Origin of the sequence: Nocardioides malaquae, from assembly GCF_015070385.1 — a bacterium.
Taxonomy (GTDB): domain Bacteria; phylum Actinomycetota; class Actinomycetes; order Propionibacteriales; family Nocardioidaceae; genus Nocardioides; species Nocardioides malaquae.
The window spans coordinates 168,253-215,414 of the sequence record NZ_JADCSA010000007.1 but is presented as its reverse complement, the minus strand read 5'-3'; the positions used below and the strand labels follow the sequence as shown (position 1 = coordinate 215,414).

Here is a 47,162-nt window from a genome sequence, read left to right as displayed (position 1 = left end):
TGTGGGATTCGCCTGGCAGCTGATCTTGCAGCGCTGAGTCCCCACGGCCTTGACGGCCAATAGGAGCATCAGTTTTGCGCACGAACTGCCTTCAGTCTCAGCAGCGGGACACGTTCCAGATCCCGCCAGCCCCGTTCCGAAGCGAGCAAGGTGCGTTCTGGCTCTGACCTGCGTGAATGAACCTCATGCATGTGTTATCGCAGGTCAGGATTAAAGAGTAGAACCCCCAGAGGCCCAAGGCCCCGCGCGGCGGGACCTCTGGGGCGAGCCTACTGTCGTTGGAGCTGACCCGTCGCCGAGGGGCCAGCGCTGCGGACGTTCGTACCCGCGCTCCGGGAATCCCCGCTGAGGGGTCACAGCCCGCCGTGAACTTCCGCCGCAGTGGCCCGGTGCCAGGGACTGGGGTCAGCGTGCGGAGGAGGTGCAATGCTGACGAACATCGTTGCTGGTGTGACTTCGGCAGGTGCCGGCGGGGGCTCCAGAGCGTACGAGGGCGGGTGGACCCGTGACCGCCGCGCCGTCAGGCGCCGATAGGGTCACCCGGGCCCGACCGTCGTCCCTGAAGGGAAACCCGTGTTCACGTTCCTCCTCGCCGTCACGTTGCTGCTCGTCGCCGTGGCGATGTTCGTCGCCGGTCAGGGGCAGGGTCGCAAGCTGGCCGTGCTTCCCCTCATCGCCTCTGTCGTGCTGCTGGCGCTGGCCTGCACCACGATCATCCAGGCCAAGAACGTGGGCGTGCTGACCACCTTCGGCAAGCCGACCCGGTCCCTGCCGGCCGGCCTGCACGTCAAGGCGCCGTGGCAGAAGGTGACGGAGCTCGACGGCACCAAGATCACCAACAAGTACCAGGGCGACGAGCGCATCGAGGTGCGCATCGGCGACGGCACCACCGCGATGGTCGAGACCGCGATCCGCTGGTCGATCGTCGCCGAGAAGGCCGACGAGATCTACGCCGACTACCGCAGCGACGACGTCAACACCAACGTGCGCGAGGCGCTGGTCGAGACCGTCTTCAAGAACGCGATCAACGCCGTCTTCGGCGGCTACAACCCGACCGCCGAGCTGGTCACCGTCGACCCCAACTCCGACAAGCGACTCAACTTCGTGCCTGACTACGACGGCCTGGCCGCGGAGGTCACCGAGTCGATGAAGGAGCGGGTCGCCGCGTCGGGTGGCTACGTGAAGATCGAGTTCGTCACGATCTCGGGCATCAGCCTCTCGCCGGAGACGCAGAAGAAGATCAACGAGTTCCAGGCCGAGGTCGCCCGCACGCAGGTGGCGCTGCAGGCCGAGCGCACCAACCGCGCCCAGGCGGCGGCCAACAAGGCGTTGTCGGACTCGGTCAGCAACAACCCCAACGTGCTGGTCTCGCGCTGCCTCGACACGCTGCAGGCGATGGTCGAGTCGCAGCAGTCGGTGCCGGCGGGCTTCACCTGCTGGCCCGGCGGCGGCGCCAACCTGGTGCTGCCCGGCAACCGCTGAGGTCCGGCCGGCTCAGATCTTCGGCTTCTCCGGCAGCTCGCGTCGGCGGATCTCCCGCAGGGCCTCCTGCGACCCCTCGCGCCACGCCTCGACGGCCTCAGCGACGGCGGCGGCCTGCTCCTCACGCTGGGCGACGAGGGCCTGCCACTGCGGGGTGTCGGTGACCTGGCAGGTCAGCACGCAGGCACCGGCCGCGTCGGCGGCGGCGCGCACGGTGCCGGCGTGCACCGCGAGGGCGTCGGCGAGGGCAGTGATCTCCTCGGCGACCTCGGCGGGCGTGCCGAGGGTGACCACGCGCGTACGCAGCCCGTCGCGCGCGTCGGCGGCCTCGGTCAGAGTGGTGAGGGTCGCGCTGCCCGGACCACCGGGCACGGGCGGGGTGCTGGCGCTGAGGTAGCCGGCGAGGTTCTCGTCGAGCGTCTCGAAGTCGGCGAGCACGGCGTCGATCTCCTCGCGCGCGCCCCGGACGGCCTCGAGGTCCTCCTCCTTGGCGGTACGCGCTCCCTCGGTGGCGTCCTGCCACTCCTGCCAGGCGGTCGCTGCGGCGCTGACCATGGTGTCGGCCGCGGCGAGTCCGGCGGTGACCTCGGCCTGCGCGTCGTCGGGCAGGTCGGTGGCCTCGCGCTCGACCCGGGTGCGGATCGGCTCCCACTCGTTGAGGGTGGCCGGCTTGAGGCGGGTGAGGCGGCTCAGCGCGTCGGCCACCTTCCGGTGCACGTCGATGCCGGCGGTGTCGACGTCCGAACCGCTGAGGCTGTCGATGGCGGCCCCCAGCTCCGTGGCGGCGTTGCGGGACGCGCGGCCCACCTGGCGCAGGTCGGCGACGACCTCGGCGGAGGCGAGGCGGTTGGCGGCCCGGCGCGTACGCTGCCGCGCGCTGCGGCTGGCCTCCTCGCCGACCATCGTGTCGATGCTGCCCACGACGTCGGTGGCGGGGAGGTCCTCGGTGCTGCCGCCGGCAGCGACGATGTCGCCCTCGACGCCCTCGAGCGACTCCAGTCCGTTGCGCAGGTCGCTGCGGGCGGCTCCCCAGACGGTGAAGTCGCGCTCGGCCAGTCCGGCCAGCTGGGCCCCGGCGCGGGCCACGTCCAGCTCGGCGTCGACCGCGCGGCGCACCGACGCGCTCAGTGACGAGGTGTGTCCGTCGGCCGCGTCCCTGCTCTCCTCGAGCAGCGTGGTGGCACCGGCGAGGTCGTCGGCCGCCGCGGCCACGTCGTCGAGCGACTCCGCCGTCTGCAGCTGGGAGGAGGCGGAGACGAAGGAGCCGTGCGCGTCGGCGAACGAGTCGCGGATCGGACCGTCCTGGCTGCGCTGCCACCAGACCCACCCGCCTGCCGCGAGGGCCAGGACGAGCACGAGCACCAGCAGGACGATCCAGCCACGGCCGCGGCGTCGCTCCTCCTCCGCCGGCGCCAGGTCGACCGGGGCGGTCGTGGTCACGACAGCGGTCTCGCTGGTTGCGGGGGAGACGCGCGTGGTGTCGACCGGCGTGGCGACCTGGGTGGCCTCGACCGCCGGGGTGGCGACCCGGGTGGCGTCGACCGCGGGCGTGGCGACCTGGGTGGCCTCGACGGGGGAGTCACCCCGGGCAGCAGCCTCGGCCGCTGCGATCGGGGAGAGGGCCACGGCGACGGTGGCGTCCGTGGAGTCGGCGGCGTCGGAGGCGGGCTCGTCATCCATCTGGATCGCGGGCCGCTCTGCGGTCGACTCGACCTCCGGCTCGCCCTCGGGCTCGGGCTCTGCCTCGTCCTCGGGCTCGGGCTCGGGCTCTGCCTCGGTCTCGGGGGCCGCCCTGTCCTCTGCCTCATCGTCGGCCTCTGGCTCAGTGCTGGCCTCAGACTGCTCATCGGCCTCCGGCTCAGGGTCGACCTCCGGCTCAGGGTCGACCTCCGGCTCAGCGTCGACCTCCGGCTCAGCGTCGACCTCCGGCTCAGCCTCGAGGTCGGCTTCGGAGATCGGAGCGATGACGGGCTCGACGACTCGCACCTCCTGCGTCGGCGTCCCCGCGCTCAGGTCGGCCTGACCGTTGCCGAGCTCGTTGAGTTCGTCGACCTCCGCTGCCTCGTCGGCGGGTTCGTCCTGCTCCGCCGGTTCGTCCTGATCCACACGGGCGTCCTCCTCTGCCGGGTCGTCCTGCTCGGCGGGGGGCTGGTCGCCCCACGCCATGGCGGCCAGGGCGGCCGGCACGACCAGGTCGGGGTCGATGCCGGAGGGTCCGGCCTCGGTGGCCTCGGTGGCCTCGGCGGCCTCCGCCTCCTCGGCGCCGGGCTCCACGTCCGGAGCGGCCGGCGCGTCCAGGTCCTCGGGGCGGGAGAGCAGGGACCCGGTGAGGCGCGGCTGTGCGTCGGGAGTGGTGCTCGCGCCGGGGCGTACGCGCGCGGGCTTGAAGAGGCCGGTGTCCCACAGGTTCGCGGGGATGGCGAGCCGCGGAGTGGTCTCCTCCGTCGCGTCGCCGTCCGCGTGGGCTGGAGCCTCCGCGGGGGTGGTGTCGTCGTCGCCGGTCCCGCCGGTGTGCGTCGTCATGGGTCTTCCCCTGTTCGTGCTGGTGTCCCCTTGGTGACGGTGGCGGAGGCTCCGCCTGCGACCCGTGTCCGGGCGCGATGTCGGCACCGATCATCGCAGGGTCGACCCGCGCGCGAGGAGAGACTCCACGGTGTGGGTCGCGTGGCCTCCTTCACGTGGGGTGCGTGCGGACGCAACCGGACCTCACCCGGGCGTAACGCAAAGTTCACGCAGCGAGTTGAGATTGTCCCGTGGGGGGACTGGTGCGCGGGCCGGAAGTTGGTAGTGTCCCGACTGCAACAGGTGCAGTTCCAGCAGGTAGACGCCCGCGGAGTTCGTGATCCAACGGCGTTCCCTTCTTCGGACTCTTGTCAGAAGTCGGAGCGACGTGTCACCGCATCTGGTGCGGGCCCGTCGAAGTGGCGGGCTCTCGCCCCGACTAAGGAGTACAAGAGCAATGGCTCAGGGCACCGTGAAGTGGTTCAACGCCGAAAAGGGTTTCGGTTTCATCGCGCAGGAAGACGGCGGCGACGACGTCTTCGTGCACTACTCGGCCATCCAGTCGCAGGGCTACAAGTCCCTCGACGAGAACCAGAAGGTTGAGTTCGACGTCACCCAGGGCCCGAAGGGCCCGCAGGCGGAGAACGTTCGCCCCCTCTGATCCGAGTCCGCCGGACGCACCTGTCCGGAGCTTCGGTCACCGAGGCCCCACCCACCGGGTGGGGCCTCGGTGCATTTTGCCGAGGGGGTCAAGACCCCGCGTGGGTGGTCGAGGGCATGCCCCGGTTGGGGGAGATTTCGCGATTCGCCAGTTTCTGCACCCCCTCCGGGGGCACTCTTGGAGGCAAGGACGCGGTGGTCATCCGGACCGATGAGATGACCTCAGCAGCCGCGTCGGCAACGGGTCGTGACCGTGAGGAGGTCAGGTGTTGTTCGATCCCTTCGACGTGACGCTCGAAGACGGCGATCTGTTGGGTGAGGTGGAGTTGACCACCACCTTGATCGTCGCTGCGAGCGAGTCGGATGCCAAGCTCAGTCTCGACGAGATCGACCGCCTCCTGGGCGTCGTCCCGATCCCCCGGCAGCGCTGACGCCCGATTCGAAGCCCGTTTCCGAGAACCCCCGTCCCACGGACGGGGGTTTCGGCGTTCCTGCCCTGCCCCCCTTGAACCTGATACCCCCTGGGGGTATACATGGAGGTATGGCTCACGGCTACCTCGGCGACAAGGCCGCCCACCTCGCCCGTCTGAAGCGGATCGAGGGGCAGGTCCGCGGCCTGCACCGCATGGTCGACGAGGAGAATTACTGCATCGACGTGCTCACCCAGGTCTCCGCGGTCACCAAGGCGTTGGAGTCGGTGAGCCTCGCCCTGCTCGCCGAGCACATGGAGCACTGCGTCGTCGAGGCCGCCCGCGCCGGCGACGAGCAGGCGGGCGTCAAGATCGACGAGGTGATGGCGGCGATCGCCCGCCTCGTCAAGTAGCCCCGGCGGCGCCCTTGGCGCGCCCCGACAGTTCCCTACCGCACCCGTCCACCATCAAGGAGCACCCCATGACGACCGACCACCAGTCCCACACCGAGACCTTCACCGTCACCGGCATGACCTGCGGCCACTGCGTGGCGTCGGTGACCGAGGAGGTCAGCGAGGTGCCCGGCGTGACCGACGTCGACGTCGTGCTCGAGTCCGGGCAGCTGACCGTCACCTCCACCGACCCCGTGGACCGTCCCGCCGTTGTGGCCGCGGTCGCGGAGGCCGGCTACCAGGTGGTCTGAGAGTGACTCCCGGGGTGACCGCCTCGCCGTGGTGGGAGCGTACGCCCGTGCGCCTGGCCGCCTTCGCCCTCGCGGTGGCGGTGGTCTTCGCCCTGGCCTACGCGCTCGGCGCGGCCTACGGACCCGACGAGACACCTCCCGAGGCGCCCGCCCCCAGCCACTCCACGCAGCCACACGCCCAGCCACACGTAGAGGGAAGCGATGACCAGCCCCACGACTGAGCTCGAGCTCGAGATCTCGGGGATGACCTGCGCCTCGTGCGCCCACCGCATCGAGCGCAAGCTCAACAAGCTCGAGGGGGTGAGCGCCAGCGTCAACTACGCCACGGAGAAGGCGTCGGTGAGCCACGCCCCGGAGGTCGACGTGGAGACGCTGCTGGCCACCGTCGAGGCCGCCGGCTACTCCGCCACGTTGCCCCAGCCGCCGCGCAAGGAGCGCGACGCCGAGACGGGGCAGACCGGCCGCGTCGAGCGCGGCGAGGTCGAGCTCGAGGCGCTGCGCCAGCGGCTGGTCGTCTCCGCGCTGCTGAGCCTGCCGGTGATCGTGCTGGCGATGGTGCCGGCGTGGCAGTTCACCCACTGGCAGTGGGCCTCCCTCACCCTGGCCGCCCCTGTCGTGGTCTGGGGCGCCTGGCCCTTCCACCGGGCTGCCTGGACCAACCTGCGCCACGGCGCGGCCACGATGGACACCCTCGTCTCGATGGGGGTGCTGGCTGCCTTCGGCTGGTCGCTCTACGCGCTCTTCCTCGGTTCGGCGGGGGAGCCCGGCATGACCCATGCCTTCGAGCTCACCATCGAGCGCGGTGACCCCTCCATGAACGTCTACCTCGAGGTGGCGGCGGGCGTCACCACCTTCCTGCTGCTCGGCCGGTGGTTCGAGAAGCGGGCCAAGCGTCGGTCGGGTGCCGCCCTGCGGGCGTTGCTGGAGCTGGGCGCCAAGGACGTACGCGTGGTGCGCGGCGGCGTCGAGGTCACGGTTCCGGTGGAGGAGCTGCGCGTCGGCGACGAGTTCGTGGTGCTGCCCGGCGAGAAGGTCGCCACCGACGGAGTGGTCGTCGACGGCACCTCCGCGATCGACACCTCGACCGTGACCGGCGAGTCGGTGCCGCGCGAGGTGGGTCCGGGCGCCGAGGTGGTGGGGGCGACCGTCAACGCCCACGGGCGTCTGCTGGTGCGGGCCACCCGGGTCGGTGCCGACACCCAGCTGGCACAGATGGCGCGCCTGGTCGAGGAGGCGCAGTCGGGCAAGGCCGAGGTGCAGCGTCTGGCCGACCGGGTCTCGGGTGTCTTCGTGCCGGCGGTCCTGCTGCTCGCGGCCGGCACGCTCGGCTGGTGGCTCGGCACGGACGCGGGCGTCGGACCGGCCTTCACCGCCGCAGTGGCCGTGCTGATCGTCGCCTGCCCCTGCGCCCTGGGCCTGGCCACCCCGACCGCGCTGCTGGTCGGCACCGGACGGGGGGCGCAGATGGGCATCCTCATCAAGGGGCCCGAGGTGCTGGAGTCGACCCGGCGGGTCGACACGGTGCTGCTCGACAAGACCGGCACCGTCACCACCGGCGTGATGTCGCTGGTCGACGTGGTGCCGGCCGACGGTGTCGAGGCAGCCCACCTCCAGCGGCTCGCCGCGGCGGTGGAGGCGGGTTCGGAGCACCCGATCGCCCGGGCCGTGGTCGAGGCGACTCCCCAGCGTCCGGTGGCCTCCGGCATCGCGGCGTTGCCCGGTCTCGGGGCCCGAGGCGTGGTCGACGGCACCGAGGTGACGGTGGGTCGTCCCTCGCTCTTCGAGACGGTGCCCCCCGAGGTCGCCGACGCGGTGGCCGCGGCGCAGGCCCAGGGGCGTACGCCCGTGGTCGCCGGCTGGGAGGGCGTCGCCCGCGGTGTGCTCGTCGTCTCCGACACCCTCAAGCCGTCGGCGGTGGAGGGAGTGCAGCAGCTGCGTCGCCTCGGGCTGACTCCCATGCTGGTCACCGGCGACAACGAGGGGGCGGCGCGCGCGGTGGCCGCCGAGGTCGGCATCGACGAGGTGGTCGCCGGGGTGCTGCCGGCGGGCAAGGTCGACGTCGTGACCCGGCTGCAGTCCGAGGGCCGGGTGGTGGCGATGGTCGGCGACGGAGTCAACGACGCTCCCGCCCTGGCGCAGGCCGACCTGGGGCTGGCGATGGGCGCCGGCACCGACGTGGCGATCGAGGCCAGCGACCTCACCCTGGTGCGTGACGACCTGGCCGCCGCCGCCGACGCCGTGCGGCTCTCGCGACGCACCCTGGCGACGATCAGGGGCAACCTGTTCTGGGCGTTCGCCTACAACGTGGCGGCGCTGCCGCTCGCGGCGGCCGGGCTGCTCAACCCCATGCTGGCGGGCGCGGCGATGGCCTTCTCGAGCGTCTTCGTGGTCACCAACTCGCTGCGGTTGAGGCGCTTTCGCTGAGAGCAGTGCCAGAGTGGACCCATGACGGCGGTCGAGCTCTCCGGAATCGTCAAGACCTTCGGGAAGGTCCGCGCCCTCGACGACTTCGACCTGCAGGTCGAGACCGGCGAGGTCCACGGCTTCCTGGGCCCCAACGGCGCCGGCAAGTCCACCGCGATGCGGGTGCTGCTCGGCATGCTGCGCATCGACTCCGGCACTGCGCGCCTCCTCGGCGGCGACCCGTGGAGCCAGGCCGCTGACCTGCACCGACGTCTCGCCTACGTCCCGGGGGAGGTCGCCCTGTGGCCCAACCTCACCGGCGGCGAGGTGATCGACCTGCTGGGCCGGATGCGAGGCGGGCTCGACGAGAAGCGCCGCGACGAGCTCGTCGAACGCTTCGAGCTCGACCCCACCCGCAAGGCCCGCGCCTACTCCAAGGGCAACCGGCAGAAGGTCGCGCTGGTCGCGGCACTGGCGGCCGACGTCGAGCTCTACCTCTTCGACGAGCCCACCGCCGGGCTCGACCCGCTCAAGGAGGCCGAGTTCCAGGAGTGCGTCCACGAGCTGCGCAGCGAGGGCGCCACCGTGCTCCTCTCGAGCCACATCCTGGCCGAGGTGGAGGCGCTCGCCGACCGGGTCACGATCATCCGCGAGGGCCGCGCGGTGCAGTCCGGCACGCTCGCCGCGTTGCGCAGCCACACGCGTACGACCGTGGTCGCCGAGACCGTGCGGCCCGCCGCCGAGCTGGCCGCGCTGCCCGGTGTGCACCACCTGCAGGCCACCGACGGTCGGGTGCGGATGGAGGTCGACAGCAGCGACCTCGACCGGGTGCTGAGCGGGCTGGCCGACCTGGGCGTCGTGGCCCTGCAGGCCCACCCGCCGACGTTGGAGGAGCTCTTCCTGCGTGAGTACGGCGACGAGGTCGCGCCGTCGTGAGCGGCCCGGTCGCCGGCACGTGGCCGCTGGTGCGGCTGCTGCTGCGCCGTGACCGGTTTCGGCTGCCGGTCTGGCTGCTCGCCATCACCGCGGTCACGGGGGCCTCGGCCAACGCGGTGGTCGGGTTCTACGACACCCCGGTGAAGCGGGCCGGCTATGCCGCGACCGTCGAGGACAGCGCGGTCTCCCGCCTCTTCGGGGGCATCCCGCGTGACGCCGACACGATGGGCGGGATCATCTCGATCGAGGTGACCGCGGTGGCGGCGGTGGCGGCCGCCTTCATGGTGATCTTCCTGGTGGTGCGCCACACCCGCGGCGAGGAGGAGTCGGGCCGTGCGGAGCTGCTGCGTGCCACGGTCGTGGGTCGTCACGCGGCGCTGGCGGCGACGGTGCTGGTGGCTGTCGGCGCCTCGGTGGTGCTGGGCATGCTGTTGGCCGCGATCCTGCTGACCGCCGGGGTCGCGGTCTCCGCGGCGGTGCTCTTCGGCGCCGGCATGGTCGGCACGGGCCTGGTCTTCACCGCCGTCGGCGCGGTGGCCGCGCAGGTCGCGGGGCGGGCCCGCCGGGCGGTGGGACTGGCGTCCGCGGTGGTGCTGGTGGCCTTCCTGGTGCGCGGCTACGGCGCGATCGACGAGACGTGGTGGACGTGGGCCTCGCCGTTCGGGTGGCAGGACGAGCTGCGCCCCTTCGGCGACGAGGCCAGGTGGTGGCCGTTGGCGATCCCGGTGGCCACCGCCGGCGTGGTGGGGGTGGTGGCGGCCTGGCTGGCGGCCCACCGCGACTTCGGGGCCGGGTTGGTGGGGGAGCGGCCCGGGCCGGCGCGGGCGTCGGCGTCGCTGGGCACCGTCGTCGGGGTGGCGTGGCGCCAGCAGCGGGGTCTGTGGCTGGGGTGGGTGGTCGCCCTGGTGGTGCTGGGGGCGACCTTCGGCGGCATGAGTCGTGAGGTGCGCACGATGATCGCCTCCAACCCCGAGGTCGCGCAGGTGGTGCTCGGTGACATCGACGACGTGGTGCTCGGCTACCTCGCCTACGTCATCAACTTCCTGGGCGTCGTGGTCGGGGCGTACGCCGTGGTCTCGGCGCTGCGGATGCGTCACGAGGAGGTGGGCGGTCAGGCGGAGTCGGTGCTCGCCGTGGGGGTGTCGCGGCGGCGGTGGTTCCTGGGATGGCTCATGGTCACGTGGGCCACGACCGTGGCGTTGCTGACGATCGTGGGCGTGGCGACTGGGGTGACCCACGGCCTGGTGGAGGACGAGCCCGGGAGGGTCGGCGACCTCGTCGGCGCCACCCTCGGCACCGCACCGTCGGCGCTGCTGCTGGCCTCGGTGGTGGTGCTCCTGCACGGGTGGGTGCCCCGGTGGACGGCGTGGGCGTGGCTCCCGGTCGCGTGGGCGGGCATCCAGGCCTACCTGGGCGACCTGCTCGACTTCCCGGAGTGGGTGCGGGGACTGTCGCCCTACCGCCACCTGGCGCTGCCCCCGGCGGAGGAGTTCGCCTGGGCGCCGGCGCTGGTGCAGCTGGCCCTGGCCGTCGCCCTGTGCGGCCTGGGTCTGGTCGGCTGGCTGCGTCGCGACCTGCGCTGACCGCTCGGGCTGACACACTGACGTCATGGCCGACGTCGACCTCGCCACGAGCAACTACCTGCCGGACGTCATCGCGGCCGGGGCGGTCGTCACCCGCCGCTCACCGGCGACCGGGGAGCGTCAGGTCCTGCTGGTGCACCGTCCCCGCTACGACGACTGGTCCTTCCCGAAGGGCAAGGTCGACCCCGGCGAGCACGTCACGGCGTGCGCCGTGCGTGAGGTCGCCGAGGAGACCGGCGTACGCGTCCGGTTGGGCGCGCCGCTGCTCGACCAGCGTTACCGGGTGGCCGGCGACCGGATGAAGACGGTGCACTACTGGATGGCCCGGGTGGTGGGCGACGACGACGTGTCGCGCTACGCGGCGAACAAGGAGATCGACGTCGTGGAGTGGGTGGACTGGTCGCGCGCGGCCGGCCGCATCACCTACCGCCGTGACCGCGAGGTGCTCGACGACGCGTGGCAGCACCGGCGCGCCACCAAGCCGGTCGTGGTGGTGCGCCACGGCGCCGCACTGGCCCGCAAGCGGTGGGAGGGCGACGACCGCCGGCGTCCGCTCACGCCCGAGGGCCGCGGCCAGGCCGCCGCACTGGCGCCGGTGCTGGGGGCGTACGGGATCACCGACCTGGTCTCGTCGAGCTCGACCCGCTGCGTCGAGACGCTGCAGCCGTACGCCGACAGCAGCGGCCGCGCGCTGCGTACGACCGCCGCGTTGAGCGAGGAGGACGCGACGCCCGCCGGGGTGGCCGAGGTGGTCGCGTCGGTCGCGGGTCGGCGGGCCGCGCTCTGCAGCCACCGGCCGGTGCTGCCGGACGTGCTCGCAGCTCTCGGGGTTGCTCCGACGGCCCTGGAGCCCGGAGGGTTCGTGGTGGTGCACCGACGCCGGAATGAGACCTGGGCCACAGAAACTTACCCGGCTCCCTGAGGGTTTTCCACAACGCTGCTCCGCTGTTCACCGGGCGTTCACCCGACGCGGGCCGACCGGTCACCTCGGTCTCCCACGATCGTCTCGACAACGTAGAGAGATCCAGGAGAAAACCGAAGTGAAGACCGCTTCCCTGCGCCGTGGGATCGTCCCCGGCATCGCCGTGCTCGCCCTTGCTCTGTCCGCCTGCTCCGCCGGCAACGAGGACGGCGGCTCCGCCGAGTCCGGCGACCTCGCCGGCACCCTCAACGGCGGTGGCGCCAGCTCGCAGGAGGCCGCCCAGAGCGCCTGGCGTGCGGGCTTCCAGGAGGCCAACTCCGACGTCACCGTCAACTACGACCCCACCGGGTCGGGCGGCGGCCGTGAGAACTTCGTCTCCGGCGGCTTCGCCTTCGCCGGCTCCGACTCCTACCTCGACAACGACGAGGGCGAGCTGGACGCCGCCACCGAGCAGTGCGCGGCCGACCCGATCGAGATCCCCAACTACGTCTCGCCGATCGCGGTGATCTTCAACGTCGAGGGTGTCGACGAGCTCAACCTGACCCCCGAGGTCATCGCGGGCATCTTCGCCGACAAGATCAAGAAGTGGAACGACCCGGCCATCGCCGAGACGAACCCCGACGCCGATCTGCCCGACGCCACCATCACCGCGGTGCACCGCTCCGACGAGTCGGGCACCACCGGCAACTTCACCCACTACCTCTCGGTCGTGGCCGGCGACGCCTGGACCCACGGCGAGATCGAGGAGTGGCCGATCAAGGCCGGCGAGGGCGCCAACGGCACCTCGGGCGTGGTCTCCGCCGTCACCAACGGCTCCAACACCATCGGCTACGCCGACGCCTCGCAGGCCGGCGAGCTCGGCACCGTCAACGTCAAGGTGGGTGACGACTTCGTCGGTCCGACCGCCGAGGCCGCCGCGAAGATCCTCGAGGTCTCGCCCCGCGTGGAGGGTCGCGCCGACTCCAGCCTCACCTTCGACCTCGACTACGAGACCGACGAGGCCGACACCTACCCGATCGTGCTGACCTCCTACCTGATGGCCTGCCCGACCTACGAGGACGCCGAGACCGCCGACCTGGTCAAGGGCTACCTCAGCTACATCATCAGCGACGAGGGTCAGCAGAAGGCCGCCGAGACCGCCGGCTCGGCCCCGCTCGCCGACTCCCTGGCCGAAGAGGCCCGCGACCTGGTCGAGGGCATCAAGGCGCGCTGACCCACGTGCAGCACCACCGGACGACCCCAGGGGACCTCGTCCCGGCCCACCGGCCGGCGACGGGGTCCCCACGGGGCCGTCCGGACGAGAAAGAAGGACAGCAGTGACCACCTCCACCACGCCGGAGGTCACCGGCCAGGCTCCCACCGGAGCCCGGCGCAAGGGTGACCTCGTCTTCGCCTCCCTGGCGCGGGCCGCAGGCGTCCTCATCGTGCTCGCCCTCGCCGGCGTGGCCGTCTTCCTCACCCTGGAAGGCGTCCCCGCGGTCACGGCACCGGCTGAGCGCATCGGCGCCGACAACATCGTCGTCTACGTCTGGCCGCTGCTCTTCGGCACGCTGCTGGCCGCCACCCTGGCGATCGCCGTCGCCGCCCCGCTGAGCATCGCGCTGGCGCTGGTCATCTCCCACTACGCACCGCGCCGGCTCGCGAAGCCGATCGGCTACCTGATCGACCTGCTCGCCGCCGTGCCGTCGGTCGTCTACGGACTGTGGGGCATCGAGTTCTTCGGCCCCCGCCTCGCGCCCGCCTACGCCTGGCTCGGCGAGCACCTCTCCTGGCTGCCGTTCTTCGAGGGCCCGGCGACCTCGACCGGCCGCACGATCCTCACCGCGGCGCTGGTGCTGGCCATCATGGCGCTGCCGATCATCACCGCGATCTGCCGCGAGATCTTCGCCCAGACTCCGGTCCTGCACCAGGAAGCCGCCCTGGCGCTGGGTGCCACCCGCTGGGAGATGATCCGGATGACCGTCTTCCCCTACGGCCGCTCCGGCATCGTCTCAGCCGTCATGCTCGGCCTCGGGCGCGCGCTGGGCGAGACCATGGCGGTCGCCATGGTGCTCTCCGCGACCGGCGTGGTCACCGTCAACCTGATCTCCTCGGTCAACCCCTCCACGATCGCGGCCAACATCGCGCTGAGCTTCCCCGAGGCCTCCGGCATCAAGGTCAACGTGCTGATCTTCTCCGGCCTGGTGCTCTTCCTGGTCACCTTCGCCGTCAACTTCCTCGGCCGCTGGATCGCGGCGCGGGGCCGCGTGGAAGGAGGGCGCTGACATGTCCGCCACCTCGACCTCGAACCCCACGTCCACCCCGGGGGCGACCCCGCCGGGCCGCGAGCCCGGCGCGACGCCGGCGGCACGCGTACGCCCGCCCCTGTCGCGCCCGCAGCTGCCGCGTTGGGCCCCTGCCCTGGTGGCCGTCGGCGCCCTCGCCGTGGGTGCGCTGCTCGCGATCGTGCTCTCCTGGGGGCCGGTGGCCTCCGCCCTGGTCGCCGCGGTGGTCTTCCACGTGGTGATGCCGGTGTGGTCCCACGCCGTGGAGGGTCCGCGTCGCGCCAAGGACCGGGTCGCCGCCCACGTGGTGTGGACGGCCTTCGCGCTGGCGATGTTCCCGCTCGTCACGCTGCTGTGGCAAGTGCTCTCCAACGGGCTCCCGGTGCTGTCGGCGGAGTTCTTCACCTACTCGATGCGCAACGTCGTCGGTGAGGGCGGCGGGATCTACCACGCCATCATGGGCACGCTCATCATCACGATGTGGGCGACGGTGATCTCGGTGCCGATCGGGGTGCTCGCCGCGATCCACCTCGTCGAGTACGGTCAGGGGTCGCGCCTGGCGAAGTGGATCACCTTCCTCGTCGACGTGATGACCGGCATCCCGTCCATCGTCGCGGGCCTCTTCGCCTACGCCCTCTTCGTGATGATCTTCGGCCCGGGCGTACGCATGGGCATCGGCGGCGCGGTCGCGCTGTCGGTGCTGATGATCCCGGTGGTCGTGCGCTCGACCGAGGAGATGCTCAAGCTCGTGCCCGACGAGCTGCGGGAGGCGTCGTACGCCCTCGGCGTGCCGAAGTGGCGCACCGTCACGAAGGTGGTGCTGCCGACCGCGATGGCCGGCATCGTCACCGGCGTGACCCTGGCGATCGCCCGGGTCGCCGGCGAGACCGCGCCGCTGCTGATCATTGCCGGCGCCACCGACTCGGTGAACTTCAACGCCTTCAGCGAGCGGATGGCGACCCTGCCGGTCTTCATCTACTACAGCTACATGCAGCCCGGCGTGCCGGCGCACTTCGGCCAGGAGCGCGCCTGGGGCGCGGCCCTGGTGCTCATCGCCATCGTGATGGGCCTCAACCTGATCGCCCGCGCGGTCGGCAAGTACTTCGCACCCAAGACCGGTCGCTGACCAGCGACCCAGAGAGAGACACACCATGGCTTCCAGCATCGACGTCAGCGACCTGAACATCTACTACGGCGACTTCCTCGCCGTCGAGGGCGTCAACATGACCATCAAGGCACGGTCGGTCACCGCCTTCATCGGGCCCTCGGGCTGCGGCAAGTCGACGATGCTGCGCACCCTGAACCGGATGCACGAGGTGATCCCCGGTGCGCGCGTCGAGGGCAAGGTCGTCGTCGACGGCCAGGACCTCTACGACGACTCGGTCGACCCGGTGCAGGTGCGCCGTCAGATCGGGATGGTCTTCCAGCGGCCCAACCCGTTTCCGACGATGTCGATCTACGAGAACGTGGTCGCCGGCAACCGGCTCAACGCCAAGCGGATGAAGAAGTCGGAGGCCGACGACATCGTCGAGAAGTCGCTGCGCGGCGCCAACCTCTGGAACGAGGTCAAGGACCGCCTCGACAAGCCCGGCATGGGGCTCTCCGGTGGGCAGCAGCAGCGCCTCTGCATCGCCCGGGCGATCGCGGTGGAGCCCGAGGTGCTGCTGATGGACGAGCCGTGCTCCGCGCTCGACCCGATCTCGACGGCCGCCATCGAGGACCTGATCCTCGAGCTCAAGTCGGACTACACGATCGTGATCGTCACCCACAACATGCAGCAGGCCGCCCGGGTCTCCGACGAGACCGGCTTCTTCAACCTCAAGGCCGCCGGTGAGCCGGGCCACCTGGTCGAGTTCAACTCCACCCAGCAGATGTTCGCCAACCCCGACCAGCCGTCGACGGAGGCCTACATCTCAGGTCGCTTCGGCTGAGCGCGTCAGCGGCGCACGATCCTGACCTTCTTCTTCGTGGTCGACTTCTTCACCGTCGAGGATCCGGAGTAGGTCACCTTCAGGGTGTGGCGACCGACCTTGAGCGGCTTCAGCTTCAGCGTCAGGCGTCCCTCCTTCAGGGTGCCCTTGCCGACGACCCGCTTGCCGACCCGCACCTGCACGGTGCCGGTGGGCGTGGTGTCGGAGGCGGTCACCCGGACCTTCACCTTGACCCGCACCTTGCGCTTGCCCTTCGCCCGCACCTTCTTCGGCACGGTCAGCGCGACCTTTGAGGCGACGGGTCCGCTCGGCGGCGTGACCACCGGCGGCTCCGGGGCGGCGATCACCACGCCTGCGGAGGTGACCTGTGCCGGTGCGTGGCCGGCCAGGGTGCCGGTGGTGAGCACCGTGATCGTGTGGCCGGCGTCGGCCTCGACGACCACGTAGGTCTCGCCGGTCTGACCGGCGAGGGGTACGCCGTCGCGCAGCCACTGGCGGGTGACCCGCACTCCCGCCCGGTCCCAGGTCAGCGCCGGGGCCCGCAGCGTCGCGCCGACGGCCGTGCCGCCGGTGGGGGCGGCGTTGCCGGAGGGCACCGGGGCGGCGCCGGGCAGCACCAGCACGGAGGCGCTGGTGGAGGTGGCCTCGGCATGTCCGGGCTGGGTGCCGGTGTAGCGCAGGCTGATCCGCGACCCCGCGTCGGAGGCGACCACCACGTAGGTCGAGCCCGTGTGTCCCGGGATCGGCACGCCGTCGCGCAGCCACACGTGGGTGGTCTGCACACCTGAGCGGTTCCACGAGGGGGCGACGGCCCGCAGGGTCTCACCGACCCGCGGGGTGCCCTCGACGACCGGTCGGCTCTGCGCGACGGGCGCGTCGCCCGGGGCGATGCTGAGGCCCGCCGACTCGGCGGTGCCCTCCGCGTGGCCCGCTCGGGTGCCGCGCACCCGGGCCGAGACGGTGCGACCGAGGTCGGCGGCCCCCGGGGTGTAGGAGAAACCGGTGGCGCCGGCGACCGGGGTGCCGTCGCGCAGCCACTGGACCGCGGTCACGACCCCGGTCAGGCTCCACGTCGGGGTGGCGACGTGGAGCGTGCCACCGACCTTCGCCGTGCCGGTGAGGGAGGGGCGGGTCAGCACGCTGGGCGCGTCACCGACGCGCACCGTCACCCCGGCGGAGGTCGCCGTGGCGGAGTCGTGCCCGGCCTTCGAGCCGCTGAAGCGCACCGAGAGGGTGCGGTCCAGGTCGGCGGCCGTCGGGACGTACGTCACTGCGGTGGCGCCGGCGATCGGGGTGCCGTCGCGCAGCCACTGCCGCGAGTCGACCACCCCGGGCTGGTCCCAGGTCGGCGCGGTCACGGTGAGCGTACGCCCGACCCGCGGGTCGCCGGTGACGACCGGGTTCGTGCGCACCCGCGGCGCGTCGCCGAGGGTCACGGTGACGGCGTTGCTGGTCACCACGGTGGGGCGTCGGGCCACCAGGGTGCCGGTGACGCGCAGGCTCACCGCCGACCGGACGTCGTCGGGCGTGAGCGTGTAGGTGGTGCCGGTCGCCCCGGAGATGGGCTGGGTGCCGCGCATCCACTGCAGGGTCGTGACGACGCCGGCGCGGTCCCACGCGACGGGGGTGGAGACCAGCGTGGTGCCGACCCGGCCCGGGCCGCTGACGGTGGGCAGCCCGAGGGCCACCGGCCCGGCGCCGGGCTGGCCGACGACCTCGTTGCTCGTGGAGCTGCCGAAGCCGAACTCTGCCGAGTCGCCGGTGGCGACCACGGTCAGGGTGTGGTGCACGTCCTCCTCGCTGACGACGTAGGTCGACGCGGTCGCGGCCTCGATCGGCTCGCCGTCACGCATCCACTGGAAGGTGGTGCGTACGCCCGGGTGGTCCCAGACGGGTGCGGTGACGGTGAGCTCCTCGCCGAGCACGCCGGCGCCGGTGACCCGGGTCGCGACCGTGGCGGTGGGCGGCCCACCGATCGTGTAGGTCTGCCAGCCGCTGCCGCCGATCACCTTGCTGGCGGAGTCGAGCGCCTCGACCCGCCACTCGTAGGTGGCGCCCACGACGATCGCGGTCGGCGCCCACGAGGTCGCGGCGGTGGTCGTCGTGGTGACCGAGGTGGTGCCGACGCGGCGCAGGTGCACCTTGTGGCGCGACGTGCCCTCGACGGCGTCCCACGACAGCGCCAGCGCCCGCGGGCCCACCGTGGCGGCGTCTGCCGGGGTCAGGGGAGTGGGGTGCTCGGCGGCCACGAAGAAGCGCTCCGGGGTGCTCCAGTCACCCGTACGACCGGAGGACTCGATGCGGCGCACGCGCCAGACGTACGCGTTGTCCGACGGGGTCAGAGCGGGCTCGGCGATGCCGTTGGTCCAGGCCGGGCGCTTGCTGCTGCGCGTCTTCACGACCAGGTTGGCGTTGGAGAAGTTGGTGTCCTCGTTGGCCGCGACCTGGATCTCGTAGGCACTCGCGTAGGGCATCGCCTTCCACCGGAACGGCACCGTGCGGTTGACCGTCGCGCCGGCGAGCGGCGAGAGCAGCTCGGGAGCGGGGCTGGTCTTGGTGAAGGCGCGCGACTCCGACCAGCCAAGCTTGTTGCCCGCACCGTCGACCGGCTGGACCCGCCAGTGCAGCGGCCCCTCGGGATAGGTGGTCGTCGCGGAGGTGTAGGTCGTCTGGTCGACCGTCACGTGCTCCAGGGTGGAGCCGAACTGGGGGTCGGTGGAGACCTGCAGCTCGTAGGACATCGCCTCCTGCGAGCTGGTCTCGCTCGTCTCGGAGTAGGTGGTGGCGAGGTTGGTCTCCAGGTAGTCCTTCCAGTCGAAGGTCACCGTGGTGCCGGTGGTCGTCGTCCCGTCCGTCGGGGCGAGCAGCTCCACGCGCGGCGAGGTCTTGCGGAAGGCGTGGTCGGCCGGGTTGACCGTCGAGCGCGGGTCGGGGCCGCACTTCGTGGGCGTCTTGCAGGGCTGGATGAACCAGTGGTAGGCCGTCGAGGCCTGGCTGTCGGGCAGGGCTCCACCGACGTAGGTGGGGCGGGGCGTCCACCGGGTGTTGGTGGTGCTCACGTCAGGGGCCACCAGTCCGGTGGTGAAGTCGGCGTCGCGGGAGACGTGGACCCGGTAGAAGGAGGCGTGGGGCACCGAGTCCCAGTCGAGCACGGGAGTGGTCGGCGTGCTGTCGCACCAGTTGCGGGCGCCGTCGCGCAGCGACTTGGCGCAGACGTCGCCCTCGTCGAGGGCCAGGCCGCTCAGCGCGATGCGCTGGCCGGTGACCGCCTCGAGCGGCCGGACGGTGAAGGTGGCCTCGGGGCCGCGCCCGAGGAAGGTGCCCTCTGAGTCGTAGGCCGAGACCCGCCACACGTAGTTGCCCTCGGCGAGGAAGTAGTCCGAGGTGTCGGTGGCCGCCGGGAACTCCCACTTGGTGGAGAGCACGGGGGCGGTGGCGGTGCTGAGCCAGACCTCGGCGTCGGACTTGCGCACCTCGACGCGGTAGTGGACGGGCAACGGCTCGTTGTTGCGGTCGCGGGTCGTCGAGGGGTGCGGGCTCCAGCTCAGGGAGGGAGCGTCGTAGGTCGCGGGCTTCACCTCCGGGACGAGACGGGGGCCGTTACCGGCCTCCTCGCTGGCGAGGGTGAAGGTGCGGCGGAAGGTGGCGGAGACCCGGCCGAAGGCGTCCTTCGCGGTGAGCGCGTAGGTGTAGCTGCCGTCGTCGAGCTTCGCCGGGGTGTAGGAGGTGGAGCGGGTGGTGGCCGAGTGCACGGTGCGGTTGGACGCGTCGGTGAAGCTGATCGTGTAGGTGGCGGCGTTGTCCACCGCGTCCCAGCTCACGGTCGGCGTGGCGACGGTGGCTGCGGGCGCGGGGGTGCGGACGGTGAAGGCGCTCGAGTCGCGGTAGGTGAAGCGCTGACTCGCGGAGAAGATGCCCTCCACGCCGTCGCGGTCATAGGGCTTGTCGTAGGCCCGGACCTTCCAGTGGTAGACCTCGCCCTCCGAGCCCGGCATGCACCCGTCCCCGCTTTCGCCGGGCGTGTAGGTCGTGCCGACGACCAGGCACTTCTTCGTCACCGGGGAGGGGTCGGTGAAGTTGGGGTCGGTGCTGAGCCACAGCTGGTAGTGCGAGGCGTTGCGCACCGGGGTCCACTGGAAGTAGAGGTCGTCGCCTGCGTGCGTGGTCGTTCCCGAGGAGTCGAACGGGTGCACCAGGGTGGGGGTGTCGCGCCAGACCCGGTCGAACTCGTAGTGGTCCTCGTCGGCCAACCGCACCCACGGCGAGGGGTTGTTGTTGGCGTCGACCGCGCGCACCCGCCAGTAGTACTGGTCGTTGCCGAAGGTCGTACGCGGGGAGAAGCGGGTGCCGAGGATCGCGGCCGGGATGCCGGACTCGGGGCTGGAGAAGTCGTGGTCGTCGTCGACCTCGAGCTCGTAGTGCTTCGCGCCGGCCACGGGCTCCCATTCGAGCACGACGTCGGTGACGTCCTCGTCGTTGCTGGGGCCGACGACCACGGGGGCCGGGAGCGCGAACACCTGGTAGGTGTGGACCTCGGCGGAGAAGTCGCTGAACACGCCGCTGGCGAAGGTTGCGCGGACCCTCCAGTGGTAGGTCTCCTGCGGGTTCTGGTTGGCTGGCACGACCATCGACGTCGACGTCGTGGTGTAGGTCAGCGGGTCGATGAAGTTGGGCTCGGTGTCGATCTCGACGGTGTAGGACTGTGCGCCGGTCAGCGGGGTCCAGGCCAGCAACGGCGGCTCGTCGGGCTGGGTGAGCTCGCTCTCGTCGGCGGGGGAGACCAGGCTCGGTCCGGGCGCGGTCACCACCGTGAACGACGTCTGGCTCCACGGGCTCCACGTGTTGCGGGCGTCCTTGGCGCGGACCCGGACGTGCTGGGTGCCGCTGCGCATCGGGCTGGTCGGCACCGTGATGGTGTTGACCGTGGTGCTGCGCCACTCGGGCGAGGCGAAGCTCGCCTGGTCGTCGACCTGCACCTCGTAGCCGGTGGCTCCCACGGAGGCCTCCCAGGCCAGCTGCGGCAGGGCGGTCACGGGGTCCGCCGGCGCGATGAGCACCGGGGCCTCGACGGTCGAGGCGGTCGCCGGGGTGGGCTGCAGGGTGGCGGCCGCGACGGCCGCGGCGACACCGGCCAGGCCCCACCTGCGCAGCGTCGGGAGTGACGCCTGCGCGCGGGCGCGCGACGGGACGGACGTGGACATGGGGCCCCCTGCAGACAAACCGGCAACAACGTCCCCACGCTAGGCGTGACTGACCGGGCATGACCCGAAAACGGAGGCTCAGTAGCCCGAACGGGCCATGCCTTCGACCCGCTCGTCGGGAAATGGCGGGAGCCCCAGCCAGATGACCGGGGCTCCCGTACGTCTGTGCCTGCTCAGGGCAGGAAGGGCGACAGGATCCAGTAGGAGACGGCAGCGACCAGCGCCGCCATCGGGAAGGTCAGGACCCAGGCCCACACGATCGTCTTGGCGACGCCCCATCGCACGGCGGAGAGGCGCTTCGTGGCGCCCACACCCATCACGGCGGAGGTGATCGTGTGGGTCGTGGAGATCGGGGCCTCCCAGACGTACGCGGTCGTGTAGAGCACGCCGGCGGCGACCGACTCGGCGGCGAAACCGCGCGGCGGGTCAAGGTGGATGATGCGACGGCCGAGCGTGCGCATGATGCGCCAACCGCCGGCCCACGTGCCGAGCGAGATCGCGGCGGCGGCCGAGAAGATCACCCACAGCGGCAGGTCGGCGTCAGCGCTCACGAACGAGCCGGCGAGCAGCGCCAGGAAGATGACACCCATCGTCTTCTGGGCGTCTTGCAGGCCGTGGCCGAGCGCCATCGCGGCGGCCGAGACGGTCTGGGCGATCTTGAAGTTGCGGTTGGCCCGCGCCGGGTTGGCCCGGCGGAAGATCCACATGATCGACAGCATCACGATGAATCCGAGCGAGAAGGCGACGAGCGGCGAGACCAGCATCGGGATGACGACCTTGTTGAGCACCGTCGTCCAGTTGACGAAGACGCTGGCGGCCAGCGCGGCGCCGACGAGGCCACCGATCAGGGCGTGCGACGAGGAGGAGGGCAGGCCGAAGTACCAGGTGATCATGTTCCAGGCGATGGCCCCGATGAGGCCGGCCATCACGATGGTCAGCGCATGCGCACCCGTGCCCGGGTCGATGGTGTCGGAGACGGTCTGGGCGACCTTCTGCCCGAGGAACGCTCCGACGAAGTTCATGACGGCGGCCATGCCGAGCGCCACCCGGGGGGTGAGCGCGCGCGTCGACACCGAGGTGGCGATGGCGTTGGCTGCGTCGTGGAAACCGTTGGTGTAGTCGAAGATCAGGGCAACGACGACGACCGCGATGACGATCGCGAGTTCCATCGGGTCAGGACTCCTTGACCGCGATCTGCTCCACCGTGTTGGCGATCTTCTCGAAGCAGTCGATGGCTCCCTCGAGCGAGGTCACGATGTCCTTGAGCTTGAGCACGTCCATCGGCTCGTACTTGCCGGAGAAGAGGCTGGCCAGGATGCGGCGGAACGACTTGTCGCCCTGGTTCTCGAGACGGTTGATCTCGATCCAGTACTCCGACAGGTCGGCCATCGACTTCAGGCGCGGCATGGCCTCGACGGTCAGCTCGGCGCAGCGCTGGATGACCTCGACCTGGTTGGAGAGCTCGCTCGGCAGCACCGAGGGCTCGTAGAGCAGGATCAGGTCGACGGCCTCGTCCATCATGTCCATGATGTCGTCGAGGCCGGAGGCGAGGTCGTAGATGTCCTCGCGGTCGAAGGGCGTCACGAAGGTCGAGTTGACCTGCTTGATGATCGCGTGCGTGGTCTCGTCGGCGGCGTGCTCGGCGTCGCGCATGCGCGAGGCCACGGTCTCCCGGTCGGCGCCGTCGGCGAGCATCTCGGCGAGGAGGCCGGCACCCGTGAGGATGTGGCCGGCGGACTGTGTGAAGAGTTCGTAGAACGAGGCGTCGACGGGACGGAACTTCAAACCCACGGATAACTCCTGATGAGGAGGACGAGAACGTTCGTCATGCTACGGGTAACGCACGTCGCCGACGCAACTCAGGGGCGCCCCCTGTCGACGCCTGACGTCGGCCTCGACGTCAGCGCCGGCGTCGCTGACGCTCGATCAGGGCCTGCTGGAGATGCGCCTCACCCCGGCGGCGGGTCCACGACCCGTCGGAGGCGAGGTGCCAGGCGTCCGTCGTGGGCGCGAACGCGAGGTCAAGCAGCTCACCCACCCGCTCGGTGAGCGGACCGTCGGGCAGGCGTACGAGCACCTCGACGCGGCGGTCGAGGTTGCGGTGCATGATGTCGGCCGACCCGATCCAGGCCGTCGGCTCCCCGCCGTTGGCGAAGGCGTAGACACGGCTGTGCTCAAGGAAGCGACCGAGCACCGAGCGCACCTCGATGGTCTCCGAGAGCCCCTCGACCCCGGGCCGCAGGGCGCAGATGCCGCGCACCAGCAGCTGGACCTCGACCCCGGCCTGGGAGGCCAGGTAGAGCGCGTCGATCACGGCCTCGTCGACCACCGAGTTGGCCTTCAGCCGGATCCGGGCCGGGCGACCGGCCCGGTGGTGTGCGATCTCGGCGTGGATCGCCTCCACCAGTCCCGAACGCACGGTGTCAGGGGCGACCAGCAGGCGGTCGTAGTGGGGGTTGCGGCCGATGCCGGAGAGCTGGTTGAAGAGGTGGGCGACGTCCTCGCCCACGACGTCGTCGCAGGTGAGCATGCCCAGGTCTTCGTAGAGCCGGGCCGTCTTGGGGTTGTAGTTGCCGGTGCCGATGTGGGTGTAGCGGCGGATGCCGTCCGGCTCCTCGCGCACCACCATCGAGAGCTTGCAGTGGGTCTTGAGCCCGACGACGCCGTGCACGACGTGGCAGCCGGCCTGCTCCAGCTTGCGGGCCCACCGGATGTTGGCCTGCTCGTCGAAGCGCGCCTTGATCTCCACGATCACCAGCACCTGCTTGCCGGCCTCGGCCGCGTCGATCAGGGCGTCGATGATGGGGGAGTCGCCGGAGGTCCGGTAGAGCGTCTGCTTGATCGCGAGCACGTGTGGGTCGGCGGCCGCCTGCTCGATGAAGCGCTGCACCGAGGTCGCGAACGAGTCGTAGGGGTGGTGCAGCAGCACGTTGCCGTGACGGCGTACGGCGTCGAAGACGTCGACCGGCGACGACGACTCGACCTCCGCCAGCTGCGGGTGCGTCGTCGGCACGAAGGTCGGGTAGAGCAGGTCGTCGCGCGGCAGGTCGGCGATGCCGTGCAGCCCCCGCAGGTCGAGCGGCCCGGGCAGACGGAAGACCTCGTCGCGGTCGATGTCGAGCTCGGAGACGAGCAGCTCGAACATCCGCGGCTCCATCGTCTCCTCGACCTCGAGGCGCACCGGCGGGCCGAAGCGGCGGCGCAGCAGCTCCTTCTCCAGGGCCTTGAGGAGGTTCTCGGCGTCGTCCTCCTCGACCTCCAGGTCTTCGTTGCGCGTGACCCGGAAGGTGTGGGTGGCGACGATCTCCATGCCCGGGAAGAGTCGCTTCAGGTGGGCGGAGATCACGTCCTCCAGCGGCACGAACCGCTGGTTGCCCAGGGAGACCAGACGCGCGAACGTCTGGGGCACCTTGACCCGGGCGAAGTGCTCGGTACCGGTCTTGGGGTGGCGCACGATCACGGCCAGGTTGAGGGAGAGGCCGGAGATGTAGGGGAACGGGTGGGCCGGGTCGACGGCCAGCGGCGTGAGCACGGGGAAGACCCGGTCCTTGAAGAACTTCTTGCAGTACTTCTGCTCGTCGCGGTCGAGGTCGTCCCACCGGACCACCTCGATGCCCTCGGCGCTGAGGTCCGGCACCAGCTGGTCGCGGAAGACCTCGGCCTGCCGGCGCATCAGCTCGCCGCTGCGCGCCAGGATCGCCTGCAGCACTTCGCGCGGCAGCATCCCGGAGGCGGCGCGCACGGCGACCCCGGCAGCGATCCGTCGCTTCAGGCCGGCCACGCGCACCATGAAGAACTCGTCGAGGTTGGAGGTGAAGATCGCCAGGAAGCGCGCCCGCTCCAGCAGCGGCAGCTCCGGGTCCTCGGCCAGCTCGAGCACGCGCTGGTTGAAGTGCAGCCAGCTCAGCTCGCGGTCGGCGAACCGGTCGGCGTACGCCTCCACGGCGGCGAGTGCGTCGTGGTCCGGCACGTAGGGCGGGTCGACGTCGAAGGTCTCCGGGGCGTGCCCGAAGGGTTCGCCCTCCAGGGGGCCGTCGTCGAGGGAGGCACCGGTCTTGAGCGACATGTCAGCCAGTGTGGCACCACCGGGTGAACGGCGGGAGTCACTTCTCCAGCAGCAGGGTGATCGGACCGTCGTTGACCGAGCTGACCGCCATGTCGGCGCCGAAGACCCCGCGCTCGACGTGGGTGCCGAGCCGTGCGAGCTCGTCGCAGACCGCGTCGTAGAGCGGTTCGCTGACCTGGCCGGGGGCGGCCGCGCCCCAGCTGGGTCGACGGCCCTTGACGGCGTCGCCGTAGAGGGTGAACTGGCTGACGACCAGCACGGAGGCGCCGACGTCGGCGACCGACTGCTCGTCGCGCAGGAGCCGCAGGTCGCGGATCTTGCGCGCCATCCAGGCGACCTCGTCGGCGCCGTCGGTGTGGGTGACGCCCAGGTAGACGAGCAGGCCGGGCTCACTGAGCGAGCCGACGATCTCGCCGTCGACGGCGACAGAGGCGGAAAGTACGCGCTGGAGGACGGCTCGCACGAAAGATTCTCCTGTTCTCGAGGGCGGGAACGCTTGGGGTGCCGCCGTCACTCTGTCACGATGAGGCATGGCCGCCCCGCTCCTGATCACCGTCGCGCCCACCGGCGCGGAGACCGCGAAGTCCGACTGCCCCGCCCTGCCGACGACCCTCGACGAGCTGGTCGCCACCGCGCAGGAGTGCGAGGCGGCAGGGGCCGCGATGGTCCACGTGCACGTCCGCGACGCCGACCACCGGCCCACCCTCGACCAGGGCGTGCTCACCGAGACCGTCGCCGCGCTGCGGGAGAGCACCGACCTGGTGGTCCAGCTCTCCACCGGTGGCTCGGTGCACGACCCCCTCGCCGAGCGGATGAAGGTGCTCGATGCCGCGCCCGACATGGTCAGCCTGACCATGGGCACGACCAACTTCGGCGACGACGTCTTCATGAACCCGTGGCCGTTCGTCGTCGACCTCCACCGCGCGGCTCGTGAGCGGGGCATCGTGCCCGAGTTCGAGCTCTTCGACCTCGGTCAGGTGCATGCCCTGCGGCGCCTGCTCGACCGCGAGGGGTTGCCGGCCGGCGGACGGGTGCACGTCGACCTGGTGATGGGCGTGCCCGGTGGCATGGATGGCACCACCTCGGCGCTGGTCGCCGCGGTCGCTGACCTGCCCGCCGAGGTCACCTCCTGGTCGGCCACCGGCATCGGCCGCTCGACGCTGCCGGTGATGCTCGCGTCGCTCTCGGCCGGCGGCCACCTGCGGGTCGGCATGGAGGACACCTTGACCTTCGCCCCCGGTGAGCCGGTCACCTCCAACGCCCAGCTCGTACGCCGTGCGGTCGCCGCGGGTGCGCTGGCGCACCGCCCACCCATGTCACCCGCGCAGGCGCGACAGGCCCTGGGCGTCGACGCCGCGCGGGCGGCTCGACAGGGCGGTCAGTAGACGAGGGCCTGGACGCCGTCGCCCAGGACCTCCTCGGCGAAGCCGGCGGCGCCCGCGATGCGTACGCCCTGCACGAGGTCGGCCTCCACGATGCCGCGCCGCGCCGCGCACTGCGAGCAGACGGTGAGGCGACCGGCGCCGACCACGGCGTCACGCAGCTGGGCCAGCGGGGTGGCGAGGTCGAGCTCGAACTCCTCCGCGCGCCCGGGCAGCCCCAGCCACGCCGCCTCACCGGTCAGCCAGAGCGACACCTCCGCCCCCATGGCGACGGCCGCGGAGGCGACCGTGAAGGCCTGGTTGAGGCGCTCGGGGTCCTCCGAGCCGCAGGTGACCTTGATGACGAGTGGGCGAGCCATGGGTCAAGACTAGACTCGGGCGCATGGTGTTCCACCTCCCTGACAACCTGCACCCCAACTGCGGCCCGGTCGCCTGGCTCCTCGGCACGTGGCGCGGCAACGGCCACGGCGACTACCCGACGATCGAGAAGTTCTCCTACGGCCAGGAGCTGATCTTCACCCACGACGGCCGGCCGTTCTTCCACTACATGGCGCGTGCCTGGATCACCGACGACGACGGCAACCGGGTGCGCGACGCGGCCATCGAGACCGGCTTCCTGCGCTGCTTCGACGAGGGCAAGGTCGAGCTGCTGCTGACCCACAACACCGGCATCAGCGAGCTGTGGCACGGTGAGGCCGCCGACGGCAAGCTCGAGCTGGTCACCGACGCCGTGATGCGCTCGGAGTCGGCCAAGGAGGTCGTCGCCGGCAAGCGGATCTACGGCAACGTCAACACCGAGCTGATGTATGCCTACGACATGGCCGCGGTCGGCCAGCCGCTGACGCCCCACCTGTGGGCGCGGCTCAAGCGCGCCTGAGGAGGAGAGCGTGGTCGAGGAGCTCGCGCAGAAGCTGCGCGGCAGCGGTTATCGGATGACGCCGCAGCGCCAGCTGGTGCTGACGGCCGTCGAGGAGCTCGGCCACGCCACCCCGGAGCAGGTGCGCGACCACCTGGCGGGGGCGGTGAACACCTCGACGGTCTACCGCAACCTCGAGGTGCTCGAGGAGCTCGGCCTGGTGCGCCACACCCACCTGACCGACCGGGCACCGACCTACCACTCGGCCCGCGGCGAGGAGCACTTCCACCTGATCTGTCGCGCCTGCCGGCGTGAGGTCGCGGTCCCGGCGGCGCAGGCCGACGACTTCGCGGCCCACCTGCGTCAGGGCTACGGCTTCGTCGCCGACGTGGCCCACGTGGCCATCTTCGGTCGGTGCGAAGACTGCGGCGCCGACGATCCCGAGCGTCCCGATCATGCCGACAGGGCCGGCCGTGCCCACGAGGCTGGTCACCCCACCCAGGAGCACTGAAATGACGAACCCCACACCCGCCACTCCGGACACCCCGCAGAGGCGCAGCCCCTTCCTCGACCTGCCCGGCGCGGTCGCCGCCGACGGTGTCGACGCGGCAGTCGCCGCCCACTACGGCTCCTTCAACGTGGAGCAGCGCCGCCTGGTCTCCGGTGACGGCTTTGTCGACCTCTCCCACCGCGACGTGGTGCGCATCAGCGGACCCGAGCGGCTGACGTGGCTGCACTCCCTCACCAGTCAGTACTTCGAGGGTCTGGCGCCGAAGGTCTGGACCCAGGCGCTGATCCTCTCTCCGCAGGGCCATGTCGAGCACCACTTCGTCGGCGTCGACGACGGCGAGTCCTTCACCGCGCACACCGAGCCCGGCCGGGGCGCCGACCTCGCGCAGTGGCTGGACCGGATGCGTTTCATGACCCGCGTCGAGGTCACCCTCGTCGACGACCTGGCGGTCTGCTGGCGCCCCGGCGCCAGCGAGGAGGAGGACGGCACCTACGACCTCGTGCCCCGCGACCGCCTCGAGGCCTACGCCGCGGCGGCCGGGCCGGCGGCCGGCCTGATGGCGTACGACGCCCTGCGGATCGCGCGCGGCGAACCGCGGCTGGGGGTCGACACCGACCACCGCACGATCCCCAACGAGATGGGCTGGATCGGGCCGGCGGTCCACCTGGAGAAGGGCTGCTACCGCGGGCAGGAGACGGTGGCGCGGGTGCACACGCTGGGTCGTCCACCGCGGCGTCTGACGATGCTGCACCTCGACGGCTCGGAGAACCGCTTGCCCACCGTGGGCGCCGAGGTGCTGCTGGGGGAGAAGGCCGTCGGGTTCGTCGGGTCGTCGGCGCGCCACCACGAGCTGGGGCCGATCGCGCTGGCGCTGCTCAAGCGCAACGTGCCGGTCGACGCCGAGCTGCGGGTCGACACCATCGCCGCGTCGCAGGAGGTCGTGGTCGACCCCGAGGTGGGGCTGCACGTCCGCCCGAAGCTGCGTTGAGCCCTGGGGCCAGTGCCTTGGCTCAGCCCTTCCGCGTGTACATCACGTGGGTGTCGGCGTCGGCGTGGGTGAACCCGAGTCCGGAGTAGGTCTTGACCGCCGCCTCGTTGTCGGCCTCGACGTAGAGCATCACCTCGGTGCAGCCGCTGTCGGCGAGGTGGTGCAGCCCGGCGAGGGTGACGAGCTTGCCGATCCCCTTGCCCTGGGCCTCGGGGGCGACGCCCACGACGTAGACCTCGCCGAGGGTGTCGGAGTGCTTCTTGGTCCAGTGGAAGCCGAGGGTGCCGAGCCCGTCGGCGGGGGCCGCGAGGATCAGCCCGGCCGGGTCGAACCACGGCTCGGCCATGCGTCGGGCCATGTCGACCAGGTCCATGGCGCCCTGCTCGGGGTGGTCGGCGAAGGCGTGGTGGTTGACCCGCAGCACCTCGTAGGAGTCGCCGCTGCGGTGGCCGAAGGGGTGCAGCTCGACGCCCTCGGGCACCACGAGCTCGGGCAGCGGGTCGGCGTCGCCGCCCAGCGGTCGGCGCATCACCCACAGGTCGCGCGTACGCTCCCAGCCCGCGGAGGCGGCCAGGGCTGCGGCCCCCGGGTGGTTGCCGTGACTCCAGGCGCTGGCGAGGTGGGGGTGCGCCTCGACGGCCTGGCTGAGCAGGGCCGTGCCGAGCCCGTGACGGCGCGCCGGCGGGTCGACGACGAGGGTGAGCTCGTTGCCGCGGACCAGGTAGAAGGCGGCGTCGCGGCGCACTGCGGTGAGTTGGCCGGTGCGCAGCGCCATCGTCGTGGCCTCGTCCAGCGGGTGCGCGCCGTCAACCTCCGCGGCGCGGTCGGCGATGGCCTCGATGGTGGGCATGGGAGGAGCCTAGGGCCCGGGGCGTGGGCGCACCCGAGTGACTCGTGGGGTGGGCGTGGCGTCGTGTCCGTCAGGACGACGCCGCGGGCTCCGACTCCTCCTCGCGCTCCTTCTGGAGCACGAAGCGGTAGCCGACGTTGCGTACGGTGCCGATCAGGGTCTCGTGCTCGGGGCCGAGCTTGGCCCGCAGGCGCCTCACGTGCACGTCGACCGTGCGCGTACCCCCGAAATAGTCGTAACCCCAGACCTCCTGCAGCAGCTGTTGGCGGCTGAAGACGCGTCCGGGGTGTTGGGCCAGGAACTTCAGGAGCTCGAACTCCTTGAAGGTGAGGTCGAGCGCTCGACCTCCCAGGCGGGCGGTGTAGGTCGCGTCGTCGACCATCACCTCGCCGCTGCGGATGACGTGGGCGTCTGGGTCCGCGGCCTCCTTGGCGGCGGAGAGGCGCCCGATCGCGAGCCGGATCCGGGCCTCCAGCTCGGCCGGGCCACAGGTGTGCAGCACGACGTCGTCCATGCCCCAGTCGTGCGCGACGACGGCGAGGCCGCCCTCGGTGGCGATGAGCAGCACCGGCACGTCGGCGCCGGTGGTGCGGATCAGCCGGCACAGGTCACGGGCATGGGCCAGGTCCTGGCGACCGTCGACGAGCAGCAGGTCGGCGTCCGGCGCCTCGAGCAGCGCGCTGCCCTCGGCGGGCAGGATCTTGACCTGGTGGCCGAGCAGCGCGAGACCGGGCAACACCTCGGCCGACGGCTGCAGGGCGCTGGTGAGCAGCAGCAGGGCACTCATGGGGCTGCCTCCTCACTCTTGCGGTGTGGGTGAGAATAACTGCCATGGAGACCTCGCGTGGGCAGTCGTCGACAAGTTGGGACGCCGGTGTCGGCGAGATCACGCTCCGATACTGGGCCGGCGCACGGGCCGCGGCAGGCGTGGAGAGGGACGTCGTCGCCGTCCAGGGGCCGGTCACGGTGGCCCGGGCCAGGGAGCACGCCCTCGCGCTGCACCCCGACAGCGAGCAGCTCGCCCGGGTGCTCGCGGTCTGCTCGGTGCTGGTCGACGACCAGCCCGTCGGGCGCCGCGACCCGGGCTCGGTGATGGTGCCCGTCGGCGCCCACGTGGAGTTTCTGCCGCCCTTCGCCGGCGGCTGATCCGTGCCCCTGGTCCGTGAGAGGTGGGAGGGTCAGCGGGCGTCCCAGTGGGCCCGGACCCGCGCCGCGCTGAGCACGCGGTCGTAGATCGACACCGCGTCGAGGTCACCGCGGAAGGCAACGTTGGTGCCGGTGCCGAAGAGGTTGGTGTCGACGTTGCCCTCGCCGATGCGCCAGTGGCCGGAGCTGATCAGCAGCGTGCCGCCCGCGGTTGCCGACCCGGAGGCGACCTGCTGGCCGTCGACGTAGATCGTCACCGCCTGCCGGAAGGAGGAGCGCGCCGCCGCGGTGACGACGACCTGGTGCCACTGGCCGTCGTTGTAGGAGCGCGGCGTGGTGACCGTGCCGCGGGAGAGACCGAGCCACTCGCCGACGATCAGCTGCCCTGATTCGGTCATCAGCAGCGTCCGGTCGGCGACGCCGGAGTTGGCGCCGGTGCTGTTCTCGAAGCCGATGAGGTAGCCGCCGCTCGTCGAGGTGGTGCGGAACCACAGCTCGTAGGAGTAGGCGTTGGGCACCCCGATCGCGGAGTTGTTGAGGATCGCACGCCCGCCCGAGAAGCTCATCGCTGTGCCGGGGTTGCGCGGCAGCGCCCCCGGCGCGCCCCACTGGAAGGACGGGGAGGTCGGCCCGTTGGGGTAGGTCTGCGAGTAGTCGCGCACGGTCGTGCCGGAGGTCTCGTCGAGCAGCCAGAAGCCGCGCGGACTGTCGGCGAGCACGGCGGCGACGTAGGGCAGCAGGGCGCTGGTGGCGGTGAAGGTGTTGCCGGAGTTGCGGGTGGTCCCGCTGAAGGCGGCGTTGGCCGTGCCGAAGGCCGTCGTCGCGACGAGGCAGACGGCGACCAGGCCGGCGAGCGAGCGACCACCCCGCACGAGGACGCCCTCGCGACCCTCCGTCGTCGTCCCACCGTCACCCGGGGCCGCGGTGTCGCGGCGCAGGCCGTCGAGGATGAGTCGGCGCATCGTCCACTTGGGCGGCTCGCCGTCGACGTTGCGGGTGGCGAGCAAGAAGGCGGCCATGGTCAGCGCCAGCCAGATCCCGAGGGGCACCCAGCGGCCCGTCTGCAGCCAGGTGACCGGGAGCCCGACGTAAGGCACGAGCAGGATGGCGCGCGCCTCGACGTCGTCGGGGGTGATCGGGGTGACGTCGGTGGCGCCGTTGGCGTCGCCGGCCGTGGTGTAGGTGTGGTCGTCGCGCAGCTCGACGACACGGTGCACGAGGATCCGCTCCTCGGCCACGCTCGGGTCGTCGAACATGTAGACGCGGCCGACGGCGATCTTCTCGTCGGCGGCGAAGGGCCGGCCAAGGGCCACGTCGCCGACGGCGATCGAGGGCTCCATGGAGCCGGACTTGATGACGTAGGGGTGCCAGCCGAGCAGCATCGGGGCGGCCGCGATGGCGACGAGGGTCAGCAGCATCGCGCGATAGACGCGTGAGCCGACCACGACGGTGAAGACGGCCCACTCGCGCGTGGTCTGGGAGGAGGGCAGGGCCATCTCTCACCTTCCGGGCGTCTCGTGGGGAAGTGGCCCTGGCCGGGCCGCGGGCGGCGACCCCCGGCTGGGGGGCGCCGCCCGATGGACTCAGTTGTTGCGCATCTCCCACTGGAGGTCGAGTCCGGTCGTCTTGCCCTGCAGGGCGTCGATCTGCGTCTGGGTCATGCCGGTGGTGTCGAAGCGCCACGAGAAGCGGTAGGTCCGCTCGCTGACGCCGGCCGGCACGATCCAGCCGCCGAGGGCCGAGTCCCAGCTCTGGGCGGTGGCCAGCGTGGTGAGGGTGACCTCGGGCACGACGGGCTCGCCCTCGACGGGGGTGAAGCCGGCGCAGTTCTGGAAGGTGCCGCCGGTGCCCGCCTCGACCTTCATCTTGATCCGGTTCTCGAGGTCGGAGCCGCTGGAGACCGGGTTGATGGTGTAGCCCTTGACGGTCGACGGCACGCTGGCGTCGGCGGTCAGCTTGATGCAGGCGCTGCCGTTGTCGCCCGGCTTGAGCGCGGTGACCTGGAAACGCGAGGAGCCGCCGTCGTCGTCGGTCAGCTTGACCGAGCCGGTCGACCACTGGTTGCCGGAGTTGCGGGTCTGACCGCTGAAGGCGGCGTAGGAGGCCTGGTAGACCATCGCGCCAGCGGCGACGACAGCGACGGGGGTGGCCATGGCGGCCATGATCTTGCGGGACTTGTTCATGGGGGCTCCTGAGTTGATGAGGGAGGAATGCCGGGACTTCGGCCGCTGCACAACGCAGTGGATGACCCCCGACGGTCGGGCTTCGGCGCCCGGTCAAGCCCCCTGAGGCCGGGTAGCTTGTACGTGATCAACAGTAGAGTTCCCCTTTTTTGGGTGTGGCGTTATGCGGAAAAATGTGGGAATGACGTGAGTGACCTCGTGATTTGCCTGCGGATGCTTCCGTTCGCAGGATGGGCAGATGACGACCGGGCAATGGATTCTCCTCGCGGCCGTCGTCGCGGCCGTGGTCTTCGGGGTGTGGCGGGCAGCGACGGACGGACGGTTCCGGGGCACGCACGCCGTCCGCGGTGCCGACGGCGCCCCGCGGCGTCATACGGACGGTGCGTCGGGTGACACTGGGCGCATGACGTCCGAGGGCCACGCCCCGGGGCGTCATACGGAGGATGCGTCCGGTGACACCGAGCGCATGACGCCGCAGGGGGAGGCCGGGACCGGTTCGGTCGTGGCCGGCACCGAGTGGGCCGAGGCGCTGGGCGAGCGGGCCACGCTGCTGCAGTTCTCGAGCGCCTTCTGCGCCCCGTGCCGGGTGACGCGCCGGACGCTGGCGGAGGTCGCCGAGGAGGTGCCCGGTGTCGTGCATGTCGAGGTCGACGCCGAGTCGCACCTGGAGCTGGTGCGCCGCGTGGGAGTGATGCGTACGCCCACCACGCTGGTGCTCGATGCCACCGGACGTGAGGTGACCCGCGCGGCCGGGGCGCCGACGAAGCAGCAGGTGCTGGCGGCGCTCGCGGCGGTCGACTGACCGCACGACCCGGCAGGCAGCTCGGCTCCCGGACGGCGAGGGCTCCGCGTGGCCCGGCGGTGGAGCAGGTGAACTGCCTGCGGAGCCGAGAGCCTGAGCGGCGCGAATTAAGCACTTCTCACATATTGGGCATATGGTCCACGGAGTGAGATTTCGATTTCGTCGCCGATGGAGCCGCCTCTAGTCTCGGGTCCATGAGTTCGACCTGGTTGACGAAGCGACGCGCAGTGGACCACTGCCGCGTGCGCTCCTCCCTGTGTCGAATGTCCTGAGGCTGACGCCACCCCTGTCGCCCGTCGCGGAGCCCTGAGCCCGCGCGCCCTGACCCGGGTCGTCGGCCGTTCGCCCGTGCGTCCACCCGGCCGCACGCCGTCGGAACCTCACCCAGGGACCAGGACATGACCTCGCTCGACACCCGTACGCCCGGCGCCGGAGCCCCGGCAGCCGCCCCGGCCTTCCCCGAAGGCCGCGTCGATCCTCGCGGCCCCCAGTTCGCGGCCGTGCTCACCACCGGCGTCCTCGCCGTGGTGCTGGCCACTGCGCCGAGTACCTTCGCCACGGTGCTGCTCGCCGTCCAGGCGGTGCTCTTCGCGAGCGGTGCGCTGCTCGGCGTCGCCCGCACCCCCTACGGCTGGCTCTTCCGCACCCTCGTACGCCCCCGGCTCGCCGCCCCGCGCGAGTGGGAGGACGCCGCTCCGCCGCGGTTCGCCCAGACCGTCGGTCTGGTCTTCGCCGTGGTCGGGCTCGTCGGCCTCGCCAGCGGCGCCACGCTCGTCGGCCTGGTCGCCGTCGGGTTCGCCCTCGCGGCGGCGCTGCTCAACGCAGTCTTCGGCTTCTGCCTGGGCTGCGAGATGTACCTGGCACTGCGTCGCCTCACCGGGCCCCGCACGGCCTGACCTCCCAGCTCCACCAGATCCACCCCGACATCACCACCCACATCCCGTTGAAAGAGAGAACCACTCCATGAGCCGCGAAGACTCGCTCGTTTCCGTCCAGTGGGTCGAGGACAACCTCGAGACCCCCGGCGTCGTCCTGATCGAGGTCGACGAGGACACCGCTGCCTACGACAAGGGCCACATCCCGGGCGCGATCAAGCTCGACTGGACCAAGGACCTCCAGGACCAGGTCCGTCGCGACTTCCTCGACAAGCAGGGCTTCGAAAAGCTGCTCTCCTCGCGCGGCGTCTCCAACGACGACCTCGTGGTGCTCTACGGCGGCAACAACAACTGGTTCGCGGCCTACGCCTACTGGTACTTCACCCTCTACGGCCACAAGAACGTCAAGCTCATGGACGGCGGCCGCAAGAAGTGGGAGCTCGACGCCCGCGAGCTGACCAAGGACGTCCCCACCCGCCCGGAGACCGTCTACACGGCCACCGAGCAGGACTCCTCGATCCGCGCCTTCCGTGACGAGGTCGTGGCCGCCATCGGCGTGCAGAACCTGGTCGACGTGCGCAGCCCCGACGAGTTCGCCGGCCGCCTGCTGGCTCCCGCCCACCTGCCGCAGGAGCAGTCGCAGCGCGCCGGTCACATCCCCACCTCGCTCAACGTGCCGTGGAGCAAGAACTGCAACGACGACGGCACCTTCAAGTCCGACGACGAGCTGCGCAAGCTCTACGACGAGGTCGGCATCGACGACTCGAAGGACACCATCGCCCTGTGCCGCATCGGTGAGCGCTCCTCGCTGACCTGGTTCGTGCTGCAGGAGCTGCTGGGCTTTGAGAACGTCAAGAACTACGACGGTTCCTGGACCGAGTACGGCTCGCTCATCGGTGTGCCGATCGTGCTCGGCGACGAGCCCGGCCAGCTCGACGGGCAGGGCGCCTGATGTGCGGCGCGGTTGAGGGCGGCCTGTCGCTCGACGGCGTCAACGTCGCCAAGGAGGCCGTGATCCAGGGCCAGGTGACCCGCGGCGGCGAGCCCGTCGCCACCGGTTACGTGCGCCTGCTCGACAAGAACGGCGACTTCACCGCCGAGGTGCCCCTCTCGGCCAGTGGACACTTCCGCTTCTTCGCGGGCGAAGGTGTCTGGACGCTGCGTACGCTCGCGCCGAAGGCCGAGCCGGTCGACCGCAAGGTCCACGCCAGCGTCGGCAACGTCGCCGAGGTCAACGTCCAGGTCTGACCCCTCGGGCACCATCCGCCCGAGACACTGAACCACCGGGGCTGGGCACGCGATCTGCGTGCCCAGCCCTTGCAGTACCCAGGCAGTACCCAGCCGACCCACCCAACCTGCAGGAGTCAGCAGCATGAACTACCGTCCCGAGACGCTCGCCGTGCACGCCGGCCAGGAGGAGGCCGACCCGGCCACCAACAGCCGTGCGGTGCCGATCTACCAGACCACGTCCTACGTCTTCAACGACACCGAGCACGCGGCCAACCTCTTCGCCCTGGCCGAGCCCGGCAACATCTACACCCGCATCATGAACCCCACGCAGAACGTCTTCGAGGAGCGCATGACCGCCCTCGAGGGTGGCGTCGGGGCGCTGGCGACGGCGTCGGGCTCGTCGGCCATCACCTACGCCGTGCTCAACCTGACCTACGCCGGCGACAACATCGTCGCGCTCTCCACCCTCTACGGCGGCACGTACGCCCTCTTCGCGCACACGCTGCCGCAGTTCGGCATCGAGGTGCGCTTCGTCGACCCGGAGAAGCCCGAGGACCTCGCCAAGGTCGTCGACGAGAAGACCAAGCTGGTCTTCGGTGAGACCGTTGGCAACCCGAAGATCAACGTGATCGACCTCGACGCCTGGTCGGAGGCCGCGCACGCGCAGGGCCTGCCGTTCATCGTCGACAACACCGCCCCGACGCCCTACCTGGTCAAGCCCTTCGACCACGGCGTCGACGTCGTCGTGCACGCGGCGACGAAGTTCATCGGTGGCCACGGCACCTCGATCGGTGGCGTCATCGTCGACTCGGGCAACTTCGACTGGGCGGCGCACTCCGACCGCTTCCCGGGCCTGACGAAGCCGGACGGCGCCTACCACGGCGTCGTGTGGACCGAGGCCGTCGGCAACCTCGCCTACATCATCCGCGCGCGTACGGTGCTGCTGCGCAACACCGGTGCTGCGTCGACGCCGCTCAACAACTGGCTCTTCCTGCAGGGCCTCGAGACGCTCCACCTGCGCATGGAGCGCCACAGCGCCAACGCGCTCGCGGTTGCGCAGTTCCTCCAGGGCCACGACGCGGTCACCTGGGTCTCCTACCCGGGTCTTGCCGACAGCCCCTACAAGGAGGTGCACGACCGGATCGGCACCGGCAAGGGCTACGGCGGCATCCTCTCCTTCGGCCTGAAGTCGGGGCGCGAGGGCGGCAAGAAGTTCATCGAGGCGCTCGAGCTCTTCAGCCACCTGGCCAACATCGGTGACGCGAAGTCGCTGGCGATCCACAACGCCACCACGACGCACAGCCAGCTCACGCCCGAGGAGCTGGAGTCGGCCGGTGTGCCCGAGGAGTTGGTGCGCCTCAGTGTCGGCATCGAGAACGTCGACGACCTGGTCGCCGACCTCGAGCAGGCTCTGGCGGCCAGCACGCAGTGACCCGCTGACGCCCGCCTCGGCGCGGACGCTCGGAGCCCGGTCGCCCCCAGGGGAGGCCGGGCTTCGTCGTGCGGGGAGGTCGGTCAGACCCCGTCGTCGCTCACTGCGTCGCTCGGGTCGTCGCCCCCGTCGTCGTCGGAGCCGACCGCGTCGGGGATCTCGACGACGAACGTGGTGCCGAGACCCTGTCGGCTCTGCACGGTGATCGTGCCACCGTGGGCCTCGACGATCGACTTGGCCACCGAGAGGCCGACACCGAGCCCCTGCAGCGCCTGGTCGTTGGCGGCGGTGGTGCGGTAGAAGCGGTCGAAGACGCGCCGTTGTTCGCTGGCGCTCATGCCGGAGCCGGTGTCGGTGACGCAGAACCGCAGGGTGCTGCCTCCGGCGCCGAGGTTGACCTGCACGGTGCCGCCCGCCGGCGTGTGCTTGAGGGCGTTGGAGACGAGGTTGTCGACGACCTGCTCGAAGCACCCGGGGTCGACGCGGGCCTTGAGGGCCTGCTGCACGCAGGCCTCGAGGCGTACGCCCAACGTCGCCGCCGCGGCGTGGTGGGGGGCGAGCGTGCCCTCCAGGAGCGCGTCCATGTCGGTGGGGCGGCGCTCGACGACGAGCGCCTCGACGCTGCCGGAGGCCTGGAGGAGCTGTCCGACCCGGTTGAGCAGGACGGTGGCGTTGCGCTGCGCGACGGCGAGCATCTTGTGCAGGCCGGAGTCGGCCGGGTCGATCTCGTCCTCCATGAGCTCGTGGTAGCCGATGATCGACGTCAGGGGCGTGCGCAGCTCGTGGGAGACGGTGGTGAGGAACTCCTCGCGCACGCGGATGGAGTCGAGCAGCTCGGTGACCTCGAGTCCGACGATGACGTAGCCGTAGCGCTGGGCGTCGGCACGGTGGATCTGCTTCGACGACAGCAGGTGGGCCACCTGGTCGCCGGGAGGACCGAACCAGATGAGCTCGGAGTCGAACTCCTCGCCCCGGTGGGCGCGCGCCAGGGCGATCTCGTCGACGCCGAGCCGGGTCGTACGGTCGGCGGCATACATGTGCAGCTCGTCGACGAGCTGGCCGTCGGTGTCGATGCCAGCGCGGCCCACGAGCCGCTTGGCGGCCGCGTTGTCCCAGATCAGGGCGCCGTCGTCGTCGTAGGCGACGATCACCGCGTCGATGGTGTCGAGCAGGCCGCGCAGGAGCAGCAGACGGTCCTCCGAGGCCGAGAGATGGCTGCGCAACTCCTCGGCCCGCACCATGAGCTCCTCCTCGCGGCGATGCAAGGTGATGGCGATCTGGTGGGCGCTCACGATCAGCGCGAGCCCCACGAGCCCGACCGGCAGGAGCTGCAGCCACCCCGGGCCGCTGGCGCCAGGCACGCCCACGTCGTGGAGCATCACGAGCAGGACCGCCAGGGCGGACAGGGAGAGCGCGAAGCCGAGGCCGTCAAACTCCCAGACCAGCCAGAGCAGGGGGATGATCAGCACGATCAGCGCCATGGGGGCGACCGGCAGCAGGTCGTGTCCCATGGCGACCAGAGCGGCCAGCGCGAGCACGGGCGCGGCGATGCGCCACCGGGCGTCGAGGAGACGGACCGTCAGGGCGGCGGCCAGGAGGCCTTGGAGGACGAGGAGCGTGAGGCCGGTGTAGGTGGGCCATCCGATGACGTCGCGGTCGGCGAAGGCGATGACGCAGAAGCCGACCACGGCCGTCAGGGCGAAGGTCGCCACCTGCCACACCTCGTAGGAGCGGCGGTAGGAGAGCGGCACCTCGGACGGCACGTGACCTCCTTCGAGGGGTGGGAGTGACGCCAAGCCTAGTGTGGTCCAGGTCACTGCGGGGCTGTTCGGTGCTTGCCCGCCCGCACGCGCGTCCAACCATCCCGGTCGCCTCCGCGCGGGGCGCCGACGGTTGTCCACCCGCACCCCTGGCCGCCCGTCGCCGGCCTGGCGCGTGGGATCATGGTGCGGTGGCCGGCCCCATCGAATACGTGGAGACCCAGCGGGTGGTCCTCTTCGACGAGGGCGACCCGCTGTTGCTGCGTGGCGGCGGTCGCCTTGACCGCGTCGAGGTCGCCTACGAAACCTACGGCGAGCTGTCGCCCGAGCGCGACAACGTGATCTTCGTGTGCCACGCGTTGACCGGCCACGCGCATGCTGCGGGCCTGCACCTGGGCCACAAGAAGCGCGGCTGGTGGGACAACATCATCGGGCCGGGCAAGCCGCTCGACACCGACCGGTTCTTCGTCGTCGCGCCCAACATCCTGGGCGGTTGCTCGGGCACCACGGGCCCGCTGTCGACCGACCCGGCGACCGGCGAGCCCTACTACCTCGACTTCCCGCTGCTGCACATGAGCGACCTGGTCGCGGTGCACCGGCGGCTGATGCGCCATCTCGGCGCGGAGCGGCTGTACGCCGGTGTGGGCGGCTCGCTCGGCGGCATGCAGGTGCTGCAGTGGGTCATCGACGCGCCCGACGAGGTGGAGCGTGCGGTGGTCGTGGCGGCGTCGTCACGGCTGACCACGGAGAACATCGCCTTCTCGTCGGTGGCGCGCACGGCGATCATGAGCGATCCCGAGTTCCACGGTGGTCGCTATGCCGAGCACGGCACCGTGCCGCGGCTGGGTCAGAAGGTCGCGCGCATGATGGCCCACATCACCTACGTCTCCGACCAGTCGCTCGACACCAAGTTTGGTCACCGTCGCGACACGGTGGGCGACGAGATGACGCTGCAGCCCGACTTCGCCGTGGAGCACTACCTGCAGCACCAGGGCGACGTCTTCCTGGACCGGTTCGACGCGCTCAGCTATCTCTACCTGACCCGGCTGCTCGACTACTTCAACCCCTTCGCCGACCCGTGGACCGCCGAGCGGCTGGCGACGACGTCGACCCGCTTCCAGGTGACGTCCTTCGATTCCGACTGGCGCTTCGACACGCGTCAGTCGCTCGCGATGGTGGAGCAGCTGGAGCGCTGCGGCGTCGACGTCGACTTCGAGGAGCTGAGCTCGCCCTTCGGGCACGACTCGTTCCTGCTGCAGCCGCCCGGCTACCACGACCGGGTGGCGCGGTTCCTGAAGGGCTGAGGCCCTCGCCCGGACGGGTTGGGGTTCATCCCACCGGAGGCGTCACAATCTTCACCTCGACCGGCACGGCGAAACCGAGGCCGACAACTTCCCAGGCGGGAGGGGTAGTGGGATCGAGGACTTGGAGCGTGGCCGTCACGGGGGTGTCCTGGCCGAAGAGGTCGGTCGGTTCTCCCCAGGCGATGAACGGGATTCCGATGAACGGCGTCATCTCGCCACCGCGATAGGTGAAGCCGAAGGACCCACTGGTGGAGCTGAGACGACCGTTGGTGAGGGGGCCGTCGTGCTCCCAGCCGAGGGCCTCCCAGGACGGGGTCCTGGGGTCGGGGGCGACGAAGACCGTGCTGCCTCCGGCGGTCCAGTTGCTGGGGAAGTTGATGGTCAACCTCAGCGCCGGGGTTTCCACCGTCTCTGAGCTGGTTACGAACCCGATCGCGCCCTCGGCGGCCCTGAGTGTCGCTCCGGGTTCTGGGTAGTCGACGAGCGTGTCCCAGAGCAGGGCTGATGCCGTGTCGTAGGTCAGTTGGTTGATCGTCGAGGCAGCGTAGGCAGGCGCTGCGGTCGCGAGGGTCACCGCGGGCACGCTCCACAACGCGGTCCGTACGACGCCGCGTCGCGACAGACCTGTGCGCAGCAGCGACGTCGACGAGCCGGTGGGCGCGGGCGTGGGGGACTCGGGAGCGGCAGCCATGGGTGACCTCGTGGAGCAGTGGGAGAGGGAGGCGCGGCGCGGCCGAGTCCGCTGGCGCGTGGTCAGCCTAGTGGCGCGTCGGGCCCCTCGCGCGCGGTTCGGCGAGAATGATCGCTGGCGGGGATGAGTCGGACCGGGTCTAAGCCATCGCACGGCGGTGATGGTGGCTGGAGTCCGACAGCGCCTGGCGTGCGGGCGTCAGTCGACGACGAGGATCGCCCCGGAGAGCGGGGTGAAGCCGGCGGCGGCGACGCTGATCGGCAGCGGGGACTCGTTGAGGGAGGGCTGGAACACAGCGTCCCTCCCGGCGCGGAAGTCGAGCAGGGTGGTGCCGCCGAACAGACCGCCTCCGGGCTGCAGTTCGTTCTGGTAGGTGAAGGTGACCGTGGCGTAGCGAGAGTTGCCCGAGCCGTAGTAGGTGGGGCTGCCGGCCTGCCACCTGTAGGACACGTCCTCCACGATGACGTTGACAGCACTGCCGGCAACATTGGTCACGAAATGGTTGGGGAAGGTCACCGTCACAGCCAGCCCTCCAGCCGGGATGACGGCGGCCGAGTCGGCGGTGCGGACGTGGATGCCAAACACCTGGAGTCGGGTCGGGGTGGCCAACACGTCCCAGTCAGCACCGCCGATGGCAAGGCTGGCGAACGTGTTGGACGCCGCGAAGGCGGGCGCGGCCGCGGCCACGGTGACAGCCGGCACGCTCCAGGCGGCGGCGCGCAGGAGCGTACGGCGGGTGGGCTGCGGCAGGGAGTTCATCGGTGGTCCTCGGGCTCGGGTGACAGCGCCCGGAGGGCCTGGGGCCCTCCCCCGAGAGTGCGCCGACGCCACCACGGCGTCTAGGTCCAATGATCCAGAAGTTCCGGAGTGAAGGCGAATCGGCAGCGTCCGAAAGCGCGTGAGATCCACCACCCCGGCATGGACGCCGCCTCGATCCCCTCGGGCGATCGGCGAGAATCGAACGGATGAAGTCTCCCTGGACCGTCGCCGCGCGCGTCGTGCTGCTCGCGTACGTCATCTTCCTGGCGTGGGTGCTGCTGCGCCCGACCCCCGAGCACGCGTCGAGTGTGGTCGGACGGGTGACCGAGGAGCTGCTGGCCGCCGGAGCGCCGGAGGTGCTGGTGGCGGGCGCCCGCGTGGAGTTCGGGCTCAATGCGTTGATGTTCGCGCCGTTGCCGTTCCTCGGAGCGCTCGCCTTCCCGCGGGTCGGGTGGGGGGAGTGGGTCGCCTGGGCCTTCATCGGGTCGATGGCGGCGGAGCTCTATCAAGGGGCCCTGCTGCCCGGCCGCTCGGCGCAGTTCGTCGACATCGTGGCCAACACCCTCGGTGGCCTCATCGGCTCACTCGCGGCGATCCCGCTCAAGTGGATGACGGGCGCCTACCGTCGCCCGCGGGACCGCCACGGCGTCGAGCATCAGAGCTTGCGGCACTGACCTTCCTTGTCGCCCTCCACGAGGTTGTTGCGGCCGCGCGGCTTGGGCTTGTTGGACTTGCACTGCAGGTTGCCGTTGACCACGTTGCCGCGCACCACGAAGCGGCCGCGGTTGTCGAAGAGCTGGATGTCGCCGTCGACGACTGTGCGCAGGATCTTGCCGCCGCGCCGACCGTCGTCCAGCTGGATGTTGCCCTCGACGACCGAGCGCTGGCCGTCGAGGGGGCGTACGACCACGCGCCGGGCGTCCTCGGCCTGAATGTTGCCGTCGACGGTGACGCCGCGGGCGCGCAGGACGCCGCGGTCCTCGACCTCGACGTTGCCCTCGATGACGGTGCCCTTGAGGACGCAGGTGGCGCCCTTTGGGACGACGAGGTTGTCGTCGACGGGGACGTTGCCGATGCTGCCGCTGCAGACCCGGTCGTCGGCCTGGGCGGGGAGGGCGGTGGCGGTGGCCAGCAGGCTGCCGGCGAGCAGTGGCAGCGCGGCGAGGGCCGCTGCGGCGGTGCGCTTCATGGAGGTCTCCTGAGGACGGGGGCGCCGGAGTGACGCCAACGCCCTGATGTTCTGCCCTGTGGATGAATCCCGGGTGAACGTGGCATGAGGGAGTTCTCATCTGCCACGGCGGTCGCCGCGTGGTGTCCCCACGCAGGGGCCCTGCCTGCTGCTGGTGACGACGTCGAGCACGGGCGTACGTCTCCCGCGACGCTGGGCGCTCCGGTGCCGCCCGGCGCCGGCAAGGGACGCGAAGGACGGGGGTCGCCATGGTTGGACGGTTCGAGGTGGTCGCGCAGGTGCTCGAGCAGGGGGCGGTGCGGTGGGAACGGGTGGCGCGGGGGTTGGCCGATTCCCACGAGGAGTTGTTGGACCTGGTGGTGACTCTGCGGTGGAGTGAGGAGGGGTGGAGCCCGCAGCTGCTCGGTGAGGTCGCGGAGATGGTGGACCGGACCGGGGAGGGCGCGACGCAGGCCTACGCCTGGGCCGACCACCTGCGGGCGTTGGTCGACGACGTCACCACCGTGGACCATCGGGTGGCCGGTGCCGCCGCGCGGCTGTGGCGATGACGGGCGCCGATGACAGGGCAGGAGCCGGGGCGGCTCTGCTGGAGCGCGCTGCTGCTGTGCTCGCCGCGGCGGCGGCCAGGTGGCAGGAGTTCGCCGACGCGGTCGCCCTCGTCGGCCGGCTCGGCTCCTTCGTCGGCCTGGCGGCGGAGGCGTACGCCGCCCAGGTCGCCGCCGCGGGAGATGGCGCGCGACAACGGGCGGCATGGCTGCGACGGGTCGCGCAGGAGTGCTGGGTGGCAGCCGACCTGGCGCGGGCCGGACGGCCGGTCGACCTCGGCGTGGTCGACGAGGTCGCGCGGCGTGACCTGCTGGCGCGGGCGGCGGTCGACGCCGACCTGGTGGCCGGGCGTACGCGCTCGGCGGACGGTCTGCTCGACGGCGCGGAGGTCTCGACGTGGCGCAACGCCCGGGCGGTGGCTGCGGCCGTGGAGGGGCGCGAGGCGGTGGTGTGGGCGTACGACCCCACCGCGCACGGCGGCGACGGCGAGGTGGTCGTCGGGGTCGGGGACGTGCGGCCCGACGGGTCGGCGCGCCACGTGGTGCTGGTGCCGGGAGTGGGCACCGAGGTGGCGGATGCGCCCCGGCAGGTGGCTCGGGTCGAGACGGTCGTTGCCGCGGCCCGCGAGCAGGGGGCCGGGGCGACGTCGGGGTGGTTCTGGTTGGGCTACGACACTCCTGACGGGCCTGGTGACCCGGCGATGCTGACCACGGCCCGGGCGCAGGCCGGGGGCGAGGCTTTCGCCGCGGACCTGGCTCGGTTGCAGGCCGCGCACGGAAACGCGGGAGGGACGTCCGGCTGGACGGCGGTGGGCCACAGTTATGGCGCGACGACGGTCGCCGAGGCCGCTGCCGGATCGGGGCCGGGGCTGGACGTCGACGCCGTGGTCCTGGTGGGAGCGCCGGGGGCGGGGCCGGCGCAGGAGGCCGCCGACCTCGGGGTGTCCCGGGTGTTCGTGGGTCGCGACAGCCGCGACGTGGTGGCGACGGTCGGCGCCGAGGGATGGGTCGCGCCGCCGGGGCTGGGCCGCGACCCGGCGTCGGAGGAGTTCGGGGCGGTCCGGTTCCGGGCCGAGCGGCTCGACCGGGAGCCGTGGCGCGGGTGGGGTGAGGCACACACGGGCTACTTCACGCGCGGCACGGAGTCGGTGGACAACATCGGTGCCGTGGTGGCCGGAGCGTACGCCCGGGTCGAGGTCGCCGAGTCGGCCTTCGATCCGTGGTGGGGGCGGCCGCGGGACCCGGAGTGGATGCGGTCGGTGGGGTGATCCTCAGGCCCGGGCCACGGTGAAGGAGGTGGAGAGTGACGGCAGGTTGGAGGCGTGGGGCATGGTGCTGATCGAGCCGGTCGATCCGGGCCTGATGGAGCCAGCGATCTTGAAGGTGACGGTGGTGGAGGTGTTGCCGGCCAACTGGGTGGGGGCCGTGAGCGTGATGACGATGCCCTGCGAGGTGTTCACCGACGAAGTCCACGCCCCGAGGCCGCTGCCGCCGGAGCCGCTCACCGACTCGTTTCCGTGGAGGGGGTAGCCGTTCAGTGTGAGGACCACCTGCAGCCCCTGGGTGGGGGCGGTCGCGGGGTTGGTGATGGTCACCCGCCCGGTGAAGATGTAGTTGGTTCCGTTGCTGGTGCTGCTGGCCGACCCGTTGGTTGCGCTCAGAGTGGCGGCCATCACGATGATTTCGCCGCCACCTTGCGAGCTGGCGTAGGCCGGCGCGGCGGTGGCGACGGCGACCACGGGCAGGCTCCAAGCGGTGGCGCGGAGCAGGGCGCGTCGCGTCGGGGCGACGGATGCTCGGGGGGCGGCTTCGTGGGCCATGGGGAAGGCTCCTGCGATGTGTTGCCCGTGGGGACAACGGTGCGTGTGGGCTCCCGAGAGTGGTGAAAGTCAACCAACGGCGTGCGTCGGGATTGTGAAGATGCGACAACCCGGGAGCTGTGAGAGGCAAGTTCCCCAACCGGGGGTAGGTCGTTCGTCCCGGCCACATGGCCCGCTTTGCCGGTTCCTACCGAATTGGGCGTAGTCCACCCCCAAGGCCGCCGTGACGCCCGTCACGCCAGCCCGCGAGGCTGGTGAGCCCCGCTGCTGTCCACGGCGGCGACTTCCGTCACCGCGGCCGCCTCGAAGCGGCAGAATCCGAGGGGTGCAGCACCGACCCCGAGCCTGGGCACTCCTGGCGCTGAGCGCGTACGCCCTCGCGCTCGCGGCCGTCCTCCTGCAGCCCTCTGCGGGTGCGGCGATCACCACGGTGGGCGGGGTCTCCGACTGGCTGCGCGAGACCCTGGGCGCGCCGCGCGAGGTGGTGTCCAACGCCCGGGTCGAGTTCGTGCTCAACGCGCTCATGGTGGCGCCGGTGACCTTCCTCGGGTCGTGGCTGCTGCCGCGGTTGAGAGTGGTCGACTGGTGGTTCTACGCCTTCTGCGCCGCGGCGCTGGTGGAGGCCTTCCAGGGCCTCTTCCTGGCTGGCCGCACCGCCGAGTTCGTCGACATCATCGGCAACAGCCTGGGCGCGGCCCTGGGGGCGTGGGCGGCGGTCGGTCGGAGAAACCTGACCGATCGGTCAGGTTTGCCTTCTGGCGCGGCGCGGTAGATTCTCCTCCACCTCGTGGTGACATGAGGTCCAGGTCACATCCCGGGGCTGGAGCTCCGGGCCGGTCAGCAGGAGGTCCTCATGCGCAACAACGGGTCGGAGCCGAAGGTGACGTTGCCCCCCGAGGTGGCGGACTGGATGGGCGCTGACGAGGACACGGCGTTGGCGACCACCCACGTGGGGGTGCCGGGTCAGCGCGGTTGGCGCGAGCGGCTGAAGGACCTCATGGAGGGCTGAGGGTGGTGGGGGCCTGCGGGTTCTCGGTCCACCCGGGTGAGCAGGTAGCATGGCCTCTGCCTTTTGTCTCGGTTCGAGTTCGTCGGTCCGTTGACAGGCTCATCCCGCCCCACGACGGTGGCCGGTTTCAGGACTCGATCGCCAGGAGCAACAACAAGTGCAGACCGTGCCCGTGGACTGTTCTCCCGCAGGGCCGTCCGATTCGACTCTTCCTGCGCCACGTTGATGACGCAGGTTGACCGCTGGCCTCGTCCGGACCGCCGAGGCACTGCTTCCCCGTCGCGCGGCGACACGCCGATCGCCAGTGTCATCATGGCGACCGTCCACCCCCGCGGCGACCAACGCGTCCTCAAGACAATCCGAAGCCTTGAGGCCGCACGTTTCGCAGTGACCGTCATCTGGCTGGGGGAGCAGGACGCCACTCTTGACCTTGGGGCGGCCCGGGAAGAGGTGCTGCCCAACCCCAATCGCACGCTTGCCCGGGTGGCCACCACGCCTCGTCTCTTCTGGCGGGCGTTGAGGGCTCGCGGCGACGTGTTCTACTGCCACGACTTCTACATGCTGCCGTTCGCCTACATCTGGAGGCGCTTCGGCCGTCGTCGGAGGGTCGTTTTCGACTCCCATGAGTTTTATGAGGATCTCTACGCCTCCAAGATCCCGCTCCGGTCACCGCGGCTCCGCGCAAAGGTGGCGCGCTGGCTCGTTGAGCGGACAGTGGCGCCCGCAGATGCCTTCTTCCTGGTGGCCGACGGCATGATCACGGATTC

47 protein-coding genes (1 of these 47 running past the window's edge) are annotated in these 47,162 nt (G+C 71.1%); 31 read left to right on the top strand and 16 right to left on the bottom strand.

Annotation, left to right across the window (positions count from 1 at the left end):
* The first annotated feature begins 573 nt into the window (after nucleotides 1-573).
* On the top strand, nucleotides 574-1,482 hold the full coding sequence (locus IEQ44_RS09435) for an SPFH domain-containing protein (RefSeq protein ID WP_193638197.1): 909 nt from the start codon (nucleotides 574-576) through the stop codon (nucleotides 1,480-1,482).
* Between the two features lie 12 nt (nucleotides 1,483-1,494).
* On the opposite strand, the gene IEQ44_RS09430 is transcribed toward IEQ44_RS09435, so the two are convergent.
* Nucleotides 1,495-4,005 carry an amino acid adenylation domain-containing protein gene (locus IEQ44_RS09430; protein ID WP_193638196.1) on the bottom strand — a complete coding sequence of 837 codons (2,511 nt, stop codon included), beginning with the start codon at nucleotides 4,003-4,005 and terminating at the stop codon, nucleotides 1,495-1,497.
* Between the two features lie 436 nt (nucleotides 4,006-4,441).
* Here IEQ44_RS09430 and IEQ44_RS09425 point away from each other — a divergent pair, with 436 nt between their 5' ends.
* The 13 genes from IEQ44_RS09425 to pstB all read left to right on the top strand — a co-directional run bounded on the left by IEQ44_RS09425 (nucleotide 4,442) and on the right by pstB (nucleotide 15,796).
* Complete coding sequence (locus tag IEQ44_RS09425) at nucleotides 4,442-4,645, top strand: cold-shock protein (protein WP_028650227.1); 204 nt, start codon at nucleotides 4,442-4,444, stop codon at nucleotides 4,643-4,645.
* Nucleotides 4,646-4,910: 265 nt separating this feature from the next.
* Complete coding sequence (locus IEQ44_RS09420) at nucleotides 4,911-5,075, top strand: hypothetical protein (RefSeq protein ID WP_193638220.1); 165 nt, start codon at nucleotides 4,911-4,913, stop codon at nucleotides 5,073-5,075.
* Between the two features lie 110 nt (nucleotides 5,076-5,185).
* Nucleotides 5,186-5,467: a metal-sensitive transcriptional regulator gene (locus IEQ44_RS09415; RefSeq protein WP_193638195.1), complete on the top strand. Its 282-nt coding sequence runs from the start codon at nucleotides 5,186-5,188 to the stop codon at nucleotides 5,465-5,467.
* A 68-nt stretch (nucleotides 5,468-5,535) separates the two neighbouring features.
* Nucleotides 5,536-5,757 carry a heavy-metal-associated domain-containing protein gene (locus IEQ44_RS09410; RefSeq protein WP_193638194.1) on the top strand — a complete coding sequence of 74 codons (222 nt, stop codon included), beginning with the start codon at nucleotides 5,536-5,538 and terminating at the stop codon, nucleotides 5,755-5,757.
* A gap of 2 nt (nucleotides 5,758-5,759) precedes the next feature.
* A complete protein-coding gene (locus tag IEQ44_RS09405; RefSeq protein ID WP_227487184.1) occupies nucleotides 5,760-5,978 on the top strand; it encodes a hypothetical protein in 219 nt (72 codons plus the stop codon).
* Nucleotides 5,959-8,181 (top strand): heavy metal translocating P-type ATPase, encoded by a 2,223-nt coding sequence (locus tag IEQ44_RS09400; RefSeq protein ID WP_193638193.1) that lies wholly within the window; start codon nucleotides 5,959-5,961, stop codon nucleotides 8,179-8,181. Before IEQ44_RS09405 ends, IEQ44_RS09400 begins: the two co-directional genes overlap by 20 nt.
* 21 nt (nucleotides 8,182-8,202) lie before the next feature.
* Nucleotides 8,203-9,096: an ABC transporter ATP-binding protein gene (locus IEQ44_RS09395; protein ID WP_193638192.1), complete on the top strand. Its 894-nt coding sequence runs from the start codon at nucleotides 8,203-8,205 to the stop codon at nucleotides 9,094-9,096.
* Nucleotides 9,093-10,679: an ABC transporter permease gene (locus IEQ44_RS09390; protein WP_193638191.1), complete on the top strand. Its 1,587-nt coding sequence runs from the start codon at nucleotides 9,093-9,095 to the stop codon at nucleotides 10,677-10,679. The genes IEQ44_RS09395 and IEQ44_RS09390 overlap by 4 nt, the downstream gene beginning before the upstream one ends.
* 25 nt (nucleotides 10,680-10,704) lie before the next feature.
* Nucleotides 10,705-11,601, top strand: a complete 897-nt coding sequence (locus IEQ44_RS09385; protein WP_193638190.1) for an NUDIX hydrolase — start codon at nucleotides 10,705-10,707, stop codon at nucleotides 11,599-11,601.
* Nucleotides 11,602-11,719: 118 nt separating this feature from the next.
* The gene (gene pstS / locus IEQ44_RS09380) at nucleotides 11,720-12,814 is read left to right on the top strand and encodes a phosphate ABC transporter substrate-binding protein PstS (protein WP_193638189.1); all 1,095 of its coding nucleotides are present in this window, start codon (nucleotides 11,720-11,722) and stop codon (nucleotides 12,812-12,814) included.
* Between the two features lie 103 nt (nucleotides 12,815-12,917).
* Nucleotides 12,918-13,865, top strand: coding sequence for a phosphate ABC transporter permease subunit PstC (gene pstC / locus IEQ44_RS09375; RefSeq protein WP_193638188.1), 948 nt, complete (start codon nucleotides 12,918-12,920; stop codon nucleotides 13,863-13,865).
* 1 nt (nucleotide 13,866) lies between these two features.
* A complete protein-coding gene (pstA, locus tag IEQ44_RS09370) occupies nucleotides 13,867-14,991 on the top strand; it encodes a phosphate ABC transporter permease PstA (RefSeq protein ID WP_193638187.1) in 1,125 nt (374 codons plus the stop codon).
* A gap of 25 nt (nucleotides 14,992-15,016) precedes the next feature.
* A complete protein-coding gene (gene pstB / locus IEQ44_RS09365) occupies nucleotides 15,017-15,796 on the top strand; it encodes a phosphate ABC transporter ATP-binding protein PstB (protein ID WP_193638186.1) in 780 nt (259 codons plus the stop codon).
* Between the two features lie 5 nt (nucleotides 15,797-15,801).
* On the opposite strand, the gene IEQ44_RS09360 is transcribed toward pstB, so the two are convergent.
* The 5 genes from IEQ44_RS09360 to dtd all read right to left on the bottom strand — a co-directional run bounded on the left by IEQ44_RS09360 (nucleotide 15,802) and on the right by dtd (nucleotide 25,526).
* Nucleotides 15,802-20,997: an Ig-like domain repeat protein gene (locus IEQ44_RS09360; protein WP_193638185.1), complete on the bottom strand. Its 5,196-nt coding sequence runs from the start codon at nucleotides 20,995-20,997 to the stop codon at nucleotides 15,802-15,804.
* Nucleotides 20,998-21,170: 173 nt separating this feature from the next.
* Nucleotides 21,171-22,166, bottom strand: a complete 996-nt coding sequence (locus IEQ44_RS09355) for an inorganic phosphate transporter (protein WP_193638184.1) — start codon at nucleotides 22,164-22,166, stop codon at nucleotides 21,171-21,173.
* Nucleotides 22,167-22,170: 4 nt separating this feature from the next.
* Nucleotides 22,171-22,788, bottom strand: coding sequence for a DUF47 domain-containing protein (locus IEQ44_RS09350; protein ID WP_193638183.1), 618 nt, complete (start codon nucleotides 22,786-22,788; stop codon nucleotides 22,171-22,173).
* A 109-nt stretch (nucleotides 22,789-22,897) separates the two neighbouring features.
* The gene (locus IEQ44_RS09345; RefSeq protein ID WP_193638182.1) at nucleotides 22,898-25,063 is read right to left on the bottom strand and encodes an RNA degradosome polyphosphate kinase; all 2,166 of its coding nucleotides are present in this window, start codon (nucleotides 25,061-25,063) and stop codon (nucleotides 22,898-22,900) included.
* A gap of 37 nt (nucleotides 25,064-25,100) precedes the next feature.
* The gene (gene dtd / locus IEQ44_RS09340; RefSeq protein WP_193638181.1) at nucleotides 25,101-25,526 is read right to left on the bottom strand and encodes a D-aminoacyl-tRNA deacylase; all 426 of its coding nucleotides are present in this window, start codon (nucleotides 25,524-25,526) and stop codon (nucleotides 25,101-25,103) included.
* A gap of 67 nt (nucleotides 25,527-25,593) precedes the next feature.
* Here dtd and IEQ44_RS09335 point away from each other — a divergent pair, with 67 nt between their 5' ends.
* On the top strand, nucleotides 25,594-26,448 hold the full coding sequence (locus IEQ44_RS09335) for a beta-keto acid cleavage family enzyme (RefSeq protein ID WP_193638180.1): 855 nt from the start codon (nucleotides 25,594-25,596) through the stop codon (nucleotides 26,446-26,448).
* On the opposite strand, the gene IEQ44_RS09330 is transcribed toward IEQ44_RS09335, so the two are convergent.
* Nucleotides 26,442-26,804: a DsrE family protein gene (locus IEQ44_RS09330; protein ID WP_193638179.1), complete on the bottom strand. Its 363-nt coding sequence runs from the start codon at nucleotides 26,802-26,804 to the stop codon at nucleotides 26,442-26,444. The genes IEQ44_RS09335 and IEQ44_RS09330 overlap by 7 nt on opposite strands.
* A 23-nt stretch (nucleotides 26,805-26,827) precedes the next feature.
* Between IEQ44_RS09330 and IEQ44_RS09325 the strand changes: the two genes are divergently transcribed.
* Genes IEQ44_RS09325 through ygfZ form a run of 3 tightly spaced genes read left to right on the top strand, consistent with a single transcriptional unit; the run spans nucleotide 26,828 to nucleotide 28,800 of the window.
* A complete protein-coding gene (locus IEQ44_RS09325) occupies nucleotides 26,828-27,322 on the top strand; it encodes a heme-binding beta-barrel domain-containing protein (protein WP_193638178.1) in 495 nt (164 codons plus the stop codon).
* Between the two features lie 10 nt (nucleotides 27,323-27,332).
* Nucleotides 27,333-27,812: a Fur family transcriptional regulator gene (locus tag IEQ44_RS09320; protein ID WP_319804592.1), complete on the top strand. Its 480-nt coding sequence runs from the start codon at nucleotides 27,333-27,335 to the stop codon at nucleotides 27,810-27,812.
* 1 nt (nucleotide 27,813) lies between these two features.
* Nucleotides 27,814-28,800: a CAF17-like 4Fe-4S cluster assembly/insertion protein YgfZ gene (gene ygfZ, locus IEQ44_RS09315; RefSeq protein ID WP_193638177.1), complete on the top strand. Its 987-nt coding sequence runs from the start codon at nucleotides 27,814-27,816 to the stop codon at nucleotides 28,798-28,800.
* A 22-nt stretch (nucleotides 28,801-28,822) separates the two neighbouring features.
* Here ygfZ and mshD read toward each other — a convergent pair whose 3' ends face one another.
* Both mshD and IEQ44_RS09305 read right to left on the bottom strand, forming a co-directional pair.
* A complete protein-coding gene (mshD, locus tag IEQ44_RS09310; protein ID WP_193638176.1) occupies nucleotides 28,823-29,650 on the bottom strand; it encodes a mycothiol synthase in 828 nt (275 codons plus the stop codon).
* A gap of 70 nt (nucleotides 29,651-29,720) precedes the next feature.
* Nucleotides 29,721-30,437, bottom strand: a complete 717-nt coding sequence (locus IEQ44_RS09305) for a response regulator transcription factor (RefSeq protein WP_193638175.1) — start codon at nucleotides 30,435-30,437, stop codon at nucleotides 29,721-29,723.
* 44 nt (nucleotides 30,438-30,481) lie between these two features.
* Between IEQ44_RS09305 and IEQ44_RS09300 the strand changes: the two genes are divergently transcribed.
* Nucleotides 30,482-30,796, top strand: a complete 315-nt coding sequence (locus tag IEQ44_RS09300; protein WP_193638174.1) for a MoaD/ThiS family protein — start codon at nucleotides 30,482-30,484, stop codon at nucleotides 30,794-30,796.
* A gap of 32 nt (nucleotides 30,797-30,828) precedes the next feature.
* On the opposite strand, the gene IEQ44_RS09295 is transcribed toward IEQ44_RS09300, so the two are convergent.
* Both IEQ44_RS09295 and IEQ44_RS09290 read right to left on the bottom strand, forming a co-directional pair.
* On the bottom strand, nucleotides 30,829-32,292 hold the full coding sequence (locus IEQ44_RS09295; RefSeq protein ID WP_193638173.1) for a signal peptidase I: 1,464 nt from the start codon (nucleotides 32,290-32,292) through the stop codon (nucleotides 30,829-30,831).
* Between the two features lie 87 nt (nucleotides 32,293-32,379).
* The gene (locus IEQ44_RS09290) at nucleotides 32,380-32,979 is read right to left on the bottom strand and encodes a hypothetical protein (protein WP_193638172.1); all 600 of its coding nucleotides are present in this window, start codon (nucleotides 32,977-32,979) and stop codon (nucleotides 32,380-32,382) included.
* Between the two features lie 238 nt (nucleotides 32,980-33,217).
* Between IEQ44_RS09290 and IEQ44_RS09285 the strand changes: the two genes are divergently transcribed.
* From IEQ44_RS09285 to IEQ44_RS09265, 5 genes are all read left to right on the top strand, one after another.
* Nucleotides 33,218-33,781: a thioredoxin family protein gene (locus IEQ44_RS09285; protein ID WP_193638171.1), complete on the top strand. Its 564-nt coding sequence runs from the start codon at nucleotides 33,218-33,220 to the stop codon at nucleotides 33,779-33,781.
* Nucleotides 33,782-34,179: 398 nt separating this feature from the next.
* Nucleotides 34,180-34,677: a DUF4395 domain-containing protein gene (locus tag IEQ44_RS09280; RefSeq protein WP_193638170.1), complete on the top strand. Its 498-nt coding sequence runs from the start codon at nucleotides 34,180-34,182 to the stop codon at nucleotides 34,675-34,677.
* Nucleotides 34,678-34,744: 67 nt separating this feature from the next.
* On the top strand, nucleotides 34,745-35,608 hold the full coding sequence (locus IEQ44_RS09275) for a sulfurtransferase (protein WP_193638169.1): 864 nt from the start codon (nucleotides 34,745-34,747) through the stop codon (nucleotides 35,606-35,608).
* Nucleotides 35,608-35,904 (top strand): DUF1416 domain-containing protein, encoded by a 297-nt coding sequence (locus IEQ44_RS09270; RefSeq protein WP_193638168.1) that lies wholly within the window; start codon nucleotides 35,608-35,610, stop codon nucleotides 35,902-35,904. Before IEQ44_RS09275 ends, IEQ44_RS09270 begins: the two co-directional genes overlap by 1 nt.
* A 124-nt stretch (nucleotides 35,905-36,028) precedes the next feature.
* Nucleotides 36,029-37,318 carry an O-acetylhomoserine aminocarboxypropyltransferase/cysteine synthase family protein gene (locus tag IEQ44_RS09265; RefSeq protein WP_193638167.1) on the top strand — a complete coding sequence of 430 codons (1,290 nt, stop codon included), beginning with the start codon at nucleotides 36,029-36,031 and terminating at the stop codon, nucleotides 37,316-37,318.
* Nucleotides 37,319-37,401: 83 nt separating this feature from the next.
* Here the strand turns inward: IEQ44_RS09265 and IEQ44_RS17915 are convergent, their stop codons facing one another.
* Nucleotides 37,402-39,081, bottom strand: coding sequence for a sensor histidine kinase (locus IEQ44_RS17915; RefSeq protein ID WP_193638166.1), 1,680 nt, complete (start codon nucleotides 39,079-39,081; stop codon nucleotides 37,402-37,404).
* A gap of 68 nt (nucleotides 39,082-39,149) precedes the next feature.
* On the opposite strand from IEQ44_RS17915, the gene metX reads away from it, so the two are divergent.
* Entirely contained in the window at nucleotides 39,150-40,382 is a 1,233-nt protein-coding gene (metX, locus tag IEQ44_RS09255; protein WP_319804591.1) for a homoserine O-acetyltransferase MetX, read from the top strand.
* Between the two features lie 25 nt (nucleotides 40,383-40,407).
* On the opposite strand, the gene IEQ44_RS09250 is transcribed toward metX, so the two are convergent.
* A complete protein-coding gene (locus tag IEQ44_RS09250) occupies nucleotides 40,408-41,073 on the bottom strand; it encodes a hypothetical protein (protein ID WP_193638165.1) in 666 nt (221 codons plus the stop codon).
* A 198-nt stretch (nucleotides 41,074-41,271) separates the two neighbouring features.
* Nucleotides 41,272-41,832 carry a hypothetical protein gene (locus IEQ44_RS09245; RefSeq protein WP_193638164.1) on the bottom strand — a complete coding sequence of 187 codons (561 nt, stop codon included), beginning with the start codon at nucleotides 41,830-41,832 and terminating at the stop codon, nucleotides 41,272-41,274.
* 206 nt (nucleotides 41,833-42,038) lie between these two features.
* On the opposite strand from IEQ44_RS09245, the gene IEQ44_RS09240 reads away from it, so the two are divergent.
* Nucleotides 42,039-42,506, top strand: coding sequence for a VanZ family protein (locus IEQ44_RS09240; RefSeq protein WP_193638163.1), 468 nt, complete (start codon nucleotides 42,039-42,041; stop codon nucleotides 42,504-42,506).
* Here IEQ44_RS09240 and IEQ44_RS09235 read toward each other — a convergent pair.
* Complete coding sequence (locus IEQ44_RS09235) at nucleotides 42,488-43,021, bottom strand: bactofilin family protein (protein ID WP_193638162.1); 534 nt, start codon at nucleotides 43,019-43,021, stop codon at nucleotides 42,488-42,490. The genes IEQ44_RS09240 and IEQ44_RS09235 overlap by 19 nt on opposite strands.
* Nucleotides 43,022-43,269: 248 nt before the next feature.
* Between IEQ44_RS09235 and IEQ44_RS09230 the strand changes: the two genes are divergently transcribed.
* Both IEQ44_RS09230 and IEQ44_RS09225 read left to right on the top strand, forming a co-directional pair.
* Entirely contained in the window at nucleotides 43,270-43,569 is a 300-nt protein-coding gene (locus IEQ44_RS09230; protein ID WP_193638161.1) for a hypothetical protein, read from the top strand.
* Nucleotides 43,566-44,834: an alpha/beta hydrolase family protein gene (locus tag IEQ44_RS09225; RefSeq protein ID WP_193638160.1), complete on the top strand. Its 1,269-nt coding sequence runs from the start codon at nucleotides 43,566-43,568 to the stop codon at nucleotides 44,832-44,834. Before IEQ44_RS09230 ends, IEQ44_RS09225 begins: the two co-directional genes overlap by 4 nt.
* Nucleotides 44,835-44,837: 3 nt before the next feature.
* On the opposite strand, the gene IEQ44_RS09220 is transcribed toward IEQ44_RS09225, so the two are convergent.
* Nucleotides 44,838-45,386, bottom strand: coding sequence for a hypothetical protein (locus IEQ44_RS09220; RefSeq protein ID WP_193638159.1), 549 nt, complete (start codon nucleotides 45,384-45,386; stop codon nucleotides 44,838-44,840).
* A 325-nt stretch (nucleotides 45,387-45,711) separates the two neighbouring features.
* Here IEQ44_RS09220 and IEQ44_RS09215 point away from each other — a divergent pair, with 325 nt between their 5' ends.
* From IEQ44_RS09215 to IEQ44_RS09205, 3 genes are all read left to right on the top strand, one after another.
* Entirely contained in the window at nucleotides 45,712-46,158 is a 447-nt protein-coding gene (locus IEQ44_RS09215; protein ID WP_193638158.1) for a VanZ family protein, read from the top strand.
* 81 nt (nucleotides 46,159-46,239) lie between these two features.
* Nucleotides 46,240-46,395, top strand: coding sequence for a hypothetical protein (locus IEQ44_RS09210; RefSeq protein WP_193638157.1), 156 nt, complete (start codon nucleotides 46,240-46,242; stop codon nucleotides 46,393-46,395).
* A 225-nt stretch (nucleotides 46,396-46,620) separates the two neighbouring features.
* Nucleotides 46,621-47,162 carry the 5' end (the start) of a glycosyltransferase gene (locus IEQ44_RS09205; RefSeq protein ID WP_319804590.1) on the top strand. Its footprint extends 667 nt past the window's final position, so only the first 542 of its 1,209 coding nucleotides appear in the window; its start codon is at nucleotides 46,621-46,623; the stop codon falls past the right edge of the window.

Bases quoted from the DNA above. Each gene is read 5' to 3' on its own strand.
- IEQ44_RS09430 (WP_193638196.1), bottom strand. From the start codon at position 4,005: ATGACGACGCACACCGGCGGGACCGGCGACGACGACACCACCCCCGCG.
- IEQ44_RS09425 (WP_028650227.1), top strand. From the start codon at position 4,442: ATGGCTCAGGGCACCGTGAAGTGGTTCAACGCCGAAAAGGGTTTCGGT.
- IEQ44_RS09415 (WP_193638195.1), top strand. From the start codon at position 5,186: ATGGCTCACGGCTACCTCGGCGACAAGGCCGCCCACCTCGCCCGTCTG.
- IEQ44_RS09410 (WP_193638194.1), top strand. From the start codon at position 5,536: ATGACGACCGACCACCAGTCCCACACCGAGACCTTCACCGTCACCGGC.
- IEQ44_RS09400 (WP_193638193.1), top strand. From the start codon at position 5,959: ATGACCAGCCCCACGACTGAGCTCGAGCTCGAGATCTCGGGGATGACC.
- IEQ44_RS09395 (WP_193638192.1), top strand. From the start codon at position 8,203: ATGACGGCGGTCGAGCTCTCCGGAATCGTCAAGACCTTCGGGAAGGTC.
- IEQ44_RS09385 (WP_193638190.1), top strand. From the start codon at position 10,705: ATGGCCGACGTCGACCTCGCCACGAGCAACTACCTGCCGGACGTCATC.
- pstA (WP_193638187.1), top strand. From the start codon at position 13,867: ATGTCCGCCACCTCGACCTCGAACCCCACGTCCACCCCGGGGGCGACC.
- pstB (WP_193638186.1), top strand. From the start codon at position 15,017: ATGGCTTCCAGCATCGACGTCAGCGACCTGAACATCTACTACGGCGAC.
- IEQ44_RS09360 (WP_193638185.1), bottom strand. From the start codon at position 20,997: ATGTCCACGTCCGTCCCGTCGCGCGCCCGCGCGCAGGCGTCACTCCCG.
- IEQ44_RS09355 (WP_193638184.1), bottom strand. From the start codon at position 22,166: ATGGAACTCGCGATCGTCATCGCGGTCGTCGTCGTTGCCCTGATCTTC.
- IEQ44_RS09345 (WP_193638182.1), bottom strand. From the start codon at position 25,063: ATGTCGCTCAAGACCGGTGCCTCCCTCGACGACGGCCCCCTGGAGGGC.
- IEQ44_RS09335 (WP_193638180.1), top strand. From the start codon at position 25,594: ATGGCCGCCCCGCTCCTGATCACCGTCGCGCCCACCGGCGCGGAGACC.
- IEQ44_RS09330 (WP_193638179.1), bottom strand. From the start codon at position 26,804: ATGGCTCGCCCACTCGTCATCAAGGTCACCTGCGGCTCGGAGGACCCC.
- IEQ44_RS09325 (WP_193638178.1), top strand. From the start codon at position 26,828: ATGGTGTTCCACCTCCCTGACAACCTGCACCCCAACTGCGGCCCGGTC.
- ygfZ (WP_193638177.1), top strand. From the start codon at position 27,814: ATGACGAACCCCACACCCGCCACTCCGGACACCCCGCAGAGGCGCAGC.
- mshD (WP_193638176.1), bottom strand. From the start codon at position 29,650: ATGCCCACCATCGAGGCCATCGCCGACCGCGCCGCGGAGGTTGACGGC.
- IEQ44_RS09305 (WP_193638175.1), bottom strand. From the start codon at position 30,437: ATGAGTGCCCTGCTGCTGCTCACCAGCGCCCTGCAGCCGTCGGCCGAG.
- IEQ44_RS09300 (WP_193638174.1), top strand. From the start codon at position 30,482: ATGGAGACCTCGCGTGGGCAGTCGTCGACAAGTTGGGACGCCGGTGTC.
- IEQ44_RS09295 (WP_193638173.1), bottom strand. From the start codon at position 32,292: ATGGCCCTGCCCTCCTCCCAGACCACGCGCGAGTGGGCCGTCTTCACC.
- IEQ44_RS09290 (WP_193638172.1), bottom strand. From the start codon at position 32,979: ATGAACAAGTCCCGCAAGATCATGGCCGCCATGGCCACCCCCGTCGCT.
- IEQ44_RS09285 (WP_193638171.1), top strand. From the start codon at position 33,218: ATGACGACCGGGCAATGGATTCTCCTCGCGGCCGTCGTCGCGGCCGTG.
- IEQ44_RS09280 (WP_193638170.1), top strand. From the start codon at position 34,180: ATGACCTCGCTCGACACCCGTACGCCCGGCGCCGGAGCCCCGGCAGCC.
- IEQ44_RS09275 (WP_193638169.1), top strand. From the start codon at position 34,745: ATGAGCCGCGAAGACTCGCTCGTTTCCGTCCAGTGGGTCGAGGACAAC.
- IEQ44_RS09270 (WP_193638168.1), top strand. From the start codon at position 35,608: ATGTGCGGCGCGGTTGAGGGCGGCCTGTCGCTCGACGGCGTCAACGTC.
- IEQ44_RS09265 (WP_193638167.1), top strand. From the start codon at position 36,029: ATGAACTACCGTCCCGAGACGCTCGCCGTGCACGCCGGCCAGGAGGAG.
- IEQ44_RS09250 (WP_193638165.1), bottom strand. From the start codon at position 41,073: ATGGCTGCCGCTCCCGAGTCCCCCACGCCCGCGCCCACCGGCTCGTCG.
- IEQ44_RS09245 (WP_193638164.1), bottom strand. From the start codon at position 41,832: ATGAACTCCCTGCCGCAGCCCACCCGCCGTACGCTCCTGCGCGCCGCC.
- IEQ44_RS09240 (WP_193638163.1), top strand. From the start codon at position 42,039: ATGAAGTCTCCCTGGACCGTCGCCGCGCGCGTCGTGCTGCTCGCGTAC.
- IEQ44_RS09235 (WP_193638162.1), bottom strand. From the start codon at position 43,021: ATGAAGCGCACCGCCGCAGCGGCCCTCGCCGCGCTGCCACTGCTCGCC.
- IEQ44_RS09230 (WP_193638161.1), top strand. From the start codon at position 43,270: ATGGTTGGACGGTTCGAGGTGGTCGCGCAGGTGCTCGAGCAGGGGGCG.
- IEQ44_RS09225 (WP_193638160.1), top strand. From the start codon at position 43,566: ATGACGGGCGCCGATGACAGGGCAGGAGCCGGGGCGGCTCTGCTGGAG.
- IEQ44_RS09220 (WP_193638159.1), bottom strand. From the start codon at position 45,386: ATGGCCCACGAAGCCGCCCCCCGAGCATCCGTCGCCCCGACGCGACGC.
- IEQ44_RS09210 (WP_193638157.1), top strand. From the start codon at position 46,240: ATGCGCAACAACGGGTCGGAGCCGAAGGTGACGTTGCCCCCCGAGGTG.